General features: G+C 67.3%; 54 protein-coding genes, 1 tRNA gene and 1 pseudogene (2 of these 56 cut by a window edge). 25 read left to right on the top strand and 31 right to left on the bottom strand.

Annotated elements, in window-relative coordinates:
• Positions 1-683 carry the 3' end of a hypothetical protein gene (locus MF607_RS07325; RefSeq protein ID WP_242116962.1) on the top strand. The gene continues 832 nt to the left of window position 1, outside the view, so 683 of the gene's 1515 nt are visible here — the last part of the coding sequence; the start codon falls outside the window, past its left edge; it ends in the stop codon at positions 681-683.
• A gap of 40 nt (positions 684-723) precedes the next feature.
• Here MF607_RS07325 and MF607_RS07320 read toward each other — a convergent pair.
• The 5 genes from MF607_RS07320 to MF607_RS07300 form a co-directional block, all read right to left on the bottom strand.
• Positions 724-810, bottom strand: a tRNA-Leu gene (locus tag MF607_RS07320).
• Between the two features lie 86 nt (positions 811-896).
• Complete coding sequence (gene holA / locus MF607_RS07315; protein ID WP_242116960.1) at positions 897-1901, bottom strand: DNA polymerase III subunit delta; 1005 nt, start codon at positions 1899-1901, stop codon at positions 897-899.
• Positions 1898-2383, bottom strand: coding sequence for an LPS assembly lipoprotein LptE (gene lptE / locus MF607_RS07310; protein ID WP_242116958.1), 486 nt, complete (start codon positions 2381-2383; stop codon positions 1898-1900). The genes holA and lptE overlap by 4 nt, the downstream gene beginning before the upstream one ends.
• Positions 2380-4875, bottom strand: a complete 2496-nt coding sequence (leuS, locus tag MF607_RS07305) for a leucine--tRNA ligase (RefSeq protein ID WP_242116956.1) — start codon at positions 4873-4875, stop codon at positions 2380-2382. Before leuS ends, lptE begins: the two co-directional genes overlap by 4 nt.
• 11 nt (positions 4876-4886) lie before the next feature.
• Positions 4887-5321 carry a DUF3576 domain-containing protein gene (locus tag MF607_RS07300; protein ID WP_242116954.1) on the bottom strand — a complete coding sequence of 145 codons (435 nt, stop codon included), beginning with the start codon at positions 5319-5321 and terminating at the stop codon, positions 4887-4889.
• A gap of 255 nt (positions 5322-5576) precedes the next feature.
• On the opposite strand from MF607_RS07300, the gene MF607_RS07295 reads away from it, so the two are divergent.
• Together MF607_RS07295 and MF607_RS07290 are read left to right on the top strand one after the other, a co-directional pair.
• Positions 5577-6305 carry a hypothetical protein gene (locus tag MF607_RS07295; protein ID WP_347340866.1) on the top strand — a complete coding sequence of 243 codons (729 nt, stop codon included), beginning with the start codon at positions 5577-5579 and terminating at the stop codon, positions 6303-6305.
• Positions 6306-6552: 247 nt separating this feature from the next.
• Positions 6553-7662, top strand: coding sequence for an ABC transporter ATP-binding protein (locus MF607_RS07290; protein ID WP_242116953.1), 1110 nt, complete (start codon positions 6553-6555; stop codon positions 7660-7662).
• Here the strand turns inward: MF607_RS07290 and MF607_RS07285 are convergent.
• The 3 genes from MF607_RS07285 to MF607_RS07275 are packed head-to-tail and all read right to left on the bottom strand — an operon-like array spanning position 7623 to position 10566.
• Complete coding sequence (locus MF607_RS07285) at positions 7623-8474, bottom strand: carbohydrate ABC transporter permease (RefSeq protein ID WP_242116952.1); 852 nt, start codon at positions 8472-8474, stop codon at positions 7623-7625. The genes MF607_RS07290 and MF607_RS07285 overlap by 40 nt on opposite strands.
• Positions 8465-9346, bottom strand: coding sequence for a carbohydrate ABC transporter permease (locus MF607_RS07280; protein ID WP_242116951.1), 882 nt, complete (start codon positions 9344-9346; stop codon positions 8465-8467). Before MF607_RS07280 ends, MF607_RS07285 begins: the two co-directional genes overlap by 10 nt.
• Positions 9343-10566 (bottom strand): extracellular solute-binding protein, encoded by a 1224-nt coding sequence (locus MF607_RS07275; RefSeq protein ID WP_242116949.1) that lies wholly within the window; start codon positions 10564-10566, stop codon positions 9343-9345. The genes MF607_RS07280 and MF607_RS07275 overlap by 4 nt, the downstream gene beginning before the upstream one ends.
• A 221-nt stretch (positions 10567-10787) precedes the next feature.
• Here MF607_RS07275 and MF607_RS07270 point away from each other — a divergent pair, with 221 nt between their 5' ends.
• Together MF607_RS07270 and MF607_RS07265 are read left to right on the top strand one after the other, a co-directional pair.
• A complete protein-coding gene (locus MF607_RS07270) occupies positions 10788-13670 on the top strand; it encodes a TonB-dependent receptor plug domain-containing protein (protein WP_242116947.1) in 2883 nt (960 codons plus the stop codon).
• Positions 13671-13723: 53 nt separating this feature from the next.
• On the top strand, positions 13724-14482 hold the full coding sequence (locus MF607_RS07265) for a glycosyltransferase family 2 protein (protein ID WP_242116944.1): 759 nt from the start codon (positions 13724-13726) through the stop codon (positions 14480-14482).
• On the opposite strand, the gene MF607_RS07260 is transcribed toward MF607_RS07265, so the two are convergent.
• Complete coding sequence (locus MF607_RS07260) at positions 14428-15096, bottom strand: DUF1826 domain-containing protein (protein ID WP_242116941.1); 669 nt, start codon at positions 15094-15096, stop codon at positions 14428-14430. The two genes, MF607_RS07265 and MF607_RS07260, sit on opposite strands and share 55 nt — an antisense overlap.
• A gap of 79 nt (positions 15097-15175) precedes the next feature.
• Between MF607_RS07260 and MF607_RS07255 the strand changes: the two genes are divergently transcribed.
• From MF607_RS07255 to MF607_RS07235, 5 genes and pseudogenes are all read left to right on the top strand, one after another.
• Positions 15176-15508: a hypothetical protein gene (locus tag MF607_RS07255; protein WP_242116939.1), complete on the top strand. Its 333-nt coding sequence runs from the start codon at positions 15176-15178 to the stop codon at positions 15506-15508.
• A gap of 57 nt (positions 15509-15565) precedes the next feature.
• Positions 15566-16828: pseudogene (locus tag MF607_RS07250) on the top strand (TolC family protein).
• Positions 16828-17970: an efflux RND transporter periplasmic adaptor subunit gene (locus MF607_RS07245; protein ID WP_242116937.1), complete on the top strand. Its 1143-nt coding sequence runs from the start codon at positions 16828-16830 to the stop codon at positions 17968-17970. The pseudogene MF607_RS07250 and the gene MF607_RS07245 overlap by 1 nt, the downstream one beginning before the upstream one ends.
• A gap of 3 nt (positions 17971-17973) precedes the next feature.
• Positions 17974-21171 carry an efflux RND transporter permease subunit gene (locus tag MF607_RS07240; RefSeq protein WP_242116936.1) on the top strand — a complete coding sequence of 1066 codons (3198 nt, stop codon included), beginning with the start codon at positions 17974-17976 and terminating at the stop codon, positions 21169-21171.
• 72 nt (positions 21172-21243) lie between these two features.
• Positions 21244-22083 (top strand): hypothetical protein, encoded by an 840-nt coding sequence (locus MF607_RS07235; RefSeq protein WP_242116935.1) that lies wholly within the window; start codon positions 21244-21246, stop codon positions 22081-22083.
• Positions 22084-22108: 25 nt separating this feature from the next.
• Here MF607_RS07235 and nadA read toward each other — a convergent pair whose 3' ends face one another.
• The 11 genes from nadA to leuC all read right to left on the bottom strand — a co-directional run bounded on the left by nadA (position 22109) and on the right by leuC (position 31651).
• Positions 22109-23104, bottom strand: a complete 996-nt coding sequence (gene nadA / locus MF607_RS07230) for a quinolinate synthase NadA (RefSeq protein WP_242116934.1) — start codon at positions 23102-23104, stop codon at positions 22109-22111.
• A gap of 91 nt (positions 23105-23195) precedes the next feature.
• On the bottom strand, positions 23196-23912 hold the full coding sequence (locus MF607_RS07225; RefSeq protein ID WP_242116933.1) for a DUF4230 domain-containing protein: 717 nt from the start codon (positions 23910-23912) through the stop codon (positions 23196-23198).
• Complete coding sequence (locus MF607_RS07220) at positions 23897-24754, bottom strand: MBL fold metallo-hydrolase (RefSeq protein ID WP_242116932.1); 858 nt, start codon at positions 24752-24754, stop codon at positions 23897-23899. The genes MF607_RS07225 and MF607_RS07220 overlap by 16 nt, the downstream gene beginning before the upstream one ends.
• Before the next feature lie 114 nt (positions 24755-24868).
• A complete protein-coding gene (locus MF607_RS07215; RefSeq protein ID WP_242116930.1) occupies positions 24869-26527 on the bottom strand; it encodes a M56 family metallopeptidase in 1659 nt (552 codons plus the stop codon).
• Positions 26524-26892, bottom strand: coding sequence for a BlaI/MecI/CopY family transcriptional regulator (locus MF607_RS07210; RefSeq protein ID WP_242116928.1), 369 nt, complete (start codon positions 26890-26892; stop codon positions 26524-26526). The genes MF607_RS07215 and MF607_RS07210 overlap by 4 nt, the downstream gene beginning before the upstream one ends.
• Before the next feature lie 380 nt (positions 26893-27272).
• Positions 27273-27596, bottom strand: a complete 324-nt coding sequence (gene grxD, locus MF607_RS07205) for a Grx4 family monothiol glutaredoxin (protein WP_242116927.1) — start codon at positions 27594-27596, stop codon at positions 27273-27275.
• A 34-nt stretch (positions 27597-27630) separates the two neighbouring features.
• Positions 27631-27873 carry a BolA family protein gene (locus MF607_RS07200; RefSeq protein WP_242116923.1) on the bottom strand — a complete coding sequence of 81 codons (243 nt, stop codon included), beginning with the start codon at positions 27871-27873 and terminating at the stop codon, positions 27631-27633.
• A complete protein-coding gene (locus tag MF607_RS07195) occupies positions 27873-28196 on the bottom strand; it encodes a DUF1476 domain-containing protein (RefSeq protein WP_242116921.1) in 324 nt (107 codons plus the stop codon). Before MF607_RS07195 ends, MF607_RS07200 begins: the two co-directional genes overlap by 1 nt.
• A 304-nt stretch (positions 28197-28500) precedes the next feature.
• Complete coding sequence (locus MF607_RS07190; protein WP_242116919.1) at positions 28501-29496, bottom strand: NADPH:quinone oxidoreductase family protein; 996 nt, start codon at positions 29494-29496, stop codon at positions 28501-28503.
• The gene (gene leuD, locus MF607_RS07185) at positions 29459-30088 is read right to left on the bottom strand and encodes a 3-isopropylmalate dehydratase small subunit (RefSeq protein ID WP_242116916.1); all 630 of its coding nucleotides are present in this window, start codon (positions 30086-30088) and stop codon (positions 29459-29461) included. Before leuD ends, MF607_RS07190 begins: the two co-directional genes overlap by 38 nt.
• Before the next feature lie 120 nt (positions 30089-30208).
• A complete protein-coding gene (gene leuC, locus MF607_RS07180) occupies positions 30209-31651 on the bottom strand; it encodes a 3-isopropylmalate dehydratase large subunit (protein ID WP_242116913.1) in 1443 nt (480 codons plus the stop codon).
• Between the two features lie 129 nt (positions 31652-31780).
• Between leuC and MF607_RS07175 the strand changes: the two genes are divergently transcribed.
• Positions 31781-33019 carry an MFS transporter gene (locus tag MF607_RS07175; protein ID WP_242116911.1) on the top strand — a complete coding sequence of 413 codons (1239 nt, stop codon included), beginning with the start codon at positions 31781-31783 and terminating at the stop codon, positions 33017-33019.
• A gap of 258 nt (positions 33020-33277) precedes the next feature.
• Here the strand turns inward: MF607_RS07175 and MF607_RS07170 are convergent, their stop codons facing one another.
• The 3 genes from MF607_RS07170 to MF607_RS07160 form a co-directional block, all read right to left on the bottom strand.
• Positions 33278-33913 carry a CoA transferase subunit B gene (locus MF607_RS07170; protein ID WP_242116909.1) on the bottom strand — a complete coding sequence of 212 codons (636 nt, stop codon included), beginning with the start codon at positions 33911-33913 and terminating at the stop codon, positions 33278-33280.
• Between the two features lie 4 nt (positions 33914-33917).
• Entirely contained in the window at positions 33918-34799 is an 882-nt protein-coding gene (locus MF607_RS07165; RefSeq protein WP_431311912.1) for a 5'-nucleotidase, lipoprotein e(P4) family, read from the bottom strand.
• 137 nt (positions 34800-34936) lie between these two features.
• A complete protein-coding gene (locus MF607_RS07160; RefSeq protein ID WP_242116906.1) occupies positions 34937-35638 on the bottom strand; it encodes a CoA transferase subunit A in 702 nt (233 codons plus the stop codon).
• Between the two features lie 126 nt (positions 35639-35764).
• Between MF607_RS07160 and MF607_RS07155 the strand changes: the two genes are divergently transcribed.
• Positions 35765-37417 carry a thiamine pyrophosphate-binding protein gene (locus tag MF607_RS07155; protein WP_242116904.1) on the top strand — a complete coding sequence of 551 codons (1653 nt, stop codon included), beginning with the start codon at positions 35765-35767 and terminating at the stop codon, positions 37415-37417.
• Positions 37418-37512: 95 nt separating this feature from the next.
• On the opposite strand, the gene MF607_RS07150 is transcribed toward MF607_RS07155, so the two are convergent.
• Positions 37513-37695 (bottom strand): CsbD family protein, encoded by a 183-nt coding sequence (locus MF607_RS07150; protein ID WP_056453386.1) that lies wholly within the window; start codon positions 37693-37695, stop codon positions 37513-37515.
• A gap of 89 nt (positions 37696-37784) precedes the next feature.
• On the bottom strand, positions 37785-38789 hold the full coding sequence (thiS, locus tag MF607_RS07145) for a sulfur carrier protein ThiS (RefSeq protein ID WP_277925779.1): 1005 nt from the start codon (positions 38787-38789) through the stop codon (positions 37785-37787).
• Positions 38790-38896: 107 nt separating this feature from the next.
• Here thiS and aroQ point away from each other — a divergent pair, with 107 nt between their 5' ends.
• The 5 genes from aroQ (at position 38897) to MF607_RS07115 (ending at position 43922) form a co-directional block, all read left to right on the top strand.
• Complete coding sequence (gene aroQ, locus MF607_RS07135) at positions 38897-39331, top strand: type II 3-dehydroquinate dehydratase (protein ID WP_242116903.1); 435 nt, start codon at positions 38897-38899, stop codon at positions 39329-39331.
• A gap of 45 nt (positions 39332-39376) precedes the next feature.
• Positions 39377-39898 (top strand): acetyl-CoA carboxylase biotin carboxyl carrier protein, encoded by a 522-nt coding sequence (accB, locus tag MF607_RS07130; RefSeq protein WP_242116902.1) that lies wholly within the window; start codon positions 39377-39379, stop codon positions 39896-39898.
• A 181-nt stretch (positions 39899-40079) separates the two neighbouring features.
• Positions 40080-41429, top strand: coding sequence for an acetyl-CoA carboxylase biotin carboxylase subunit (accC, locus tag MF607_RS07125; protein ID WP_242116901.1), 1350 nt, complete (start codon positions 40080-40082; stop codon positions 41427-41429).
• A 212-nt stretch (positions 41430-41641) separates the two neighbouring features.
• Entirely contained in the window at positions 41642-41977 is a 336-nt protein-coding gene (arsC, locus tag MF607_RS07120) for an arsenate reductase (glutaredoxin) (protein ID WP_242116900.1), read from the top strand.
• A 361-nt stretch (positions 41978-42338) separates the two neighbouring features.
• Complete coding sequence (locus MF607_RS07115; protein WP_242116899.1) at positions 42339-43922, top strand: phospholipase D-like domain-containing protein; 1584 nt, start codon at positions 42339-42341, stop codon at positions 43920-43922.
• Positions 43923-44171: 249 nt separating this feature from the next.
• Here the strand turns inward: MF607_RS07115 and MF607_RS07110 are convergent, their stop codons facing one another.
• The gene (locus MF607_RS07110; RefSeq protein WP_242116898.1) at positions 44172-44405 is read right to left on the bottom strand and encodes a hypothetical protein; all 234 of its coding nucleotides are present in this window, start codon (positions 44403-44405) and stop codon (positions 44172-44174) included.
• Between the two features lie 244 nt (positions 44406-44649).
• On the opposite strand from MF607_RS07110, the gene purL reads away from it, so the two are divergent.
• The 4 genes from purL to bfr all read left to right on the top strand — a co-directional run bounded on the left by purL (position 44650) and on the right by bfr (position 48953).
• Positions 44650-46872: a phosphoribosylformylglycinamidine synthase subunit PurL gene (gene purL, locus MF607_RS07105; RefSeq protein WP_242116897.1), complete on the top strand. Its 2223-nt coding sequence runs from the start codon at positions 44650-44652 to the stop codon at positions 46870-46872.
• The gene (locus MF607_RS07100) at positions 46865-48130 is read left to right on the top strand and encodes a DUF418 domain-containing protein (RefSeq protein WP_242116896.1); all 1266 of its coding nucleotides are present in this window, start codon (positions 46865-46867) and stop codon (positions 48128-48130) included. Before purL ends, MF607_RS07100 begins: the two co-directional genes overlap by 8 nt.
• Positions 48131-48188: 58 nt before the next feature.
• Entirely contained in the window at positions 48189-48359 is a 171-nt protein-coding gene (locus tag MF607_RS07095; protein WP_055996590.1) for a (2Fe-2S)-binding protein, read from the top strand.
• 102 nt (positions 48360-48461) lie between these two features.
• Positions 48462-48953 (top strand): bacterioferritin, encoded by a 492-nt coding sequence (bfr, locus tag MF607_RS07090; protein WP_055996593.1) that lies wholly within the window; start codon positions 48462-48464, stop codon positions 48951-48953.
• Between the two features lie 186 nt (positions 48954-49139).
• On the opposite strand, the gene MF607_RS07085 is transcribed toward bfr, so the two are convergent.
• Positions 49140-49559, bottom strand: coding sequence for an Hpt domain-containing protein (locus MF607_RS07085; RefSeq protein ID WP_242116894.1), 420 nt, complete (start codon positions 49557-49559; stop codon positions 49140-49142).
• Between the two features lie 93 nt (positions 49560-49652).
• Positions 49653-50915, bottom strand: coding sequence for a NupC/NupG family nucleoside CNT transporter (locus tag MF607_RS07080; protein WP_242116892.1), 1263 nt, complete (start codon positions 50913-50915; stop codon positions 49653-49655).
• A gap of 132 nt (positions 50916-51047) precedes the next feature.
• Here MF607_RS07080 and MF607_RS07075 point away from each other — a divergent pair, with 132 nt between their 5' ends.
• The 3 genes from MF607_RS07075 (at position 51048) to MF607_RS07065 (ending at position 53239) form a co-directional block, all read left to right on the top strand.
• Positions 51048-51701 (top strand): queuosine precursor transporter, encoded by a 654-nt coding sequence (locus MF607_RS07075; RefSeq protein ID WP_242116891.1) that lies wholly within the window; start codon positions 51048-51050, stop codon positions 51699-51701.
• A 277-nt stretch (positions 51702-51978) separates the two neighbouring features.
• The gene (argB, locus tag MF607_RS07070; protein WP_242116890.1) at positions 51979-52875 is read left to right on the top strand and encodes an acetylglutamate kinase; all 897 of its coding nucleotides are present in this window, start codon (positions 51979-51981) and stop codon (positions 52873-52875) included.
• 61 nt (positions 52876-52936) lie between these two features.
• Entirely contained in the window at positions 52937-53239 is a 303-nt protein-coding gene (locus MF607_RS07065) for a YggT family protein (RefSeq protein ID WP_242116889.1), read from the top strand.
• Positions 53240-53280: 41 nt separating this feature from the next.
• Here the strand turns inward: MF607_RS07065 and MF607_RS07060 are convergent, their stop codons facing one another.
• A complete protein-coding gene (locus tag MF607_RS07060) occupies positions 53281-54150 on the bottom strand; it encodes a 3-hydroxyacyl-CoA dehydrogenase NAD-binding domain-containing protein (protein ID WP_242116887.1) in 870 nt (289 codons plus the stop codon).
• Positions 54151-54236: 86 nt separating this feature from the next.
• Here MF607_RS07060 and MF607_RS07055 point away from each other — a divergent pair, with 86 nt between their 5' ends.
• Entirely contained in the window at positions 54237-55295 is a 1059-nt protein-coding gene (locus tag MF607_RS07055) for a DUF1176 domain-containing protein (protein ID WP_242116885.1), read from the top strand.
• Between the two features lie 44 nt (positions 55296-55339).
• On the opposite strand, the gene MF607_RS07050 is transcribed toward MF607_RS07055, so the two are convergent.
• Together MF607_RS07050 and egtD are read right to left on the bottom strand one after the other, a co-directional pair.
• Positions 55340-56167 (bottom strand): endonuclease/exonuclease/phosphatase family protein, encoded by an 828-nt coding sequence (locus MF607_RS07050; protein WP_242116882.1) that lies wholly within the window; start codon positions 56165-56167, stop codon positions 55340-55342.
• Positions 56164-56683, bottom strand: partial view of an L-histidine N(alpha)-methyltransferase gene (gene egtD, locus MF607_RS07045; RefSeq protein WP_242116880.1) — the 3' portion only. The gene runs 455 nt beyond the window's last position; only the last 520 of its 975 coding nucleotides appear in the window; the start codon falls outside the window, past its right edge; it ends in the stop codon at positions 56164-56166. Before egtD ends, MF607_RS07050 begins: the two co-directional genes overlap by 4 nt.

Raw genomic sequence — 56683 nt, 5'->3', positions numbered from 1 at the left:
TATTCTTCTCGCTGGGTGGACAGCCTGATGTCCTTCCCGATACGCCACCACGGATCACCTATGTTGCCGAACCGAACCAGATCGCGCGCGAACTGACGGGCAAGGGCGTAGTGCAACTGGCCGACATTCATCCGGAACTCGCGACCGAGATACGTGCGACGGTCACCGAAATGAATGCGACGTCCAGCGAAGGGAAGATGCGATCGATACTGAACGATCTCGCCCGCCGCCGCATCAGCTCGGGTTTGGCACATGCACCGGATGCGTTGCTGCGCGATATCGCTCGGTTCGATCTGGACGGAAAACGCGCTTTTGCTGCGTCCGACCCGATCAGATGCAACGACTTCCGGTTCCCGACCGGAGAGGCGCTCCTCACGACAGCCCTGCGTGCGCGCCAAACGGAACTGATCCATCGCACGGTCCTGAAGTCGGATAGCGTACCGGTCACGGGCAGCGGACGGTTCGAGATTTCCGGCGCGTTCATCGACGACATCCTGCGGCGCAGCGGCGTGCCCGAAGGGCGGATGGTCGAAGCCCTGTCGGGTAAGGGCGAACATGACGACATTTGCCGCGTGGAGATCGCGCTTCTCGAAACGGCATTGGAGGGCGGCAAAGAAGGCATGGCCGTCCTGCGCGCCATGCAGCCAAAGGTCGGCACCGCAACGCCGAACCCATCGAACTGATTGGAAGGTAACTCTCCCCCCGGCCGGTGCCGGGGGAGAATGGTGCGGTCGAGAAGACTCGAACTTCCACGGCCTTTCGGCCACAACGACCTCAACGTTGCGCGTCTACCAGTTCCGCCACGACCGCACGTGAACACCTTGGGGGCTGGCCCCTTGGCTGGCAGGAGCGTGCCCCTAGCAGCGCCATTCCGGTCGTGCAAATGCTTTTATGAATTATTTGCCGCGCGCCGCCGCGCGGGCGATGGCGATTGCCTCGGCGGCGGTCATCACCTCGCCCAGACCGCTGCCCGACAGTGCCGCGCGCTCGGCATCGCGGACGCGTTCGAGCGCGCGGGCGAGCCGGGCCGCGTCCCAGCGGCGCAGCGCGGTCGCGGTCGCGGCCTGTTCCTTGAAGAACACGCGGTGGCGCTCCATTACCCGGTCGACGCTCTCGCCGTCGTCGATCTCCGCACGCATTTCGGCGAGCGACAACAGCCGCCGGGCGACCGCGCGCAGCACCGGAATCGCGCCGCCCGGCATCTCGGGGAGCGCCGCCGCCGCCGCATCGCCCGCGATCATCGCGCTGACGATCCCGCCCAGTTCGGCATCGGCGATCGAGGCGCCGATCGCATCGAACGCCTCGCCATCGGCATCGCGCGGCCGCTCCGGCGATGCGTCGAGGTAGAGCGCCAGCTTCTCGATCTCGCTGGCCAGCACCGCACGGTCGCCCGCCGTCACCGCCGCCAGCCGGTCGGGTACGTCGCCCAGCAGCCGCAGCCCCTGATCGCGCGCCATCGCCACCGCCAGCTTCGCCGCCTGCGCCGCATCGGGCACGTAGCAGGCGACCGCCACGGCGTTGAGCGACGCGGTGACCAGCTTCACCAGCTTCGACGTGCCCTTGACCGTCGGGGCGATCGCGGCGACCGGATTGCCGGCACGTTCGGCGGCGAGCAGCAGCGTCACTGCCTCGACCGATTCCTCGCCCATGCCCGTGACACGGATGCAGCGGGCGTCGCCGAACAGCGACATCGATGCGGCTTCGTCCGCCAGCAGGCCGGGGCGTGCCTTCAGCATGGCGCCGTCCATGTCGACGCGCTCGGCCCCCTCGCCTACGCCCTTGGCCAGTCGCGCGGCCAGCGCCAGCGCGCCCGCCGTGTCCGGCCCGTGGAACAGGTAGAGCCGGATATCGGGGCCGGGCCGGTCGAGCTTGGCCGCGACCTGCTCGGGCCGGAGCTTCACGAGCCCGACTTGGGGAGCGTCAGTGCGATCCGCGTCACGATCTGGTCGGCGACGATCAGCGACAGCCGTTCGAGCGCGGTGCGCTCCGCCGCGATCGTCGCATATTCGGAGCGGACCACGTCGATCCCGGCATCCGATCCGGCGGTCGCGTCGAGCGTCACCGCGCCGTTGGTCAGGTCGATCAGCTGATAGCGCGCGCGCAGCGTCCGCCGCTCGCGCGTGATCGAATCGTCGCGCCGCACGCCCAGGCCGGTGATATCGTCGTCGAGTTTGATCTCCAGCCGGTAGCGCGCCGGTCCTTCGGCACGCAGCCGATCGCGCAGCGCATTGGCGACAAGCCAGCCATTCTGCCCGGCGATCGGCGCGACCTCGACCCCCGCCAGCGTCTGGCGCACCATGCCGCCCTCGCCGCCGCCGTAGAGCGGGCGCAGGCCGCAGCCGCCCAGCAACAGCGCGGCGGCGAGGACGGCGGCGCGGATCATGCGACGATGTTCACGAGGCGGTCGGGCACGACGATGACCTTGCGCGGAGCCTTGCCCTCCAGCGCGCGGACGATCTTCTCGCTCGCCAGCGCCGCCGCTTCGGCGTCTTCCTTCGCGATGCCCTTGGGCAGGACGATCGTGTCACGCAGCTTGCCGTTGACCTGCACCGCGATCGTTGCCTCTGCCTCGACCAGCATTGCCGGATCGACCACCGGCCATGGCGCATCGGCGATCAGCCCGCTGCGGCCAAGCTGCGACCAGGCTTCTTCCGCCAGATGCGGGATCATCGGGCTGACCAGCAGCAGCAGCGCGTCCATGTCGGCGTCCGACATGGTCTTCGCCTTCTCCGCTTCGCCCAGCAGGGTGTAGAGCTTGGCCACCGCCTTGTTGAACTGCAGCGCGGTGATGTCGTCTGCGACGCCGGCGATGGTGCGGTGGACGGCACGGGTCAGTGCTTCCGGGCTGGTGCGCCCCGCCTGATGGCCCGCAACCAGTTTCCAGACCCGCTTGACGAAGCGTTCGGCGCCCTCGATCCCGGCCTCGCTCCACGGCAGGTCGCGTTCGGGCGGGCTGTCGGAGAGCATGAACCAACGGGCAGCGTCCGCACCGTAGCGATCGAGAATCGGTTCGGGATCGACCGTGTTCTTCTTCGACTTGGACATCTTCTCGACGCGGCCGATGGTGATCGCATCACCGGTCGCGGTCTCGATGCCGTCATTTACCTCGGACGGAGCCAACCAACGGCCATCCGCCGACTTGTACGTCTCGTGCGTGACCATGCCCTGCGTAAACAGGCCGGCGAACGGCTCCTTCAGGTCGATCAGCCCGACATGGTTGAGCGCCCGCGTCCAGAAGCGGGCGTAGAGCAGATGCAGGATCGCGTGCTCGACCCCGCCGATATACTGGCCGACCGGCAGCCAGCTTTCCGCGACGGCGCGGTCGAACGGCTTGTCGTCAGGCTGGCTGGCGAAGCGGATGAAATACCATGACGAATCGACGAAGGTGTCGAGCGTGTCGGTTTCGCGCCGCGCCGGGGCGCCGCAGGCCGGGCAATCGACATGCTTCCACGTCGGATGGCGGTCGAGCGGATTGCCGGGAATGTCGAACGACACGTCCTCGGGCAGCTTGACCGGCAGTTGGTCGGTCGGCACGGGCACCACGCCGCACGCGTCGCAATGGACGATCGGGATCGGCGTGCCCCAGTAACGCTGGCGGCTCACCCCCCAGTCGCGCAGGCGCCATACGGTCGTACCCTTGCCCCAGCCGCCCGCTTCGGCGCGCTCGATCACCGCGCGCTTAGCAGCGGCGACGTCGAGGTCGTTCAGGAAGTCGGAATTCACCAGCCGACCGGGACCGGTATAGGCTTCGGCGCCTTCGAATACCGGATCGACATTCTCGCCATCGGCGACGACGCGGCGGACCGGCAATCCGTATTTCCGCGCGAAATCGAGGTCGCGCTGGTCATGCGCCGGCACGCCCATCACTGCGCCGGTGCCGTAGTCCATCAACACGAAATTGGCGATATAGACCGGCAGATCGATCGACGCATCGAAGGGATGCCGCATCCGGTAGCCGGTATCGAAACCCAGCTTCTCGGCGGTCTCCAGTTCGGCGGCGGTGGTCCCGCCCTGCTTGCACAGTTCGATGAACCCCGCCGCGTCCGGGTTCGCATTCGCCAGCGCCCGCGCGATCGGATGATCGGCGGCGATCGCGACGAAGCTCGCGCCGAAGATCGTGTCGGGCCGGGTCGAATAGACCTCGATCGACCGATCGAATGGCGCGACCGGCGCAAAGGCGAATTGCAGCCCTTCCGACTTGCCGATCCAGTTTTCCTGCATCAACCGGACCTTGTCGGGCCACTGGTCGAGGCTGCCCAGCCCGGCAAGCAGATCGTCGGCAAAGTCGGTGATCTTGAGAAACCACTGGCTCAGCTTGCGCTTCTCGACCAGCGCGCCGGAACGCCAGCCGCGCCCGTCGATCACCTGTTCATTGGCCAGCACGGTCATGTCGACCGGGTCCCAGTTGACCGCCGATTCCTTGCGATAGACCAGACCGCCTTTCAGCAGTTCGAGGAACAGCGCCTGTTCATGCCCGTAATATTCGGGATCGCAGGTCGCGAACTCGCGCGACCAGTCGAAGGCGAGGCCGAGCCGCTTCAACTGCGCCTTCATCGCCGCGATATTGGCATAGGTCCACTGGCCCGGATGGACCTTCTTCTCCATCGCCGCATTCTCGGCGGGCATGCCGAATGCGTCCCACCCCATCGGGTGGAGCACTTCGTGACCGGTCATCCGCAGGAACCGGGCGAGCACATCGCCCATCGTGTAGTTGCGGACATGGCCCATATGGATGCGCCCCGATGGATAGGGAAACATCTCAAGGACATAGCGCTTGGGCTTGGGCGACGCATCGTCGGCGACGAAGGTCCGGGCATCGTTCCATGCCGCCTGCCAGCGTGCATCGGCCTCGGCGGGCGAAAAACGGGGGGTCATGGGCGCGTCGCTCAGCCGGTCACCGCCCCGCGGCGCAGGTCGCGCGCCCGCGTCAGGATGATGTCTTCCAGCTTCTGCACCGTCGCCGCCTCGACCGGCGCCTCGACCCACTGGCCGCCGCGATTGATCTGGCGCAGCGCCGCGACGCGCAGCGCATCGGCGCGCAGGTCCTGGTCGAGGATCGCGACCGTCACCTTGGTCCGCTCGGTCGGCGTCGCCGGATTGACGTACCAGTCGGTGACGATGACACCACCGTTCGAATCGGTCTGGGTCAGCGGCATGAACGACAGCGTGTCGAGGCTGGCACGCCACAGATAGCTATTGACGCCGATCGTCGTGACCTTCGACGCGGCGAGATCGCCGGCGACGCGCCCCTTGCCCCCGCTGCATGCGGCCATCGGCAGGGCAAAGGTTGCCAGCAACGCGATAAGCAGCGGGCGGTTCATGAGCGGTTCCTTGACTACAGGCCATTACGGCAGTTCGCGCCGCTTCTATAGGAGGTGGCGCGGACGCGGCAAGCGGGTTGGTGACACGCGGCCGGAACCGGGCGGGCGCGATCGATTGCGGCCCCGGATCGGCGCAGGTTGCAGCTTGGTCGGACAAATATGTGGGTTCGATGCAACAGGTCGCCGGAAAGCGACCGGAGCCGGTGGTGCCACGCAACCGAATCGTGGTAGCGCCATTGGCGGGGAGTGAGGGAAATGATGACGGGCAGCAGGATCTGGGCTGGCATAGGATTGGGGGCGATTGTCGCCGCCGGTCTCGGTGCGTCCCCTGCGCTCTTCGCGCAGGAACAGCGCGCACCGCGCGTCCTGAAGCGGCTCAATCCCGAATCGATGCCGCTGGTCGCTTTCGGTTCGTTCACCCCGGCCTCGGCCGATCCGCGGCTCGCCGCCGCGCTGTCGCGCACTGCGCTCAACGCACCGGGTTTTCAGTTCACGCCGTCCGAAGGGGCGGTGATCGGCAACCGTTCGGTCAAGGTCGCGGTGCGCAGCCGCACGATCCAGCCGAACCGCCTGCCCGATCGCGTCGCCGCGGCGGCGCCGGTACAGACGCTCAATCCGGTCGCCTATAATCTCGGCATGTCGGTCGGCTGGAAGCGGCTGGCGGTATCGGGCGACATGACCCGTCTCGACCTTGCCGGGCAGCCGGGCAGCCGCGAACAGATGGGCGTCGGCGTCAGCTATTCGGGCCGCAAGTTCACCGGCCGTGTCGGCGCGAGCAGCGATCGTCCGCTCGCCGATCAGCCTGCGCTGATCGCCGATCCGTCGGGCTATTCGCTCGACATGGGCGGATCGTACAAGCTGACCCGCAACCTCGATGTCACCGCCGGTGTCCGCTATCGCTCGGAGCGTGAACGCATGCTGCGTATCGTCCCGGATCGCCGCGACAGCCAGGCGATCTACGTCGGAACCGCCTTCCGCTTCTAAGTCGATTTAAGCTCCTCCCCGCCTGCGGGGAGGGGACCGTCCGCGCAGCGGATGGTGGAGGGGTATTGCCCGAAACGACCGGGCGGCGTTTGCCGACACCCCCTTCCACCAGCTTCGCTGGTCCCCCTCCCCGTGCCAGGCAGGATTTGCCCGCCCCGTAGCGGGACTCCCGCGAACCGCCGCTACCGCACCAATCGTTGCGCCGCCCCCAGTTACGCGTAAGTCGCTGTAATAGGCGGGAGAGATCATGGCGGCGGTCGACATTGCAGGACTTGGCAAGCGCTTCGGCGAAACGATCGCTCTATCCCCCAGCGATCTGCAAATCGCCGATGGCGAATTCGTCGTGCTGGTGGGCCCATCGGGCTGCGGCAAGTCGACGCTGCTGCGGATGATCGCCGGGCTGGAGAGTGCCAGCGAAGGCCGTATCCTGATCGGCGGGCGCGATGTCACCGATGCCCCGCCCGCCGAACGCGGCGTGGCGATGGTGTTCCAGTCCTATGCCCTCTACCCGCATCTGACCGTCGCCGGGAACATCGCCTTTCCGCTGAAGGTCGCCGGCCTGCCCAAGCAGGAGATAGCCGAGCGTGTCGCCGAAGCGGCGGCGATGCTCGACCTGACCGACCTGCTCGACCGTCGCCCGCGCGCGCTGTCGGGGGGCCAGCGGCAGCGCGTGTCGATCGCCCGCGCGATCGTCCGCCGGCCGCAGGTGCTGCTGCTCGACGAACCGCTCTCCAATCTCGACACGTCGCTGCGCGCGCGGATGCGGCACGAATTCGCACGCCTGCATCAGCAACTTGGCGCGACGATGATCTATGTGACGCACGACCAGCTTGAGGCGATGACGCTCGCCAACCGCATCGTCGTAATGAGCGCCGGACGGATCGAACAGGTCGGCGATCCGATCGAGGTCTATCGCCGCCCGGCCAGCATCGCCGTCGCCGCCGCGATCGGATCGCCGGGCATGAACCTGTTGCCCGCGATGCTCGCCGCAGTGACGCCGACCGGGGCGACGCTGCGCCTGCCCGACGGCGCGCTGGTGGCGACCGCGGCACAGGTGAGCACCGACGATATCGGCACCGCCGTCACGCTGGGCGTCCGGCCCGAACATTTGTTACCCGATGAGGACGGCCCGTTCGCGGGCGCGGTCGAGTTGTTCGAACGGCTGGGGCCGCTGTCGTTCGCGCATCTGGGCGCGCGTGGCGATGTCGACACGATCGTCGCACAGCTGCCCGGCGACCGGTCGGTGACGCTGGGCGAGGTACTGCATTTCTCGATCGCGCCACACGACGCGCATGTCTTCGCCGCCGACGGCCGCGCCTATCCCTTGACCCCGCCGCCGAGCAGCCCGGTCAGATAATAGCGCTGGAGCAACAGGAAGATCAGCAGCACCGGCATCGTCGTCACCACCGATGCCGCCATCATCAATTCGCCATCGGCGGCATGTTCGCGCGCGATCGCCGCGACCGCGACCGGCAGGGTGTAGCGCTGCTGGTAGGCGAGGACCACCAGCGGCCACATGAAGTCGTTCCAGCTGGCGAGGAAGGTGAACAGCGCCAGCGTCACCACCACCGGCGTCAGCAGCGGCAGGACGATCGTGCGGAAGATGCGCAACTCGCTGGCCCCGTCCATCCGCGCCGCATCGATCAGTTCGTCGGGGATCGCCAGCGTCGCCTGTCGCACGAACAGCACGCCGAAAATCCCCGCCAGCCCCGGCAGGATCACCCCGGCATAGCTGTTGACCAGCCCCAGGTGGCGGAAGATCAGGAACAGCGGCAGCATCGCGACCTGTCCCGGCACGACCAGTGCGGCGATCAGCAATTTCAGCAACCGCTCCCGCCCACGAAAGCGCAGCTTGGCAAAGGCATAGCCCGCCGGCACGGTCAGCAGCAGCCCGAACAGCGTCGCGAGCATGGCGACGCCGATGCTGTTCCTGAGCGCGGGCAGGATGCGATAATCGAACCATGCCCCATTGATCTGCCGCCGCACCAGCAATTCGTGGTAATTTTCCAGCGACCAGCGCGACGGCCATAGCGGGATCGGCAACGTGCCCGATTCCCCGCGCGGCATGAACGACACGATCACCATATAGACAAGCGGTGCGACGGTCAGCGCGACCAGCGCGACGACCGCGGCATTGGCGACGATCGCGCGCAGTTTCCTCACAGCCATTCGTTACGCCTGCCGATGCGGCTCTGGATCCAGGTGAGCAGCAGGATCATGACGAACAGGACGAACGCGACCGCGCTCGCCTGTCCCAGGTTCCACCATTTGAACCCTTCCTCGAACATGAAATACAGCACCGTCGTCGTGCTCTGCGCCGGTCCGCCGAGCGTCATTACATAGGGTTCGGCGAAGATCTGGAGGAACCCGGCGACGCTCATCACCGCCGCCAGCAGCAGCGTCGGCCCGATTGCCGGCAGCGTCACGTGGCGGAAGCGCAGCCACCGCCCCGCCCCGTCGAGCCGCGCCGCTTCCATCAAATCCTGCGGCACCGCGGCCAGCGCGGCGGTGAACACGATCATGTTGTAGCCGAAAATCTTCCACGTCACGAAGATCAGGATCGCCGGGATCGAACTGTTCGGGTTGCCCAGCCAGTCGACGCGCGGAATGCCGATCAGCGCCAGCCCCTGATTGAGCAGGCCGAAGCGTTCGTTGAACAGGAACCGCCACACGACCGCGGTCGCGACCACGCTGGTGACATAGGGCGCGAACAGCGCGACGCGCCACAACGGCTTCCACCGCACCGTCGCGTCGTTGAGGAGCAGCGCCGCCAACAGCGACGTGCCGATCGCCATCGGCACGCCCAGCACCGCAAAGATCAGCGTATTCTTCAGCGATCGCCAGAACAGCGGCGTCGCCAGCAGTTCGACGAAATTGTCGATGCCGACGAAATGCAGATTGCCGGGATCGGCCAGCGCATAGACCGAATAGTCTGTCACCGACAGCGCCAGCGCCGCGATCGTGGGAATCACCAGCACGATCAGGATGATGGTCAGCACCGGCGCGGTGAAGAGCCATGCGGCGCGTGACTGGCGGGTCATGCGATCCGCCCCGCATCGACCAGCGCGCGCCGCTTCGCCAGCAACTGGTCGACGCGTTCGTCGAGCGCGGTCAGTGCCTGTCCGATGGTCTGAAGCCCGCGCACCACGCGTTCGGCGGCCAACTGGATCTCGCCTTGGATGCGTTCCCATTCGACGACCGGCGGGATCGGCGCGGGTTGCGCCATCTGTTCGCGGAACGCACGCAGCACCGGCAGCGCCAGTTGCGGCGCATCCCATGCGTCCAGTCGCGCGGGCAGATTGCCGATCATCCGCTGAAAGGTCAGTTCGCTGTCGCGCGACGTCATGTGGCGGACCAGCGCCCATGCCTCGGCCGGGCGATCGGTCGTCGTCGACACGCACAGGCTGGCGCTGTCGCCCGATACCGGACCCGGCCCGTTCGGACCGGCCAGCCGCGCGGTCGCCCAGCGTTCGGGCGGAATATCGGTGGCCCGGCGACGCAGGTCGAGCAATGTCGTCGGCGAACTCGGCCAGATCGCGAAATAGCCCTGCGCGAATGCGGCCAGCGGGTCCTGTACCTCGGTCGAGGCAGCCCGCGGCGCCAGCCCTTCGGCGAAGAGATTGGCGTAATAGGCAAAGGCGGCGCGCACCGGATCGGACCGGAAATTGCCGCGCGTCGCATGGTCGCGCAACATCGTCGCCCCCGCCTGCGTCATCATCGTCAGCAACGCGCCCGGCCAGTTGAGCAGCATCAGGAAGACATAGTTGTCGGGCCGCCGCCGCTTGATCGCCCGCGCCATCGTCAGCCACCCCCCCCAGTCGAGCGGCGGCGCGGCATAGCCCGCCTCCCCCACGATATCGGTTCGGTAATATTGGACCTGCGGCGCGACCGACCACGGCACCGCATAATCGCGCCCGTCGATGCGCAGCGCATCGCGGATACCGGGGGACAGCCCGGCGGTCAGCGCGGGCGACGGCACCGGCGCGACCGCGCGGATCATCGCGAATTCGCGGATCCAGCCGTTGAACAACATCAACACGTCGGGCAACGCCCCCCCGGCATGCGCCGTCAGCAGCTTTTCGTGCGACGCGGTGGAGGGCAGCGACTGGACCTCGACCGGAATGCCGGTGGCGGCGGTGAAGCCGGGCATCAGATGCGGGGAATAATCGCCTTCATAGCTCATCGCCCAGACGCGCAGCGGCGCAACGCCGGTCGATCGCGCACAGGCCCCGATCGCCAGCGCGGGCAGCATGCCGAGCATGGCCCTGCGGGTCGGCCCGCCTTGTTCGTTCCGGCTCTGCACCGTGCGACGATGCCGGATCGTGGCGCCCCGCGCCAGCGAGCCGGACCCTAAACACCGGTAGAAACGGCAGTTTTCATGGTCCGCCGCGTACACAGCCGAACCCTTTCGAAGCACTGACCGTTTTGCCGTTCGACCAGAAACGACGTCCACGGGGCGCGCCGGTCGGGGGAACCAAAATCATGCCGATCACCATCCGCCGTCGCCTGCTCGCTGGAGCGGCGCTGTTCGCCGCTGCGTCGGCGCACGCCCAGACCGCGCCCGAAACGCCGCCCGCAAGCGACGAGGGCAGCGAAATCGTCGTCACCGGATCGCGCATCGCCCGCCCCGATTATGCCGCGCCCAACCCGGTCGTGTCGCTGGGGGCGGAGGAACTGCGCCAGTCGGGCACCACCAATGTCACCAGCTTCCTGCAACGCGTCCCCGCGCTGACCAACTCGCTCGACAGCACGCGCACCGCCGGCCGCAACCAGGCCGATGGCGCGCTGGGACAGGTCGGACTGAACCTGCTCGATCTGCGCGGCCTCGGCCCCAGCCGGACGCTGGTGCTGGTCAATGAGCGCCGCCATGTCGCCGGACAGCCCGACACCGCCGCCGTCGACATCAACGCGATCCCGACCGACCTGATCGAGCGCGTCGACGTGCTGACCGGTGCCGCTTCCGCCATCTATGGCGCGGACGGCGTGTCGGGCGTCGTCAACTTCGTGCTGCGCCGTGATTTCGACGGGATCGCCGCACGCGCACAGGCGGGCATTTCGGAGCGCGGCGATGCCGGTAACCGCTTCGCCTCGCTGATCGCCGGGCGCAACTTCGCCGAAGGACGCGGCAACCTGACGCTCTCCTATGAATATAATGCCGATGATCCGCTGGCGAACGACGATCGCGACTATCTGACGCTCGCCCAGCGGCAGTATTTCGTGAACCTCGACGGCTACGACCCGACCCGCGCGGGCAGCTACAAGATCGGCCCGGTCACCGACCTTCGCTATCCCTATGGATCGAACCAGGGCTATGTCGTCATCGGCGATCAGGTGTTTCGCGGCGACGGCGCGCTCTACACCCCCGGCCGGTTCCTGCAGAATGACGGCTATTCGATCGGCGGCGACGATACGCCGGTCGCGGGCTATATCGGCGATATCCTGCCGCGCACCGAACGCCACGCCGTCAACGCGCTCGCCCATTTCGATGTTTCCGACGCATTCAAGCTGTCGGTGGAGGGCAAGTTCGTCCAGAGCGAGGTGACCAGCTTCAGCGGCTATGGCGGCAATTATCCGGCGACCATCGCGCTCGACAATCCGTTCATCCCGGCGTCGATCCTGACCGCCGCGCGCGCCGCCGGCCTCACCTCGGTCGATATCAGCCGCAACAATTTCGACATTCCCCGCCGCGGCGAGCGCGACCGGCGGCGGACGTGGCGCGGCGTCGTCGATATCAGCGGGCGGCTGACCGATCATGCCAGCTACGACGTCTCCTACACCTATGGCCGCACCGACGTGCGCGCGACCAAGCTGAACGACCGGCTCAACACCCAATTCCTCAACGCACTCGATGCGGTGCGCGACGGTAGCGGCGCGATCGTGTGCCGTTCGGCCGAGGCGCGAGCGGCGGGCTGCGTGCCGGTCAACACCTTTGGCGGCAATACCGTCGATGGCCGCTCGTTCGGCTATTATCTGAGCAACCCGGTCAGCAACGCGCGCATCGAACAACATGTCGCGACCGCATCGCTGACCGGCGATCTCGGCCAGTTCTTCGAACTGCCCGGCGGCCCGGTCGCCTTTGCCGCCGGTGGCGAATATCGCCGCGAATCGAGCCGCTTCCGCCCGGCACAGGCGCTGATCGACAACGCCTTCTACCAATATGACGAATATATCATCCCGACCCCTTCGGACGGCAGCTTCGACGTGTGGGAAGCCTTCGGCGAGGTCAATGCGCCGCTGTTGAAGGAGGTCCCCTTCGCGCATCTGCTGTCGGTCGGCGCGGCGGGCCGCCTGTCCGATTATTCGACGATCGGATCGACCCGCGCCTATCAGTTCAACGCGATCTATGCGCCGATCGCGGCGATCAGCGTCCGGGGATCCTATGGTCGATCGGTGCGCGCGCCCAATATCGGCGAGATCTTCCGCCCGCAGACCGGCACCAGCAATTTCTTCTCCGACCCCTGCTATGTCGCCAATCGCAGCCTCGGCACGTCGTTCCGCGCCGAGAATTGCCGGACGTTGATCGCCGCCGCCGGCGGCGATTTCGCGAACTTCACCGCCGCCAACAATCCCGATGCGACGATCTTCATTCCGGGCACGCAGGAGGGCAATCGCAATTTGCGCCCCGAAGTCGCCCGCACCTGGACCGCCGGCCTCGTCCTGCGTCCCGATTTCGTGCCGGGCCTGTCGATCGCGCTCGACTGGTACGACATCGATCTGCGCGACGCGATCAATACCCCCGACGCCAATACCATCGCGCAACTGTGCGTCGATCAGCCGAACCTCGACAATGCCTATTGCGGGTCGATCACCCGCCGCGCGGGCAGCGGCTTCATCAACGGCTTCATCGTGCAGCCGCAAAACGTCGCCGCCTTCCGCACCGCGGGCGCCGAACTGAACCTGACCTATCGCTTCTCGACCGCATCGGCGGGTGATTTCGACCTGCGGCTGGTCGGCGGCTATCTCGACCGGCTCGAACAGGTGGCGACGCCGGGCGCGGTGACCGAGAACAATGTCGATCAACCCTTCCGCCCGCGCTACACGCTGGCCTTCTCGCCGACATGGAACAGCGGCGTGCTGACGCTCAGCTATAATCTGCGCTGGCAGAACGGCGTCCGCCGCTTTCCCCGCATCGATACCGACAGCAACCCCAGCCTCGTCGATCCGCGCTATTTCCGGTACAAGCAGTTGTGGAGCCACGACGTGCAGGCGCAGGTCGCGGTCAATGACGACTTCTCCTTCTATGGCGGCGTCAACAATCTGGGCGATCAGCGGCCCGATATCGGGTTCGAGACCAACGTGCCCATCTCGCCGGTCGGACGCTATTACTATGCGGGCGCAAGGCTGCGGTACGGCAGCGGGCGCTGATCGGGTACGGTAGCAGCGCTTGATTGCGCGCGTGGTTCTGGCATGGGTCGGACATGCTGCAATCCGCCGATCCGTTCGTCGCGTCGTACGACGTCGTCATCCCGTGCCATAACCGCGCGCACGTGGTCGCCGATGCGGTGGCGAGCGTGCTGGCACAGGTGCCGGCCCCGGAACGCGTGATCGTGGTCGATGACGGATCGAGCGACGACAGTGCCGCCGTCATCCGCGCGCTGGCCGCCGCCGACCCGTGCGTCGTCGCGATGATCCTGCCGCGCAATGTCGGCGCGTCGCAGGCGCGCAACAGCGGCGCGGCGCTCGCCACGGCCGATTGGATCGCGTTCCTCGACAGCGACGATGTCTGGCTGCCCGGTGCGGCACGGGCGTTGCTCGGGAAGGCGACCAGCAGCGCCAACGACATCATCGTCGGCCATTTCGCGCGGGTCGAGGGCGATGCGGATCCGACCGATCCCGAATGCGGCTGGGACGGCGACTGCATCCGCGCCGGACTGGCCAGCGGGGGCGTGATCGGGCCGAGCTGGTCGGTGGTCCGCCGCGCAATGGTCGAACGGGTCGGCGGGTTCGATCCCAGCTTCCACAATTGCAACGACTGGGATTTTTACACCCGCGCCGGGGCGGCCGGGGCGCGCTTCGCCCGGATCGACGCCTGTGTCGCGCAATATCGCACGGTGGCGGGCAGCCGCCTCGTCAACGACACGGCGATCGGCGAGCGCAATGCCCGCCGCGTGCTGGCGCACCCCTATCTCGCCGGCTTCGCGCCCGTCGCAGCGGAACCGATCGCCGCCGCCGGCTGATCGGCGCGCGCCGGGTCGATCACCAGCACCAGCCGCCGGGTACCCGTGCCGGCGATCGGCGGCGAGCGGTGGACGATCGGCGTCTCCGACCGGTCGTGCCCCTTGAACAGCGCGACGTCGCCGGTCGCGATCGAACGGATCGTCGTCGGCTCGACGCCCCCCGCCAACGCCAGCGCATCGTCGTTCGCCAGCCACTGCGTTCCCGGCCCGGCATAAGTGCAGATCAGCCGCACCGCGACATAATCGGCGTGGAAGCGGCGACACGCATCGGTCTCGACCACCTCCAGCCGGATCGCCACCCGGTCGAGCGCCAGCAGCGCCGCGAAGCGCGCGGCGAGGTCGGCGATATCGTGCCCGAGCAGCGCCGCCAGCGCATCGTCATAGCCCGCCGCTCTCAGTGCGTCCGGTATCGCCGAGCGTGCTCCAGCCGGGACGATGAGCGCAACATCTGCCACCGCGTCGAGATCACCCGAGTCGACCACCGGCGCGTCGTCGCGCTGCCAGATGGCGAGGTTGACCGGTTCGGCGAGGATGGCGTCGATCCCCTTCCCGTCTGCCGTCGTACAGGCATGGGCGGGTGGCGCGGACCGTCTGCATTCGATCGTTTGTAGCATGTGACATGTTATAACATATCGTTTTTGATCGTCCAGTCCCGTGATGACTTTCCCTCGCGGATACGATAGGGTCGCGCCCGTGCTGACCCGAGCTTGGTCCTTGTTGCTGATGCTGCTGCTGTCGTCGCTGGTGCTGGCGACAACGGTGCATGCGCGCGAATCGGCCGGGCCGGCGACCGTCGAATGCTCGGGCACGGTCCATGACGACGCCGACACCGCCCCCGATGGCGGCGATAGCGACAAGGCGGCGCTGCATCATCATGGCAACTGCCATGCCGGTACCTTCAGCGTTCCACAGCGTGGTGCGATGACGCTGTTGTCGCTGGCGTCCGCCAATCCGGCGACGCTGGCGCAGGATCGCGGGCAAGTGTCGCGCGCGATCGATCCGGCACTGCGGCCGCCCGCCGCCTGACGAATGCCGCCGGCCGGTTGCGACCGGCCTGACGCAGTTCGTCGGGATTTCTCCATCATGCAAATCTGGTTCGCGGCCGTACTGGCCGCGGCGTCGTGCGCCGGTCCGGCCATGGCGCAAACCGCGCCCGCAGACGCCGGGCCGGTCTATACGCTCGAAGCGGCACTCCGCGCAGGCGGCGGGTCCGCCCCGTCGATCGACGCCGCCACCGCTGCGATCGACGCCGCCGAACAGGCACGCGCCGTTGCCGCGCTCCGCCCCAATCCGCAGGTGCAGGCGCAGGTCGAAAACATCGTCGGATCGGGCGCCTATCAGGGACTGCGCAGCGCCGAGACGACGCTGGGCATCGCCATACCCATTGAACTCGGCGGCAAGCGGAGCGCACGCGGCGCGGTCGCCGGGGCGCAGCTGTCGCGCACCCGGATCGCGGCGGCGGTGATCGCGGCCGACCTGCGGCTGCAAGTCACCCAACTCTATGTCGGCGCGCTCGCCGCCGACCGCCGTGTCGCGACCGCGCGCGAACAGGCACGGATCGCCACCGAAGCGCTGCGCGTCGCCACGATCCGGGTCGAGGCCGGTCGCGCATCGCCGCTGGAACGCCAGCGCGCCGAGGTCGCACGCCTCAATGCCGAGGCGGGGATCGAACGCGCCGAGCGACTGGCGGCGGCGGCGCGCACCAATCTGGCGCGGCGGACCGGGCAGCCGGTCATGGGCCGCCTCGACGACGCATTGCTCGACCGCCTGCCCCCCGCTGTGTAAGGCCCCGCCGCGCCGGTCGCGCCCGACGGCACGCTGGCACTGGCGGCGGCGCGGGCCGATATCGCCGTTGCCGATGCCGGCATCCGCCTCGCCCGCGCCGCGCGTATCCCCGACCTGAATATCGGGCCGGCGATCCGGCGGCTGGAGGCGACCAACGACACCGCCGCCGTCCTCGCGCTGTCGCTGCCAATCCCCCTGTTCGACCGGGGCCGCGCCGCGATCGCGCAGGCCAGCGCCGAACGCACCCGTGCCGAGGCGCAGGCCCGCGTCACCGCACTCGACGTCGCGCAGGCGATCACCGATGCGCAGGTTCAGGCCGCCAACGCCGCGACCACCGCAAGGACCGCTGCCGGTCCGGCGCTGGCGGCGGCGCAAGAAGCCGCGCGCATCGCCCGGATCGGCTATCGCGAGGGCAAGTTCGGCCAGACCGAATTGCTCGACGTCGAACGCACCCTCGCCGACACCCGGCTCGCCGCGATCGACGCGCTCGCCGACTATCAGAATGCCCGTGCGCAGCTGGAGCGTCTGACCGCCCCTGCGCCGCTGACGGAGAATCCGTGATGACCTTGCGCACGACCCTCGCGCTCGCCCTGTTGCTGTCCGCCTGCAACGCCGCCGACGCCCCCACCAACGAAGCCGCCGAGGCCGACCATGGCGAGGCCCATGGCGGCGAGCATGACGAAGAGACCGTCACCCTGACCACCGAACAGATCGCGCTCGCCGGCGTCGAACTGGGCCGCCCGACCAACGACGGCGCGGCGACGATCGAAATCCCGGCGATCGTCGAGGGCGATCCGCAGGCGACGCAGGTCGTCTCCGCCGCGATCGGCGGTCGCATTGTCGCGCTCAACCGCAATCTCGGCGAAGCGGTCGGTCGCGGCCAGACGCTGGCCGTGCTCGAGAGCCGCGAGGCCGCGCAGATCAAGGGCGAGGTACAGGCTGCCCGCGCCCGCCTTGCGCTCGCCAACACCAATCTTGCCCGCGAACAGCGGCTGTTCGCGCAACAGGTCTCGCCCGAACAGGACCTCGTCGCCGCGCGCACCGCCGCGACCGAGGCGCGCATCGCGCTGACGCAAGCGAACGCCATGATGGCTGCGACCGGCGGCGGGGGCGGCAGCCTCAACCGCATGGGGGTCGTCGCGCCGATCGGCGGGCGGATCATCGCCCGCCCGGTGGTGCTCGGCCAGACCGTCGCTGCGGACGCCGAACTGTTCCGCGTCGCCGACCTGTCGCGCGTCGCGCTGTCGCTCAGCCTGAAGCCAGAGGATGCCGGCCGCATCGCGCCGGGCAATATCGTCACCGTCACCGCGCCGGGCCGCGAGACGACCGCCCGCGTCCGCTTCGTCTCGCCCGCGCTCGATCCCGAAACCCGGCTCGTCCCCGCTATCGCCACGCTCGACAATCGCGGCGGCCAGTGGCGGGTCGGCGAGCCGGTCACCGCCGCGATCCGCCTGACCGGCAGCGAGGGCACCGGCGCGATCCGCGTGCCTACCACCGCCGTCCAGACGGTCGAGAACCGATCGGTCGTGTTCGTCCGCACCCCGACGGGGTTCAAGGCGGTTCCGGTCGAGCTCGGCACCGCATCGGGCGGCGCGGTGGTCGTCCGCCGGGGGCTGTCGGGCAACGAACAGATCGCCACCACCGGCAGCTTCACGCTCAAGGCCGAACTCGGCAAGGGCGAAGCCACCCATGCGGATCACTGATCGATGATCGCCCGCATTGTCGCATGGTCGGTCGCCCGGCGTTGGCTGGTGCTGCTGCTGACCCTCATTGCCACCGCCATCGGCGCATGGTCGCTCTATCGCCTGCCGATCGACGCCGTGCCCGACATCACCAACAATCAGGTGCAGATCAACGTCCGCGCGCCCGCTCTCTCACCCGAACTGGTCGAGAAACAGGTCTCGTTCCCGATCGAGACCGCGCTCGCCGGCACGCCCGGCCTCGAATATACCCGCTCGCTCAGCCGCAACGGCTTTGCGCAGATCACCGCCGTCTTCGATGAATCGACCGACATCTATTTCGCCCGGCAACAGGTCGGCGAACGGTTGCAGGGCGTGCAGGAAAGCCTGCCCCCCGGCGTCACGCCGGAAATGGGACCGATCGCGACCGGCCTCGGCGAAGTCTATATGTACACCGTCCGGCTCCAGCACCGCGCCGACGATCTGCACAAGCCCGGCGAGCCCGGCCAGCAGCCCGATGGCAGCTATATCACACCCGAGGGCGAACGGCTGGTCAGCGAGGAGGACAAGGCGACCTATCTGCGCACCGCGCAGGACTGGATCGTCACGCCGCTGCTCAAGACCGTACCGGGGCTGGCGGGCGTCGATTCGATCGGCGGCTATGCCAAGCAGTTCCTCGTCGTGCCGGATATCCAGCGGCTGGCGGCGCTGAACCTGACGCTGACCGAACTCGGCACCGCGCTGGAGCGCAACAACAGCAGCGTCGGCGGCGGCTTCGTCGATCGCGGTGGCGAGGGACTGGCGGTGCGCTCCGACGCGCTGGTGCGCAGCGCCGCCGATTTGTCGCGCATGGTCATCGCCACCCGCGAAGGCGTGCCGATCACGCTCGATCAGGTGGCAACGGTGCGCACCGGACAAGCGGTGCGGATGGGTTCAGCCTCCGAAAACGGTACCGAGGTGGTCGTCGGCACCGCGATCATGCGCATCGGTGAGAACAGCCGGACCGTGGCCACCGCGGTCGCGGCCAAGCTCAAGTCGATCAACGCCTCGCTGCCGCCCGACGTGGTGGTGCAGCCGGTGCTCGACCGTACCGCGCTGGTCAACGCGACCATCGCCACCGTCGGGAAAAATCTTTCCGAAGGCGCGGTACTCGTCATCGTCGTCCTCTTCCTCCTGCTCGGCAATTTCCGCGCGGCGGTGATTGCGGCACTGGTCATCCCGATCACGATGCTGCTGACCGGTTTCGGCATGCTGCATGCCGGGGTGTCGGCCAATCTGATGAGTCTGGGCGCGCTCGATTTCGGGCTGATCGTCGACGGCGCGGTCATCATCGTCGAAAATGCGATGCGGCGTCTGGCCGACCGGCAATATGCCGAGGGGCGGCTGCTGACCACCGACGAACGCCTGTCCACGGTGACGGCGGCGGCGCGCGAGATGATCCGGCCATCAGTCTATGGACAGGCGATCATCATCCTCGTCTATGTGCCGCTCCTCACCCTGTCGGGGGTCGAGGGGCGGACCTTCGTGCCGATGGCGCTGACCGTCATCATCGCCCTCGCCTTCGCCTTCGTCCTGTCGCTGACCTTCGTCCCCGCAATGATCGCCTTGCTGCTGTCGCGGCGGATCGAGGAGAAGGACGGGCGGATCGTGTCTTGGCTGAAACGCCGCTACGAACCCGGCCTCGACCGCGCGATGAAACGCCCGTCGCTCACGATCGGTGCGGGCATCGCCAGCCTGATCGTCGCGCTGCTCGCCTTTGCCGGATTGGGGCAGGTGTTCCTGCCGCAACTCGACGAAGGTGACCTGCTGATCCAGGCGCTGCGCATTCCCGCGACCTCGGTCCAGCAGAGTCAGGCGATGCAGGTTCCGATCGAACGGATGATGTCGCGCCAGCCCGAAGTGCGCTTCGTCTATTCGAAGACCGGCACCGCCGAACTGGCCTCCGACCCGATGCCGCCCAACGCCACCGACATGTTCGTGATCCTCAAACCCCGTTCCGAATGGCCCGACCCGCGTTTGCCCAAGGCCGAACTGGTCGAGCGGATCGAGCACGACCTGTCGAAAATTCCCGGCAACGCGTACGAGATCACCCAGCCGATCCAGATGCGCTTCAACGAACTGATCGCCGGAGTGCGCGGCGATATCGCGGTAAAGGTCTTCGGCGACGATTTCGACGCGATGAATCGCACCGCCGAACGGATCGCTGCGGTGCTGCGCCAGACGAAGGGCGCGGCGGACGTGAAGGTCGAACAGACGACGGGGTTACCGATGCTCGACATCCGCGTCGACCGCATGGCGATGGCACAGCGCGGCGTCACCGCACAGGACGTGCAGGACGTCATCACCGCCACCATCGGCGGGCGGCCGTCGGGCGTGATCTTCGAAGGAGACCGGCGCGTGCCGATCGTCATCCGCCTGTCCGACACCCAGCGCGCCGACCTGCAGCTCTTGCAGCGCGTGCCGGTGCCGATCGCGGGCGGCGGTAGCGTGCCGCTGTCGAGCGTCGCCGACATCCGCGTCGTCGACGGGCCGAACCAGATCAGCCGCGAGAACGGCAAGCGCCGCGTCGTGGTGCAGGCCAATGTCCGCGGCCGCGACGTCGCCTCGGTCGTCGCCGATGCGCAGGCGGCGATCGCCGAACAGGTCCGCCTGCCCCCGGGCAGCTATCTCGAATGGGGTGGCCAGTTCGAGAACCTCGCCTCCGCCACCGCGCGGCTGAAGCTGGTGGTGCCGGCCTGTTTCGTGCTGATCCTGCTGCTGCTCTACGGTGCGCTCAGGTCGGTGCGCGATGCGGCGATCGTGTTTACCGGCGTGCCCTTCGCAATGGTCGGCGGGGTGTTGCTGCTCTACGCACGCGGCATCGATTTCTCGGTATCGGCGGCGGTCGGCTTCATCGCACTGTCGGGGATTGCGGTGCTCAACGGGCTGGTGATGGTCAGCTCGATCCAGCAACTGGTCGCAGGCGGCATGGCGCGGGCGGAGGCGGCGCGGACCGGCGCGTTGCTCCGCCTGCGTCCGGTAGCGATGACCGCGCTGGTCGCCAGCCTCGGCTTCGTGCCGATGGCGCTGGGGTCGGGTGCCGGCGCGGAAGTACAGAAGCCGCTGGCGACGGTCGTCATCGGCGGGCTGATCTCCGCCACGCTGCTGACGCTGTTCGTCCTGCCGACATTGTACGCCCGACTCGGCGGGCGAACGGCGACCGGCAGCACGGGCGAACCGACATGAATCGTCCTGTTTCGGGAACTTACGCGCAAGTAGCACTTGGCAACCTAATTTGCTGCTGCGAGTTTGCACGCCATGACGACGGCTTCCCCCGATAACGCCGACGCAGTTTCGACGTCGCGCGCGCTTCCGCTGGTCTGCGCCGCGGCGCAAATCCTGACCCCTTTCCTGCCGATGATCGGTCTCGGGCGCACGATCGGCGAACAGTCGAATGCGGTCCGGACGCTGGTCACCCCGGCGGGATGGGCGTTCGCCATCTGGGGCGCACTCTACACCGGCGCACTGGCGTTCGCGCTGTATCAGGCATTGCCGTCGCAGCGCGGCAATCCGCTGCTCGCCCGGCTGCGCGGTCCCGCCGCCGGTGCGTTCTTCGGCAATGCGCTCTGGGCCGCCTATACGCAGGTCGCGGTGCTGGGCGTGCCGTCGGTGGCGATCATCTTGTTCACCTTGCTGTGCCTGCTAAAGAGCTATCGGTTCCTGTCCGCATGGCCGGGCGGCTTCACCACCGGCGAACGCTGGTGCGTGGTTCTGCCGCTGACCGCGCTCGCCAGCTGGCTGACCGTCGCCTCGATCGTCAACATCGCCGCGACGCTGCGCGCGCACGGTGTCTATTTCGGGGGGGAAACACCGATCATCGCCGCGGCGGTCGTGGTGCTCGGCGGGGGGATCGCGGCGGCGGCGCTGATCGCGGGGCGCGGCTGCCCGCCCTATGCGCTGGTGTTCTTCTGGGCATTGTCGGCGATCTGGGCGGCGGGCGGACAGCGTTCGGCGCTGGTCGCGATCGCCGTGGTCGTCGCCGCGCTGCTGGTCATGCTCGGCACGATCACCGGGCTGCGGCACGGCGGCCTCGCCCATTGGCTGGGACAGCGCCCGCTGCCCCTTGCCGACGATATGCGCGCACGGGCGCGGGCGTAACCCCACGCCCCGCTGACCGACGCGCTTAGTTCGCGCGCAGCGGTCCGAGGTCGCCCAGCCCGACCGTGCCGCTCGCCATCGCCAGCATCCGGTCGAGCGACACCTTCGCCCGCTGGCGCAGCCCTTCCTCGATCTCGATCCGGGGGCTAAGGTCGCGCAGCGCGACGTACAGCTTTTCCAGCGTGTTGAGCGCCATATAGGGGCAGATATTGCAGTTGCAGTTGCCGTCCGCGCCCGGCGCGCCGATGAACGTCTTCTCCGGCACTGCCTTTTCCATCTGGTGGATGATGTGCGGCTCGGTCGCGACGATCAGCGTGTCGCCGGCCATCGCCTTGGCATAGTCGAGGATGCCGCTGGTCGACCCGACATAATCGGCATGGTCGAGGATGATCGCCGGGCATTCGGGATGCGCCGCGACCGGGGCGCCGGGATGCTGCGCCTTCAGCTTCAGCAACTCGGTCTCGCTGAACGCCTCGTGGACGATGCACACGCCCGGCCACAACAGCATGTCGCGCCCGGTCTTGCGCATCAGATAGCCGCCCAGGTTGCGGTCGGGACCGAAGATCACCTTCTGGTCGGCGGGCAGTTGCGACAGGATCTTTTCCGCCGACGACGAGGTGACGATGATGTCGGACAGCGCCTTCACCTCGGTCGAACAGTTGATATAGGTCAGCGCGATATGATCGGGATGCTGCGCGCGAAACGCCGCGAACTGTTCGGGCGGGCAGCTATCCTCCAGCGAACAGCCGGCATCCATGTCGGGCAGGATCACTGTCTTGTCGGGCGACAGGATCTTGGCGGTCTCCGCCATGAAGCGCACGCCGCAGAACGCGATGACATCGGCATCGGTCGCCGCCGCCTTGCGGCTGAGGTCGAGACTGTCGCCGACAAAGTCCGCAAGGTCCTGGATCTCGGGCTTCTGGTAATAATGGCCGAGGATGACGGCGTTGCGCTCGCGGCGCAGCCGGTCGATCTCGGCCAGCAAATCGGTGCCGGTGGGCAATTCGGTGCGCGCGTTCATCATCGTCTCCTGTGAACCTGCCCCCTAGGGTGCAAACCCGATCAGAACAAGCAACCGATCTCCCCTCCCTTGTCGAGGAGGGGAGCCAAACTCACTGCCGATTGGCGACCACATCGGCGGGATCGGCCGAAACGTCCCAGCGCTCGCCGTCCCTCGCCCCCCGTTCGGCCGGAAAGGTCACCACGACCCGCACATTCCCCTCGCCCGCCGCAGCCAGCGGCGCCGCCAGCAACCGTGCCAGCCCGGCCCGCGCCATCTCGCGGGCTTGCGCCAGCCGTTCGGGGCTGCGCGCCTCGCGTTCGGCCCGCGACTGCGCCACCGCCGACACGCGCTGCGACAGCGCCGCCGCCGCCTCGCGCGTGACGTACAGCCCGTTGGTCTGGATCAACGTCCGCGCCGCCTCGTCGATATTCGGCCGCGCCACCGTCACGTCGGGGGCATCGACCACCAGCGTCCGCGTATCCGCCGACCAGCTGAGCTGCCCCTCGCCGATCCCGCCGACATCGACGAAATAATCGACTGAATAGGGCATCTTGACGACCTGATCCGACCGCAGCCAGCCAAAGCCGCGTACGTCGCTGGCCGTCGCCTGCAACGTGCCCGACAGCGACGCGACCTTCAGCGCACTCGCCCCCGACAGCCGCGCGGTGATGATCCGCGTCACCGCCTGCCCGCTGTCCGGCTCGGTGGTGACGGTGTAGCGCTCCTCATAGCGCTGCCACAGCACCCAGCCGCCGACCGCCAGCACCAGTAGCACGACCGCCGCTACCGCCAGCCGCAACGCCTGCGGCCTCACATGCGATGCCATGTATTCGCCTCCTGTCGCACGATCCCGCGCCGTTCGAGGTCGATCAGATGCGCCAGCACCGATCGCCGCGCCGCGCCGACCAGCGCCGGCGCCAGCCCGACATACATGGCCGAAACCATCGCCGGCACGTCGTGCGTACCACGTTCGATCGCGCGGACGATCTGCCCCTCGCGCTGCCGGCGATGGCCGAGCATGCTGCGCACCAGCCGCTGCGGCGTCGCGACCATATCGCCATGCGCCGGGTAATAGACCCGGTCGTCCCGCTCCAGCAGCTTCGAGAGGCTGGCCATATAGTCGCCCATGTCGCCATCGGGCGGCGACACGATCGTCGTCGACCAGCCCATGACATGATCGCCGCTGAACAGCGCGCCCGTTTCGGGTAGCGCGAAGGCGAGATGGTTCGACGTGTGCCCCGGCGTCGCGACCGCGACCAGCGTCCAGCCATCGCCCGCCACCGCCTCGCCATCGGCCAGCACCCGGTCGGGGCGATAGTCGGTATCGAACGCCGCGTCCGATCGCGGCCCTTCATGGTCCATCGTCAGCGCCGCGCAACCGATGATCGCCGCCCCCGTCCGCTCCGCCAGCGGCGCCGCGCCAGGACTATGGTCGCGGTGGGTGTGGGTACACAGGATCGCCGCGACCTCGCGCCCGCCGACCGCGGCGAGGATCGCATCCAGATGCACATCGTCGACCGGCCCCGGATCGATCACCGCCACCGCGCCCTTGCCCCCGACAACGAAGCTTTGCGTACCGCTATAGGTGTAGGGAGAGGCATTGCGCGCCAGCACGCGGGTCACCAGCGGTTCGAGCGGCTGGGCGATGCCGGTTGGATAGTCTGCCATTACCGGGAAACATGGCCGCTGGCGGCGCGTGATACAAGGCAAGCGGGCCGGCCGGCACGATGCCGACCGGCCCTGCCACGGACGAACGGGGCAGAACGTCCGTGGATCCGGGTATCAGTCCTGGTCGTCCAGCTCTTCCTGAAGTTCGCGAATGCTTTCGTCGATGCCGGCAAGGGCGCTGGTGCGGCCCGCGGCCGGCATGTCGCGGTTCGCCGCGATCGACGCGCGGGTCGAGCGCAGGCTGGCGAGCGCGGTGCGGATGCCCTGACGGGCATAGGCCTCACCCTGTGCCGCCTGCGCTTCCCCCCGCGCTGCCGCTGCCTCGCCGCGCGCCGCCGCCGCTTCGCCGAGCGCTGCCAGGCGGGCGCCGTCATGGGCGCGGGCGGCGGCCTGCCGGGTGATGATGCGGATACGGTCGGAACAGATGGTCGTGACCTGCTTGCCGCCGTCGTTGCGGGTGATGGTGGTCTGGCTGCCCGGACCGCAATTGCCGCTGACGATGTTGACCTCGGGAATGTCGCTGACGCTCTGCCCGATCAGCTTGCCCTCGCCGTCATAGCGCTGGACGACGATCTTGCGGACCTTGCCTTCGGGCGACTTGGCAAGGTTCGCTGGCAAGGCGGGCATTGCCGGCATCACGACGGTGACCGGCATCGGCACCTTCGGCGCAGTCGCCGGTACCGCCGGCTTCGGCAACGCGGCAGGGCTCGCCGGTTCGGCGGGCACCACCGGCAACGTCGCCGCCTGTGCCGGAACAATCGCCGCGACCGGGGCCAGCACCGCCGCCGCCTTCGCCTCGACCGACGCGATCTCGACGCCGGTCGCATCCTCGACCTTGCCACGGAATGTCTCGGCCGCCTGCGTCCCCGACGCGGTGATCCCCAGCCCCAGCACCGCCAGCGCCAGCGTCGCACCCCCCGCGACCCGCTTCGTTACGGGCGACATCACCCGATGCTTCGACAACATGACAAGCCTCCCTTTGAGTTCATGGACGCCGTGCAGGTGGCAGGCGGCCGACAGCCCCTGCCCATGCGCGGACTTGACGATGGCGGTGGCATAGGCGTGGCGGACGCCCGGCGTGGCGCGGGCCAGCACCATTGCGTCGCACGCCATTTCCTGATCGGCGCGGAATGCCCGGAACGCGCGCCATGCGACCGGATTGAACCAGTGGCAGCCGAGCACCACCAACGCGACCCAGTTGGCGAGCAGGTCGCCCCGCGCATGGTGGCCAAGCTCATGCGCCAGCGCCAATGCCTGTTCGCGTTCGTCATAACGTTCGCGGAAATCGACCGGCATCGCGACGTAGCGATGCACCACCCCGAAGGCGAGCGGCCCGGCGGCGTGCCGCGATTCGATCATCTTGACGTGCCCGCCGGCAACGCCCTCGGCCCGGCCCGACGCCAGCACCTTGGCACAGAAGCGGCGATGCTGGACGATATGCCATGTCACGAACCCGACCGCGCCCAGCAGCCACAATGCCATCACCGCCAGCGGTACGTCGGCCATGCCCCAACCCTGCGGCAGCGCGGGGACTTCGGCCACCGGCACGCCCAGCATGATGACCCCCGGCTCGGTCGCGGCGCCGATCGGCGCGATGTCGACCGGTCGCCAAGCGTCGGGAATGGGCGGCAGGATCATGCGCAGCGCCGGCAGCGCCCACAGCGCATAGGCCGCCTGCGGACCGAAGCGTCGCGCGACGGGGCCGCGCAGCACCAGCACCAGCAGCATCAGCAGCGTCGCCGCCGCGATCGTCTCCACCGCCCATCCGATCATTGTTTCAGCGCCTTTAACAGAGCCTCGATCTCGTCGATTTCACGCGCGCTCAACTGGTCGCGTTCGGCCAGATGCGCGACCAGCGGGGTCAGGCTGCCACCGAACAGACGGTCGATGAACTTCTGCGATTCCCCGGCGACATATTCCTCGCGCGCGACCAGCGGGCGGTAGCGATAGCGCCGCCCATCCTCCTCCGCACCGATCACTTCCTTGGCGAGTAGCCGGCCGAGCAGCGTCTTCACGGTGTTCGCGCTCCAGTCGCGCGACGGGGCGACGCGTTCGACCACCTCCTGCGCAGTAAGCGGGTTCTTGTCCCAGAGCACTTCCATCACGGCATGCTCGGCATCGCTGATTCGTTCGGCCATGGACAATGACTACACCCGTGGTCGTTACGTTTACAACTGTAATTAACAACCCGCCGGCAAACTGTCGGAACGGCTTACAACTCGGCCGCCCGGTGAAGAACGATTAACCGCGATCCCCCGTGAAAACCCGTAATTCCCGGAAATGGCACGCGGCCTGCATGAGAGTAGGTACCCGATGCGTTCGCGCTTCAATTCGGGCGGATCGGCACTCTCGCCGGTCCGCCCACCCGGGTTCTCCACCAGCATCGCTCTCGCGCGCTTCCAATTGGTCGCCGGGCACCGCCACGCCTTGCCCCGTCGCAAGTCGGCTCTGCAGCAACGAAAAAGCCCGGCCGCGCCATCGCGCGACCGGGCTTCTGCACCGCATGGAAAAGAAACGCTCAGGCGACCTTGTCGCCGCCCAGCAGCTCGGCCAGCTCGCCGCTCTCGTACATCTCCATCATGATGTCCGATCCGCCGACGAACTCGCCGTTCACGTACAGTTGCGGGATGGTCGGCCAATCCGAATAGGCCTTGATACCCTGGCGGATGCCCTGATCCTGCAACACGTCGACGCTTTCGAACTGGGTGTTCAGGTGGTTCAGGATCGCCACCGCCCGGCTCGAAAAACCGCATTGCGGGAAGAGCGGGCTGCCCTTCATGAACAGCACCACCGGGTTGTTCTTCACCACCGCATCGATGCGGGCGTTGGTATCGTCGGTCATCGTCATATCCTTGATCGTTCGCCCGGCGGGCGCTTCATGCCTGTGGAGTGGGGACGCCGGTCGTCAGTTGCAGTGCGTGCAGTTCGCCACCCATCCGGTCGCCCAGCGCGGCATAGACCGCGCGTTGCTGCGCGATGCGCGGCTTGCCCCGGAAACTCTCCGACACGACCCGCGCGGCATAATGATCGCCATCGCCGGCCAGATCGGTGATCTCGACCACCGCATCGGGGATGGCGGCGACGATCAGCGCCTCGATCGCCTGTGCCTCCATCGGCATTACAGGCTGCCCAACAGCTGGCGGCGCGCCTCGACCTCGCAATCGGCCAGCGCCTGACGGACATCGGCCTCGCTGCAATCGACGCCGGCGGCGGCCAGATCGGACAACAGCTTGCGGATCACGTCCTCGTCGCCGACTTCCTCGAAATCGGCCTGCACTACGGAGGTCGCATAGGCGTCGGTTTCGGCCGGGGTCAGTTCCATGCGTTCGGCGGCCCAATGGCCCAGCAGCTTGTTGCGCCGCGCGGTCACGCGAAACGCCATTTCCCCGTCACGGGCGAATTTGGCTTCGAAAGCGCGCTCCCGGTCGTCGAACGTCGTCATGGCAATCCCCTAATGGTCCCTCCCCCGCGAGATAGGGCGAGCGCGGGTTCCGCGCAACGCCGTCTCGGTTTGAGGCGGTGCTCGGGAAAAAGACGAGGTTCACGCGAAGACGCGAAGGCGGAAGAAGGGAAAATGGTTCGCGCAAAGGCGCAGAGGACGCAAAGGAAATGCCTTGGCCGCAATGGCCCGCCGCGCCACCGTCCCTTTGCTTTCGGGGCAACATGGCGAAAGGCTTCGCCAGAAATGCTGCGATCGCCGCGATCCGGACACCTCTGCGTCCTCTGCGCCTTTGCGCGAATCAAATCTACGGCACCACTACCAACTTCCCGACGACCCGACGCGCTGCCAGCGCCGCAATCGCCTCCCCGCCGCGCTCCAGCGGAAACACGCCCGTCACCTTCGGTGCGATCGCCCCTTCGTCCCACAGCCGGAACAGCGTCGCCACATGCGCCGCATTCGCCGCCGGATCGCGCATCGCGAACGCGCCCCAGAACACGCCGCACACATCGCAACTCTTGAGCAGGGTCAGGTTGAGCGGCAGCTTCGGTATCCCCGCCGGGAACCCCACCACCAGATAGCGCCCTTCCCACCCGACGCTGCGCAGCGCGGGTTCGGCATAGTCGCCACCGACCGGATCGAACACGATGTCCGCCCCCGCCGGACCGACCGCCGCCTTGAACGCATCCGCCAGCGCCTTCGACGCGTCCTTGTCGAGCGGCGCATAGGGGTAGACGACGACGTCATCCGCCCCCGCACTCCGCGCCGCGTCCGCCTTCTCCTGCGAAGACACCGCCGCCACGACCCGCGCGCCGAACGCCCTGCCCAGCTCGATCGTCGCCAGCCCGACCCCGCCGGCAGCGCCAAGCACCAGCAGCGTCTGCCCGGCCGCGATCCGCCCGCGATCGACCAGCGCATGGATCGCCGTGGCATAGGTCAGCAGCAGCGCCGCACCATCTTCGAAACTGCGGTTCGGTGGCAGGCGGTGGAGCGCGGCGGCAGGCAGCGCCAGCTTTTCGACCATCCCGCCATGGCCGGTGACCGCGATCACCCGGTCGCCGACCGCCCAGCCCTCGATGCCTTCGCCGACGCTCTCGATCACGCCCGCCACCTCGCCGCCCGGCGCGAACGGGCGCGGCGGGCGGAATTGGTAGCGATCCTCGATAATCAGCACATCAGGGTAATTGACGGCACAGGCGCGGACGGCGACGACCACCTGCCCCTTGCCCGCCACCGGATCGGGCAATTCCCCGATCGCGAGGGTGTCAGGCCCGCCCGGCTCCGTCGACAACAACGCCCGCATCACCGCTTCTCCCATTGAGCCACGGTCGCGCCGAAGCGACGCCGGACTCATATTTCGAAATCGCGGTATCTTGTGCCAGCGTCATGCCGATCTCGTCCAGCCCTTCCATCAGGCACTGGCGACGAAACGGGTCGAGGTCGAAGGTGAAGCGATCCTGATAGGGGGTGGTGACGGTCATCGTCTCCAGATCGACCGCGATCGGCTGATCCTTCGCCACTTCCACCAGCCGGTCGACCGCCGCCTGCGGCAGCACGACGGTGACGATCCCGTTCTTGATCGCGTTGCCGGAGAAAATGTCGGAAAAGCTCGGCGCGATCACCGCCTTGACGCCCATGTCGCCCAGCGCCCATGCGGCATGTTCGCGGCTGGAGCCACAGCCGAAATTCTCGCCCGCGATCAGCACCGGCGCGCCGGCATAGCGCGGATCGTCGAAGATATTGTCCGGCTCGGCGCGCACGCTCTCGAACGCACCCTTGCCCAACCCTTCGCGCGTCGTGGTCTTCAGCCAGTGCGCCGGGATGATGATGTCGGTGTCGATATTCTTGGCGCCCCATGGATAGGCGCGCCCCTCGACCTGCGTGATCGCTTCCATGTTACGCCCCGCTGCGCGGCACGACCGGCTTGGCCACCGCCGGCCGCACGCTCGACGCATAGGCCGCCGCGACTCCGCTCAGCACCGCGCCCGCGATCAGCGCCATCAACACCTTCTTCATTACGCTTGCTCCGTCACCAGTTCGCGGACATCGGCCAGCCGCCCGGTCACCGCCGCCGCCGCCGCCATCGCCGGGGACAGCAGATGCGTCCGCGCCCCCGGCCCCTGCCGCCCTACGAAATTACGGTTGCTGGTGGAAGCGCAGCGTTCGCCCGGCGGTACCTTGTCGGGGTTCATCGCCAGGCACATCGAACAGCCCGGCTCGCGCCATTCGAAGCCCGCCTCGGTAAAGATACGGTCCAGCCCCTCGGCCTCGGCCTGGCGCTTGACCAGCCCCGATCCGGGTACGACCAGCGCCTGCTTGATCCCGTCGGCAACGTGCCGTCCCTTCACCACGGTGGCGGCGGCGCGCAGATCCTCGATCCGGCTGTTGGTGCAGCTGCCGATGAAGATATAGCTGACCGGCACATCCTGCATTCGCGTGCCTGGCGTCAGCCCCATATAATCGAGCGACTTTTGCGCGGCGACGCGCTTCGACGGATCGTCGAAACTGTCGGGCGACGGCACGACCCCAGTGATCGGCACCACGTCCTCTGGGCTGGTGCCCCAGGTCAGCGACGGCGCGATATCGCTGGCGTGCAGCTGCACCACCCGGTCGTACCGGGCATCCGCATCGGTCGGCAGCGTCCGCCAATACTCGACCGCCCGGTCCCAATCGGCCCCGGTCGGCGCCATCGGCCGCCCCTTCAGATAGGCGAAGGTCGTCTCGTCGGGTGCAATCAAGCCGGCGCGCGCGCCACCCTCGATCGACATGTTGCTGATCGTCAGCCGCCCCTCGATCGACAGGCTGCGAATGACCTCGCCGGTATATTCGACGACATAGCCGGTGCCGCCCGCCGCACCGATCTTGCCGATGATCGCCAGCACGACGTCCTTGGCCGACACGCCATAGCCCAGCGTCCCGTCGACACGGATTTCCATCGTCTTCGACTGTTGCAGCAACAGCGTCTGGGTGGCCAGCACATGCTCGACTTCGCTGGTGCCGATCCCGAACGCCAGCGCGCCCAGCGCCCCATGCGCACTGGTATGGCTGTCGCCGCAGACCAGGGTCGTGCCCGGCAGGGTAAAGCCCTGTTCCGGCCCGACGACATGGACGATCCCCTGCGCCGCCGCCGTCGCGTCGATATAGCGGATGCCGAAATCGGGCGCGTTCTTCTCCAGCGCCGCCAGCTGGCTGGCGCTGGCCGGATCGGCGATCGGCAGGCGGTTGCCCTGCGCATCCACCCGGCGCGTCGTCGGCAGGTTATGGTCGGGCACCGCCAGCGTCAGGTCGGGCCGCCGCACCTGCCGCCCGGCGGCGCGAAGCCCGGCAAAGGCCTGCGGGCTGGTGACTTCGTGGACGAGATGGCGGTCGATATAGATCAGGCAGGTGCCGTCGTCGCGGCGTTCGACGACATGGTCGTCCCAGATCTTTTCGTACAACGTGCGGGCAGGCTTGGTCATCGCGCGGCGTTAACCGAAAATGCGTGCGCCGGGAAGGGTCGACGACATTATATTACGTTCACGTGGTGCGGGAGCCTTTGCCGCCGCGCCGCGTTCGGCGGCTTCATACATCATATACAGAGGCCGGCGATGCGCGAGCGAACTTCCGAACGGCCCGTTTCCCCAAGCAACGCGCGCGCGCTCGACTGGATGAACGCGTTCCTCGCCGATGTCCGCGACGGCCTTGGCCCCTATCTCGCCATCTATCTGGTCGCGGTGCGCGGACCCGACCATGGTTGGGACGAAGCAACCGCCGGCATGGTGATGACTATCGCCGGCATTGCCGGGCTGCTGGCGACGACCCCGGCCGGTGCGCTGGTCGACAAGAGCCGGGCGAAGCGCGCGCTGCTGGTCGCCGCCGCGCTGATCGTCACCCTCGCCTCGCTATCGCTGCCGATCGTGTCGGGCTTTACCGCCGTCGCCGTCACCCAGTCGCTGGCCGCCGTCGCGGGCGCGATCTTCGCCCCCGGCATCGCCGCGATCACGCTCGGCATCGTCGGTCCGCGTGCCTTTACCCGCCGCGTCGGCCGCAACGAAGCCTTCAACCATGGCGGCAACGCCGTCTCCGCCGCGCTGGCCGGCGCGCTGGCGTGGAAGTTCGGGCCGCAGGTCGTCTTCTACCTGATGGCCGGCCTCGCCGCGTGCAGCATCGTCGCGATCCTCATGGTCGACGACAAGGCGATCGACCACGACGTCGCCCGCGGCTGCACCGATGGCGAGGAACCCTGCACCCCGCCGCCGACCTTGCTCCAGACGTTCCGGGGATCGCCCGCCCTCGCCGTTTTTGCCGGGGCGTGTTTCCTGTTCCACCTCGCCAATGCGGCGATGCTGCCCTCGGTCGGGCAGCTGCTGGGGCGCGAGGTCGGCGCGGGTGCCGCCACCTCGCTGGTCGCCGCCTGCATCGTCGGCGCGCAGCTGGTGATGGTCCCGGTCGCGATCGTCGTCGGCCGCAATGCCGATCGCTGGGGCCACCGCCCGATCCTGCTGGTGGGCATGGCCGTACTGATCGCGCGCGGGGTGCTCTACACCTTTGCCGACGCCCCGGCATGGCTGCTCGGCGTACAGCTGCTCGACGGCATCGGCGCGGGTATCTTCGGCGCACTGCTGCCGGTCGTCGTCGCCGCGATCATGCGCGGCACCGGTCGCTTCAACGTCGCCCAAGGCGCGGTCGCGACGGTGCAGGGGCTGGGCGGCGCGCTCAGCACGACGCTGGCCGGCGTCATGATCGTCCAGGGCGGCTATAATGCGGCGTTCCTGCTGCTCGCGGCGATCGCGGCGGTCGGGTTCGCATTGCTGTGGTGGAAGATGCCGGAAACGGCCTCGCAGTAGAGATTTGGTTCACGCGAAGGCGCGAAGGCGCGGAGGAAGAAGTAGAAAAGTGGATTCGCGCAAAGGCGCAAAGGACGCAAAGGGGTTGCGGAGCAGGTGGATGCAGCCTGTCCGGCGCAGCCTCTTCTCTACCCGCGGCGAGGAGGGAGAGCCGCTATCGCGGCGAGCGCACCATCTTGGCGTCCTTTGCGCCTTTGCGCGAAAATCACCCTCTTCTTCGCGCCTTCGCGCCTTCGCGCCTTCGCGTGAACCCGAATCCTACTCTTCGAACCGAGCCGTAGTCTTCGCCCGAACCTCCTCGGCCGTGACCTCCGGCGCGCATTCCAACAGCCGGAACGGGCTGTCATGGTCCGCCCGCTGGAACACCGCCAGATCGGTGACGATCATGTCGACCACATTCCGCCCGGTCAGCGGCAGCGTGCATTCGGGGATGAACTTCGGATCGCCGTTCTTGGACGTATGCTCCATCACGACGATGATCTTCTTCACCCCGGCGACCAGGTCCATCGCCCCGCCCATGCCCTTGACCATCTTGCCCGGGATCATCCAGTTGGCGATGTCGCCGCCTTCCGACACCTCCATCGCGCCCAGCACGGTCAGGTCGATATGCCCGCCGCGGATCATCGCGAAGCTGTCGGCGCTGCTGAAATACACCGATTGCGGCAGTTCGCTGATCGTCTGCTTGCCGGCGTTGATCAGGTCGGGGTCTTCCTCCCCGGCATAGGGGAACGGCCCGATGCCCAGCATCCCGTTTTCCGACTGCAACGTCACCTCGACGCCGTCCGGGATATGGTTCGCCACCAGCGTCGGGATACCGATGCCGAGATTGACGTAGAATCCGTCCTTCAGCTCGCGCGCGGCACGCGCCGCCATTTCGTCGCGGGTCCAGCCCATCGGGTTACTCCTTGCGCGCGCCGGGATCGGTCCAGCGCAGGTCATTGGGGAAAACATCGTCGTAATCGCCGGCCAGCGCGGTGCCATAGACCGGGTTGGGCAGCACGAACCAGCCATTGCCCCACAGGCTGGCAAAGGCGGGGGCATCGGCGGCGGCGCGGCGTTCGGCGGGCTTCAGTCCGGCATTGAACAGATCGCTGAAGTCGCCGAGCTGATCGCCGACCAGCGCCACGACGCAGAAACGGCTGGCGATCAGCGCCCGCCGCGCATCCTTGCCCGACCCGCCCGGCGCATCGCCCTTCAGGAACAACGTTTCGCCATGCTTCGCCGGACCGAGGCCCGCACGGTTCAGCACGGCTTCGGTGAATTCGGCGGTCGCGGCGTTGCGGTTGGTGTTGAACACCACGGTCACGCCCGCCGCGCGCAGCGCCGCCAGCCCCTCGACCGCCCCCGGCACCGGCCGCGTCGCGCGCCCGTCGGACCGCTCCCACCGTTCCCAGCGTGCCGCGTCATAGCCCATGCCGCCGCGCGCATCGGCATATTCGTATCCGGTGTTGAGCAGCACCGTCTCGTCGACGTCGAACACGACGGCGGGCTTGCCGGTGCACGGCAGCTGCGTCGGTTGCGCCAGGGTCGCGCCCGGCGCCAACACCGCCTGCAACGGCATCCGGCGCAGCGTCGTCCGGTCGCGCAGATACTGGTTCACATAGCGGACCAGCCCGGCATAGGCCTGCCGGCTCGCCGCCGCCGCCTCGCCCGACCCATAGAGATACTGCATCCCTGCCGGCACGCCCGCCACGGTCGCCGGCGCGACCGGTGCGGCGGACTGGTTGCCGACCGCCACGACACAGCCCGACAGGGCGAAGGCGCCGACGCCGAGGGTCAAAGCGCTGGACCTACCCCGGCGAAGGCCGGGGCCCAGTTGGGAAACGCCAGCGAACGCAGACCGCCGTCCCGCAACTGGACCCCGGCCTTCGCCGGGGTACGATACGCGCTTGGCCACCAAACCGCGCAAAAAACCCATCACACCCGCTCCCGCACCGTGCGAAACTCGATCTGCTTGTCGTACGGCGCGCCGACGATCATCCGCTTCACGTAAATCCCCGGCAGGTGGATCGTGTCGGGATCGAGGCTACCGACCGGCACCACTTCCTCGACCTCGGCCACGCAGAAATTGGCGGCGGTCGCCATCGGCTGGTTGAAGTTGCGCGCGGTCTTGCGGAAGATCAAATTGCCGGCCTCGTCGGCCTTCCACCCCTTGATGATCGACAGGTCGGCGCGGATGCCGCGTTCGAGGATATAGTCCTCGCCGTCAAACTGCTTCACCTCTTTCCCTTCGGCGATCAGCGTGCCGACCCCGGTCTTGGTATAGAAGCCTGGAATGCCCGCCCCGCCCGCGCGGCAGCGTTCGGCCAGCGTCCCCTGCGGACAGAATTCGACCTCCAGTTCACCGCTCAGATATTGCCGCTCGAACTCCTTGTTCTCACCGACATAGCTGGAGATCATCTTGGCGACCTGCCGGCTGCGCAGCAGCTTGCCCAAGCCCTGTCCGTCGATTCCCGCATTGTTGCTGGCGATGGTCAGCTTCTGCACGCCCGACGCCTGGATCGCGTCGATCAGCCGTTCGGGAATGCCGCACAGGCCGAACCCGCCCGCGCAGATCGTCATCCCGTCGTGGAGCAATCCCTGCAGTGCCGCTTCGGCATTCGGGTACAGCTTGTTCACGCGCCTCTCTCCCAACTGATCGCGTCGTCGATGTCGCAGGCTCGGTCGGGCCGGTCAAGAAGGTGAACCGACTTTCAACTTAGCTCCGCTCTGGCGTCGGTCGCTGGTGCGCGATAGCGTGGGGGCATGACAAGTTCACGTTCCGGCGGTCGCATCCTCGTCGATGCCCTGATGACCCATGGCTGCGACCGCATCTTCCACGTCCCCGGCGAGAGCTTTCTCGCGGTCCTCGACGCGCTGCACGACACGCCCGCGATCGATCTGGTCACCTGTCGGCAGGAGGGCGGGGTCGGCTTCATGGCTTGTGCCGATGCCGCGCTGACCGGGCGGCCGGGCATCGCCTTCGTCACGCGCGGTCCCGGGGCTACCAATGCGTCGATCGGCGTACATGTCGCGATGCAGGACTCTATCCCGCTGCTGTTGTTCATCGGCGATGTCGACCGCGGCAATCGCGACCGCGAAGGCTTTCAGGAGGTCGATTTCCTGACGATGTTCGCACCGCTTGCCAAGCTGGTGCTGCGCATCGACGATCCCGCGCGCATCCCCGAATATATCGCGCGCGCATGGCGCACCGCCACCTCCGGCCGCCCCGGCCCGGTAGTGATCGCCCTGCCCGAGGACATGCTGGTCGAGCAAGCGGTCGCGAACGACCGCCCGCCGCTTGCGAAACTCGAAACCGCGCTCGACCCTGTCAACTTCGACGCGGTTTTTGCAGCACTGCGCACCGCCCGCGCCCCCGTGGCGATCGTCGGCGGGGCGGGCTGGGATGCCTCCACTGGTGTAACCTTCGCCAACTTCGCCGAACGCTGGGGCATCCCCGTCGCCGGCGCCTTCCGCCGACAGGACGCCATCGCCAACGACCATCCGGCATGGGCCGGAAATCTCGGCTACGGCCCCTCGCCAAAGCTCGTTCAGCGGATCAAGGCCGCCGACCTGCTGCTGGTCGTCGGCGCACGTTTGGGCGAGGCGACCACCGACGGCTATACGCTGATAACGCCCGACCATCCCGGCCAGACGCTGATCCACGTCCACCCCGACCCGGCCGAACTCGACCGCGTCTACCGCGCCGACCTCGCCGTCGCCGCCGACCCTTGTGCCTTCGCCGCCATGCTCGCCGCGGCCGAACCACCGGCTAACTCCTTGCCGGCAGGTCGGGAAGCCCATGCCGAATGGCTCGCATGGTCGACCCCCGCCCCGCGCGACGTCGCGCTCGACCTCGGGACGTGCGTCGCGGCAATGCGCGAAAGGCTGTCCGGCCACGACACCGTCATCTGCAACGGCGCGGGCAATTTCTCGGGCTGGTGGCACCGCTACTGGCACTATGGCTGGACCGGCACGCAGTTGGCGCCGACCTGCGGTGCGATGGGCTATGGCGTCCCCGCCGCCGTCGCCGCAGCCTTGCGCGAACCGACCAAACTCGCAGTCGCGGTCGCGGGCGACGGCGATTTCCTGATGAACGGACAGGAACTTGCCACCGCCGTCCAGCACGGCGCCAACCTGCTCGTCATCCTCGTCAACAATGGCGGCTACGGTACGATCCGCATGCATCAGGAACGCGAATATCCCGCGCGCCTCAGCGGCACCACGCTCGCCAATCCTGACTTCGCCGCCCTCGCCCGCGCCTATGGCGGCTGGGCCGAAACCGTCGAGACGACCGACCAGTTCGCCCCCGCCCTCGACCGCGCGCTGGCGCAAGACGGCGTCCGCCTGCTCCACTGCCGGACCGAGATCGAGATCATCACCCACAGCACGACGATCACCGCGATCCGCAATCGCTGATCGGCGGCCCCAACGGAAAAGGCCGCCCCGGTTTCCCGGAGCGGCCCTTCGGCACCATCCGCCCATTACCCAGCGGTACGCGGTGCCCTAACCCATCAGATCTTGTCGCCGAGCGCGCCCTTGACGCTGCCCTTCACGTCCTGACCGGTGCCCTTGGCCTGCTGCGCCTGGCCCTCGGCTTCCAGCCGCTCATTGTCGGTCGCGTCGCCGATCGCTTCCTTGACGTTGCCGGCGATCTTGTTGCCGGCGGCGGCGAGCTTGTCGGTGAATTCACCCATGAAAGGCTCCTGTCGGTTGGCGAGATTTCGCTCGCTGGATTGCAGGGTTAGTAACGGGTGGCCTCCACCGACGTTCCATGAAACTTAATTCATATCAGACCGGCGAGCGGGCTCGACGGATCGGCATAGCGCCGCCGCTGCATCCGCCCGGCCAGATAGCCCATCCGCCCGGCCTCGACCGCCGCCTTCATCGCGCGCGCCATCAGCACCGGGTCCTTGGCCTCGGCGATGGCGGTGTTCATCAGCACCCCGTCGCAGCCCAGCTCCATCGCCACCGCCGCGTCCGACGCCTGCCCGACGCCGGCATCTACCAGCACCGGCAACTTCGCCCCCTCGACGATCAGGCGGATGGTCACGAGATTCTGGATGCCGAGGCCCGAGCCGATCGGCGCGCCCAGCGGCATGATCGCAACCGCGCCGGCATCCTCCAGCCGCTTGGCCGCGATCGGATCGTCGACGCAATAGACCATCGGCAGAAAGCCTTCCTTGGCCAGAACCTCGGTCGCGCGCAGCGTTTCCACCATGTCGGGGTACAGCGTCCGCGCCTCGCCCAGCACCTCCAGCTTGACGAGGTCCCAGCCGCCCGCCTCGCGCGCCAGCCGCAGCGTGCGAATGGCGCTGTCGGCATCGAAACAGCCGGCGGTATTGGGCAGATAGGTAATCTTCTTCGGGTCGATATAGTCGGTCAGCATCGGCGCCTTGGGATCGCTGACATTCACGCGGCGCACGGCAACGGTCACGATCTCCGCCCCCGACGCCGCGACGGCCGCCGCATTCTGTTCGAAATCCCGGTACTTGCCGGTGCCGACGATCAGCCGCGACCGGAAGGTGCGACCTGAGACGCTCCACGTATCGGCATCCTTCGGCGCGACATGATCGCCTCCGCCGACGAAATGCACGATCTCCAGCTCGTCGCCATCCTCGACCTGCACGTCCTTCAGCGTCGAGCGCGGCACGACCTCCAGATTGCGTTCGACCGCGACCTTTTCCGGCACCAGCCCGATCTGCGCGGCCAGTTCGGCCAGCGTGATGCCGTCGCGGACGCGCATATGCTCGCCATTGACCGTGATGGTGATGGTACCGTCGGTATGCATGTCGTCTCCTGCGGGCGCGCCGTTCTCTCGACTTACCGGGCCCGGTCCGGCTATGGTGCGCTGCATATAGGGAGGGCGGACAAGCCCCCGCAACCGAAAGCACCGCGTTGACCGCCACCATCTTCGTCCTCAACGGCCCGAACCTGAACCTGCTCGGCCTGCGCGAACCGGCGATCTACGGATCGGATACGCTCGACGACATTGCCGGCATGCTGGAGGATCGCGCCCGCGAACTGGGCCTGCAGATCGACCTGCGCCAGTCGAACCATGAAGGCCATCTGGTCGACTGGCTGCACGAAGCGCAGGCGGAGGGGGCGAAGGCGGTGCTGCTCAACGCCGGTGCCTATACCCACACGTCGATCGCGCTCCACGACGCGATCAAGGCGGTGAAGACCCCGGTGATCGAGGTCCATCTGTCCAATCCGCATACGCGCGAGGAATTTCGCCACACCAGCTTCGTCGGCCGCGCCGCGCGCGGCAGCGTGGCGGGGTTCGGCGCGCTTTCCTATCTGGTCGCGCTTGAAGCGGCCGCCCGCATCTGACAAGGGCGCGGTTTTTTATAATCAGCGATACCATTGGGGGTTACCATGGCAGACGACAATCAGGGCGAAGGAACGCCGTTCACCAGCCACGCGATGCGCGTCGACATCGACCTCGTCCGCGCGCTGGCACAGGTGCTCGATGAAACCGATCTGACCGAGGTCGAGGTCGAGGACGGCGCGCGCAAGGTGCGCGTGGTGCGCAAGCCCGCGCCGGTACAGGCGGCGGCGACCTATGCCCCCGCCCCGGCCTATGCGCCCGCGCCGCCGCCGCAGCTCGCCAGCGCCGCGACGACCACGATCGAGGCCGGCGCCGCCGCCGCCCCGGTGAGCAGCGTGCCGCCGGTCACCTCGCCGATGGTCGGCACCGTCTATCTGGCGGCCAACCCCGAAGCCAAGCCGTTCATCGCGGTCGGGCAGAAGGTCGCCGCCGGCGACACGCTGGTGATCGTCGAGGCGATGAAGGTCATGAACCCCATCGTCGCCCCCGCCGCCGGCACCGTCACTCAGATCCTCGTGTCGAACGGCCAGCCGGTCGAATTCGACCAGCCGCTGGTGGTGGTAGAGTAAATCGCCTTGCAGCCGCCCCCCCACGCCCGCCCCGTTCGTGCTGAGTAGGGACTGAGCCTGTCGAAGGCCCGTATCGAAGCAGCGCTACAGCACGCGATCCTTCGATACGCCCTTTCGACTTCGCTCAATGGCTACTCAGGACAAACCGATCTGGGACGCAACGCGGTCTAGGAACAAACATATGCCCGAAATCAAGAAACTGCTGATCGCCAACCGCGGTGAGATCGCGCTGCGCATCCATCGCGCGTGCCACGAAATGGGGATCAAGACGGTCGCGGTCCATTCGACCGCCGATGCCGACGCCATGCACGTCCGCCTCGCCGACGAAGCGATCTGCATCGGCCCGCCGGCGGCGACCGACAGCTATCTCAACATCCCCAACATCATCTCGGCCGCCGAGATCAGCGGCGCCGACGCGATCCATCCGGGCTATGGCTTCCTGTCGGAAAACGCCAAGTTCGCCGAGATCGTCGAGCTGCACAACCTGATCTTCGTCGGACCCAAGCCAGAACATATCCGCACGATGGGCGACAAGATCGAGGCAAAGCGCACCGCGGGCGCGCTCGGCCTGCCGCTCGTTCCCGGCAGCGACGGCGCGATCAGCGACATCGCCGAGGCGAAGGCGATCGCGGCCAGGGCTGGCTATCCCGTCATCATCAAGGCGGCGTCGGGCGGCGGTGGCCGCGGCATGAAGGTGTGCCATTCCGAGGACGAACTCGAAACGCTGATGCAGCAAGCCGGCAGCGAGGCGAAGGCCGCGTTCGGCGACGCCACGGTGTACCTCGAAAAATATCTCGGCAACCCGCGCCATATCGAGATCCAGGTGTTCGGCGACGGCAATGGCAACGCCATCCATCTGGGCGAGCGCGACTGTTCGTTGCAGCGCCGCCACCAGAAGGTGCTGGAGGAAGCGCCCTCCCCCGTGCTCGGCCAGGCCGATCGCGAACGGATCGGCGGCATCTGTGCGAAGGCGATGGCCGATATGGGCTATCGCGGCGCGGGCACGATCGAATTCCTGTGGGAAGACGGCGAGTTCTATTTCATCGAAATGAACACCCGGCTACAGGTTGAACATCCGGTGACCGAAATGATCACCGGCCTCGACCTCGTCCGCGAACAGATCCGCGTCGCCGAAGGGCATGGCCTGACCTGCCGGCAGGAACAGATCCGCTTCACCGGCCACGCGATCGAATGCCGCATCAATGCCGAGGACCCGCGCACCTTCGCGCCGTCGCCCGGCACGGTGAAGCATTTCCACGCACCCGGCGGCATGCACGTCCGCGTCGATAGTGGCCTGTACGCCGGCTATAAGGTGCCGCCCTATTACGACAGCATGATCGCCAAGCTGATCGTCTATGGCACCACCCGCGAACGCTGCCTGATGCGCCTGCGCCGCGCGCTGGAGGAATTCGTGATCGAGGGGATGAAGACCACCATCCCGCTCCACCAGGCGCTGCTCGACGATCCCGACTTCCAGACCGGCGACTATACGATCAAGTGGCTGGAAGAATGGCTGGCGAAGAACGACTGACCTGAAAATCCTCTCCTTTGATCGGAGGGGCCGTAGCGGCGATCAGCGACATGCCGGGGGCAAGTCGCAGCCGCGAAGTCGGCTCGCTTCGCGAGCCGTCGCCGAACGATGATGGAGGGGGATCGCCGCAGACGCAACGGTAGTGGACACGGCCAACCCCCTCCACCACCGGCTGCGCCGGCGGTCCCCCTCCCCGTGCCAGGGAGGAAAACATGAAAGCCACCATCTACCACAATCCCCGCTGCTCGAAGTCCCGCGCAGCCCTCGCCCTGCTCGCGGAAGCCGGTGCCGACGTGACGATCGTCGAATATTTGAAAACCCCGCCGACCCGCGACGAACTGTCCGCGCTGCTGACCCGCGCCAACCTCACCCCTCGCGAAGCGCTGCGCACCGGCGAGACCGAAGCCAAGTCGTTGAAAACCGCCGACGATGCGGCGATCCTCGATGCCATGGCCGGGCACCCCATCCTGATCGAACGTCCGATCGTGGAGACGGCGAAGGGCGTCGTGATCGCCCGCCCACCCGAACGGGTCCACGAGATCCTGTAACCGCCTGCGCAACCCGTCACTTCGCGTCGCGTCTGGGGCCGCTGCTCGAGTCTGCTCGATCCGCCGCATACTTGCCGTACCCCTGCGCAGACGGGGTACGCAACAAGGTCGGCGATCAGGCGGCTCGCAGCGGTCTCGGTCACGCCCAAGGTGATGGAAGGAAAAAGCGCCCCTTTCCTACACCCGCCCGACCTGCCAGCCTCGCATACCGCTCTTTCCACCGTCCGCCTCGCCCGCTCCACCCGCACCCGCGTCACAAACAGCGTGCAAGTGTGAACTTTGTGAACTTTGAACCGGCAAACCGCCGCCAACGCACCGCAATCGCTTGGAACCGTAACGATACCCTGCCATGGCTACCCGCATGGCGCGTCACACCCCTCCGCTCGAACCGGGTCGCAACTGCTGGCGGATCGAGCGCGCGACGCGCGCGACCGTGCTGGTCGATGCCGACAATTATTTCCGCCACGCCCGCGATGCGATGCTGAAGGCGAAGAAGCAGATCCTGCTGATCGGCTGGGACTTCGACGCGCGCATCCGCTTCAAGACCGATCCCGAGAGCGAAGGCCCTGAAAAGGTCGGCGAATTCATCAGCTGGCTGGTCCGCCGCACGCCGGGGCTACAGGTCCATATCCTTCGCTGGGATACCGGCGCGATCAAGACGCTGTTCCATGGCCGCACGCTGGTGCGCATCGCCAAATGGATCGCCGATCCGCAAGTGCATATGCGCCTCGACGGGCATCACCCGATCGCGGGATCGCATCATCAGAAGGTCGTGGTGATCGACGACGACGTCGCCTTTTGCGGCGGCATCGACATGACCGTCGACCGCTGGGACACGCGCGAGCATTGCGACGACGATCCCCGGCGGATCGAACCCGACGGCACTCCCTATCAGCCATGGCATGACGTCACGACCGCGCTCGAAGGACCGGTCGCCGCCGCGCTCGGCGACATGTGTCGCCGTCGCTGGGCGGTGGCGGGGGGCGACGAACTGCCTGCGCCGACCGACACCGGCGGCTGCTGGCCGACCGGGCTCGACGCCGACTTCACCGGGATCGACGTCGCCATCGCCCGCACCATCCCCGAAATGGCCGAGCAGGAACCGGTGCATGAGATCGAGACGCTCTATCTCGACCTGATCGCCCGCGCCGAACGCTTCATCTATGCGGAAAGCCAGTATTTCGCCTCGCGCAAGGTCGCCGAGGCGATCGCACGGCGGCTGGAGGAGGCCGATGGTCCCGAGGTCGTGATCGTCAATCCGACCACCGCCGAAGGGTGGCTCGAACCCGTCGCGATGGACAGCGCCCGCGCGCGCATCTTTCAGGCGCTGAAGGAACGCGACCGCCATGACCGGCTGCGCCTCTACCACCCCTTCACCGCCGGCGGCACCGCCATCTATGTCCATGCCAAGGTGACGGTGATCGACGACCAGTTGCTGCGCGTCGGCTCGTCCAACTTCAACAACCGCTCGCTCCGCCTCGACACCGAATGCGACGTGACGATCGACGCGACCCGCCACGTCAATGCCGACGAACGCCGCACCATCGCCGGCATCCGCGACTCGCTGCTCGCCGAACATCTCGACGTGACGTGCGAGGACGTACAGGCGACGCTGACCCGCACCAACTCGCTGATCGCGACGATCGAGGAACTACGCGGGGAGGGCCGTTCGCTACGCCCCTATGAAGTGCCCGACCTCGGCGCGGTCACCGAATGGCTTGCCGACAACAAGATCCTCGATCCCGAAGGGCCGGGCGAAATGTTCGAGGCGCTGTCGCAGCGCACGCCATTGCTCAAGAAGCTGAAAAAGCACCGCCCCCATCTCCACCGTGCTGACAACACCCTGTCGCCGGTGGTCACCGCCGTCGCGGTCGGCGGCACCGTTGCCGGCGGTACGCTGATCGGCATGATGCTGTGGCAGGCGTGGAAGAAGCGGAAGGACTGATACGGAGTCCCGGCTTGGTCGCCACAATCGTCACCCCGGCGAAGGCCGGGGTATCAAGCGGCGCTTGCCTCGCGCAATCACCATAGCATCCCAGCCTTCGCTGGGTTGACGTTCCAATCGCGGGCGATGCCGGACGAGCGACGCGCGAGAAGATCGCATCAGCGCGGGAACCGTCGATGGCGTGCCTGTTACCGCGCCACGCCGAAAGAAGAAGCGGGGACCATAGCGGCCCCCGCCCCGCAACCGGACTTAGTTGCTGTCCGAATTGTCGTCGACGGCGATGATGACGCCGCCCGCGACGATCGCTGCTGCCAGCAGCGCGAATACGATGCCGCCACCGGCAAGCTTCTGGCCCTTGGCCGGAGCCGATGCGCGGACCGACTTGGCGACCGACAGCGCCTGCGCGTTCGACGCGGCGTTGGCGGCAACCGGAGCCGCGACCAGCGTGGTGGCGGCGATTGCCGTCAGAAACTTCGAAACCATCCAGATTCTCCCTTGCTCGGCATAACGCCCTGCTACGCCAGCGACCGGCGACGCGGGTCACCGACGTCTAGCGCTATGCATGGTTCCCATAGGAAAAGGGTTAATCGAAGCAGATTAAACCGGGCCGACCATATTTGTTCCGCAACTGTACCTATTTTGCAACGCAGCAGGCGCGCCGGAAACGCGGAAGCAACGATCACAAACCGGCTGGCCCCGCTCGCCCGCGCGCGCTAGAGGCCGCCACATGACCCAGATCACGCCCGAGATCGTCGCCGAACACGGCCTGAGCCCCGAAGAATATGCGCGCGTCCTGCACGCGATGGGGCGCGAACCGAACCTGACCGAACTCGGCATCTTCTCGGTCATGTGGTCGGAACATTGCAGCTACAAGTCCAGCCGCATTCATCTGAAGAAGCTGCCGACGACCGGGCGTCAGGTCATTTGCGGCCCCGGCGAGAATGCCGGCGTGATCGACATCGGCGACGGACAGGCCGCGATCTTCAAGATGGAGAGCCACAACCACCCCTCTTACATCGAACCCTATCAGGGTGCGGCGACGGGTGTCGGCGGCATCCTGCGCGACGTGTTCACCATGGGCGCGCGGCCGATCGCGAACCTCAACGCGCTGCGCTTCGGCCGCCCCGATCACCCGAAGATGCGGCATCTGATCGCGGGCGTGGTCCATGGCATCGGCGGCTATGGCAATTGCGTCGGCGTGCCCACGGTCGGCGGAGAGGTGAATTTCCACCCCGCCTATGACGGCAACATCCTCGTCAACGCGATGACCGTCGGTATCGCCGACACCGACAAGATCTTCTATTCGGCCGCGTCGGGCGTCGGCAATCCGATCGTCTATGTCGGGTCGAAGACCGGCCGCGACGGCATCCATGGTGCGACCATGGCCTCGGCCGATTTCGGTGAGGATGCCGAGGAGAAGCGCCCGACCGTGCAGGTCGGCGATCCTTTCACCGAAAAGCTGCTGATCGAGGCGTGCCTCGAACTCATGGCGTCCGATGCGATCGTCGCGATCCAGGACATGGGCGCCGCCGGCCTCACCTCTTCCTCGGTCGAGATGGCGTCGAAGGGCGGCGTCGGCATCGAACTGGTCATGGACGACGTGCCGCAGCGCGAACGCGGCATGACCCCGTACGAGATGATGCTGTCGGAAAGCCAGGAGCGGATGCTCATGGTCCTGAAGCCCGGCCGCGAGGATTTCGCCAGGGCGATCTTCGACAAATGGGAACTCGACTTCGCGGTCATCGGCCATGTCACCGACACCGGCCGCATGGTGCTGAAATGGCAGGGCGATGTCGTCGCCGACATTCCCTTGGCACCGCTCGCCGACGAAGCGCCGCTCTACGATCGGCCGCACGTCCCGACGCCCAAGCCCGCCGAGCTGACCGACGTGCCCGACTGCGCCGACCCGGCCGCCGATCTGCTCAAGCTGATGGGATCGCCCGACATCGCCAGCCGGCGCTGGATCTGGGAGCAATATGACCACATGGTCGGCGCCGACACGGTGCAGCGCCCCGGCGGCGATGCGGCGGTCGTCCGCGTCCATGGCACGCGCAAGGCGCTGGCGATGACCACCGACTGCACCCCGCGCTACTGCTTCGCCGATCCGGTCGAGGGCGGGAAACAGGCGATTGCCGAAGCCTATCGCAACCTGACGGCGGTCGGCGCGACGCCGCTCGCCGTCACCAACTGCCTGAACTTCGCCAATCCGCAGCGCCCCGAGATCATGGGCCAGATCGTCGGCTGCCTCGACGGGATGAGCGAAGCCTGCCGCGCGCTCGACTTCCCGATCGTGTCGGGCAACGTCTCGCTCTACAATGAATCCAAGGCGACCGGCGGCGGTTCGGCGATCCTGCCGACCCCGGCGATCGGCGGCGTCGGCCTGCTCGCCGATTGGGAGAAGTCGGCGACGATCGCGTTCAAGCAGACCGGCGACATCATCCTGCGCGTCGGCGACCGTACCGGCGCGCTCGGCCAGTCGCTATGGCTGCGCGAACTGCACGGCCGCGAGGAAGGCCCGCCGCCGCCGGTCGATCTCGACGCCGAACGCAGCACCGGCGGCTATATCCGCCAGGCGATCCTGTCGGGCAAGATCACCGCCTGCCACGACGTCAGCGACGGCGGCATCGCCGTGACGGTCGCCGAAATGGCGCTGGCCGGCAATATCGGCGCGATTCTCGACCGCAAACTGCCGTTCGACGATGTCGCCCGCTCGCTCTTCGCCGAGGATCAGGGCGTCTATATCGTCACCGTCCACGACCATGCGCTGCTCGAATTCCTGCAGGGTGCGGAAAAGGCCGGGGTCGATGCCGAACCGATCGGCCGGACGATCGGCAGCCGCATCATCTTCGAACTGACCGATGGCGACTTCGCCATCCCGCTGGACGAGCTGCGCAAGGCCCATGAGGGCTTCTTCCCCGCGCTGATGGGTGCGGACGCCGCCCTTGCCTGACCCGACGCCCACGGGCCGTATCGCGACGATCGATACGGTCCGGGGGGTGGCGGTGATGGGAATATTGTTCCTCAACATCATCGCCTTCGCGATGCCCGAAGCCGCCTATATCAGCCCGCGTGCCTATGGGCTGGATGGCCCGGCCGACCGCTTCGCCTATTATGCCACACTGATCCTGCTCGACGGGAAGATGCGCGGGCTGTTCTCCTTCCTGTTCGGCGCTTCGCTGCTGCTGGTCGTCGACCGGGCGGAAGCGAGCGGGCGCGATCCGGCGGCGGTGCATTACGCCCGCATGTTCTGGCTGTTCCTGCTCGGCATCGCCCATGCCGCGCTGTTGTGGCGCGGCGACATCCTTGCCCATTATGCGCTGATCGGATCGATCGCCTACTGGTTCCGGCACAATAGTGCCCGCCGGCTGGTGGCGTTCGGCATCGCCTTCGCCGTCCTCGACATGCTGCTGATGGGATCGATCCCGTTATCCTATCTGGCGATGCTGGCCGGCGGTGGCGCGGATGCGGCACGGGGGCTGCGCGATTTCGACAACGGCTTCGGCATCCCCGCCGCGACGGTCATCGCCCGCGAACTCGCGCTGTTCCGCGGCGGCTATGGTGCGATCCTTGCCGACAATATCGCGCAGGTCCCCGACATCCTGAACGAAACCCCGATCATCGGGTTCGAAACGCTGGCCTATATGCTGTTCGGCATGGCCGCGTTGCGCAGCGGGATGCTGCAAGGGCAATGGTCCCGTCGCCGCCTGCTGCGCTGGGCGGTCGGCGGCATGGGCATCGGCATCGCCGGCTATGGAGCAATCGCCCTGTGGATCGCTTGGCGCGACCTCGACGTGCTGGCGATCGTCGCCGGCCCGATCGCCCTCGCCACCCCGTTCCGCACGATCATGATCCCCGGCTGGGCCGCGACCATTATCCTGCTCGCGGGCAATGGCGGCCCGATCGCGCGGCGGCTGGCGGCGGTCGGTCGGATGGCGCTCAGCAACTATCTCGCGACCAGCATCGTGATGTGCTTCCTCTTCTACGGCTGGGGCCTCGGCCAGTTCGGCTATTGGTCGCGTGCCTCGCTATACCTGCCGGTCTTCGCCATGTGCGCCGCGATGGCGCTCTGGTCGCCATGGTGGCTTGCGCGCTTCCGGTACGGACCGTTCGAATGGCTGTGGCGGTCGCTGGCACGCTGGCAATGGCAACCGCTACGCAACCCGTCGCACCTTCAGAAGCGACGAATTGATGCGAATGATCCGCAATAATTGTTGCGAACGATTTTCACTACTATTATGAGTCGGCCCAACGGAGCGAGGGTCGAACATGGTCGTATGCGTCTGTAATGCCATTCGGGAACGCGATGTGCGGGAGGCCGCGCGCGGTGGCGCGAACAGCGCCTGCCAGGCATATCGGGCGCTGGGATGTCAGGCGAAATGCGGCCAGTGCGTCCCGTTCGCGCGAGCCATTATCGATGCCGAACGCGCGGCTGCGTAGCGTTCGCACCTGCACAAACCCGCAGAAATCAGCCATTTTGATGCTGTCCCTGTCGCGCCAAACCGCGTAAGTCCCGTCCATCACAGCATAAGGACGAACGACGTGAAGGGCGACGCCAAGGTCATCGAATTTCTCAACGAGGCGCTCAGGAACGAACTGACCGCGGTCAATCAATATTGGCTGCACTATCGCCTGCTAGACCATTGGGGCGTGTACAAGCTCGCGCAGTTCGAACGGCACGAATCGATCGACGAGATGAAGCACGCCGATCGTCTGGCCGAGCGCATCCTGTTCCTTGACGGCCTGCCCAATTTCCAGCTGCTCGGCCGCCTGCGCGTCGGCGAGACGGTCGAGGAAATCCTCAAGGCCGATCTCGCGATCGAGGTCGAGGCCGTCGCCCAGTTGCGCGAAGCCGTCGCCTATTGCGAAAGCATCCGCGATTTCGTCAGCCGCGATCTGTTCGCGGAAATCCTGATGAACGAGGAAGAGCATGTCGACACGCTCGAAACCCAGTTCGAGATGATCGAGCGCATGGGCATCCAGAACTATATCCAGCTCAACGCCAAGTCGGAATACGACAAGCACGGGCTGTAAGGTCGATCGCCGGTCGCACGATGGCGCGGCCGGTCCGATCGATGCCGGATCGACGTTCGGCGATTCCCATGGATGTTCGTCATTCCCGTGCAGGCGGGAGTGACGATAGAATGTCGGTCGCCCACAGCCGCACGTGGCGGACGGACGGTCGATGCACCTGGCGCGACGTGGTCGGAAACGCCGCCCCTACAACGCCACCGGTCGCTTGCCGAACCCGGCGGCCTTGCGCTGCGCCAGCGGGTTGCTGTCGCGGTCGAGCAGCGCCAGCGTCGCGTTGAACATCGGGCGCAGCTGCGCGACATGCTCCATCGCTTCGGTCGGCTCGTCGCGCGTCTCGACGCATTTGCGCGCGATCATCTCGATCCCCTCGGCGATATCGGCCAGCGCCTCCGCGCCGAACTGCCGCGATTCGCCCTTCAGCGTATGCGCCGGCAGGACCATCGCCACCGCATTCTGTTCGCGCATCGCGTTTTCGATCGCCAGCAGCGACTTCAGCCCGTCCTCGCGGAAATAGCCGAGGATGCGGACGAAATTCGCTCCGAGTTCCGCCCGCGCCTGCGCCAGTGCCCGCTGATCGATCAGTCCGTCGTCCATGGTCGTCCCCATCACGCAACCCCATGCCGCGTCCGGCATGATCGAAGGACCCTATCGGGAACGCCGTAAACAGACGGTTGACGCGGCCGAGGCGGCCACGTGTTTTCAGCTGAGGAGCAGTCCCGCCAGCGCCGCCGACATCAGATTGGCGAGGGTGCCGGCGACCAGCGCGCGGATGCCCAGCCGCGCGATCATCGGCCGCTGGTTGGGGGCAAGGCTGCCGGTCACCGCCATCTGGATCGCGATCGACGAGAAATTGGCGAAGCCGCACAGCGCAAAGGTGATGATCGCGATCGTCCGGGTCGACAATTGCGTCCCCGCCTCGCCCAGCGAGATATAGGCGACGAATTCGTTCAACACGACCTTCTGCCCGAACAGCCCGCCGGCAATCCCCGCCTCGTTCCACGGCACGTTCAGCAGGTACATGACCGGCGCGAAGACATAGCCGAGCAACCGCTGAAAGCTGAGATCGGCGATCCCGAACCAGTTGCCGATCCCGCCGAGCAGCCCGTTGGCCAGCGCCACCAGCGCGACGAACGCGAGCACCATCGCGCCGACCGCCACTGCCAGCTTCACGCCGGTCTGCGCCCCCTGTGCCGCCGCCATGATGATGTTGGCCGGGCGTTCCTCATCATGCGTCGCCTCGGCCAGCGCGATCGCCTCCGCCTCGCGGTCGTCGCCCAGCGGCAACTCGCCCGCCGCCGGCTCGGGCGTGTCGGGCATGATGATCTTGGCCATCAATATGCCGCCCGGCGCCGCCATGAAGCTCGCCGCCAGCAGGAAATCGATGCGGATGCCCATCGAGGCATAGGCCGCCAGGATCGTGCCCGCCACGCCCGCCATGCCGCTGGTCATCACCGTGAACAGCTGCGCCGGGGTCAGCCCCGCCAGATAGGGGCGGATCACCAGCGGCGATTCGCTCTGCCCGACAAAGATGTTGGCGGCGGCGCACAGCGATTCGACCTTGCTGACGCCGATCACCTTCTCGATCGCGCCGCCGATCCAGCGCACCACCAGCTGCATGATGCCGAGATAATAGAGGATCGACACCAAAGACGCGAAGAAGATGATGACCGGCAGCGCGGCGATGGCGAAGCTGGTCCCGCCGATCTCCGGCTTGGCGAGCGGCCCGAACAGGAACGACGTCCCGGCATTCGCATAGCCGAGCAGATTGGCGACGCCGCCCGACAGGAAGCTCAGCACGCCCTTCCCCCATGGCGTGTACAGCACCAGCACCGCGATCCCCGCCTGCAGCGCGAACGCCGCGCCGACGACCCGCGGCCGGATCGCGCGACGATTGGTCGATAGCGCAAAGGCGATGCCGAGAATCACGACGATGCCGGCGATGCCGATGAGGAAACGTGTCATGTGAAGCGCAATACCCTGCCCCGCCGTCCGCCCGGACGGCCCCAAACCGTCGCGATATGCCATGGCGGTGGCGCGGGGGCCAGCGGCGACAAACGCTTTTGCCATCGACGATTTTCGGGACTAGCAAGGGCCATGACGACACCCGACCATCCTGCGCCCGCCACGATCACCATGCCGCGTGCGCTGTTCATCTTCGCGATCTTCTACGGCGGCATGGTCTGCATCGCCGGCGTGCTGGGCAACAAACAGGTCGCGATCGGCCCGCTGGCGGTGGAGGCGGGCATCTTCGCCTTCCTGCTGCTGGTGGTGGTGTCGAGCGCGGTCGCCGAACTCTATGGCGCGCTTCGGGCCAAGCATCTGGTCTGGTTCGGCTTCCTGCCGCTGCTCGCCTCGATGCTGCTAGTCGCGATCGTCCTCGAACTGCCCGCCGCCGCCAGCATGGAGGCCGACCGGCTCGCTGCCTTCGACCTCGTCATGCGCTCCAACCTGCGCATCTGGATGGCCGGCATCGTCGCCTATGGCGTGTCGCAGACATTGAACGTCACCATCTTCGGCTGGCTAAAGCGTGGGAAAGGGCGCCTGCTGTGGCTGCGCGCGGCGATCGCCAGTGTCCTGTCGCAGATCGTCGACACGCTGATCTTCATCTCGGTCGCCTTTTACGGCGTCTTTCCGATCGGGCAGCTGGTCGTAGGGCAGATGCTGGCCAAGGTGACGCTGTCGATCGTCCTGGTCCCGCCGCTCATCTATGCTTTCGTCGGCTTGGGCCGCCGGCTGGATCGCGCGTAGGATTCGATTTCACGCGGAGACGCGAAGAGAAAGAGATTATTCGCGCAGAGGCGCAGAGGCGCAGAGAGGACGCGTTCGCCGCGACAGCGGCTCTCCTTTAGCGGGTTCAGCGGGAGAAAGGCTTCGCCGGACAGCGGACGGTCGCAGCGTTCACAACCCCTCTGCGCCTCTGCGCCTCTGCGCGAACCAAAACTTCCTGCTTCCCTCCGCGCCTTCGCGCCTTCGCGTGAACCCAACTTCTTCCTTCTTGCCGCTCATCCCGCTAAAGCGCGCACCCATGACCCACGCACCCGATCCGAAGATGCTCGCCAAGGCGGAAACGCTGACCGAGGCGCTGCCCTATCTGCAACGCTATGCCGGTCGCACCTTCGTGGTGAAATATGGCGGCCACGCGATGGGCGATCCCGAACTGGCGCGCGACTTCGCCGAGGACGTGGTGCTGCTGAAACAGGTAGGCATCAACCCGGTCGTCGTCCATGGCGGCGGACCGCAAATCGGTGCGATGCTCAAGCGCCTCGGGGTCGAATCGCGCTTCGTCGACGGCCTGCGCGTCACCGACGCTGCCACCGCCGAGGTCGCCGAAATGGTGCTTGCGGGCAAGATCAACAAGGAAATCGTCGCGTGGATCGCGGCGGCCGGCGGCAAGGCGGTCGGCATTTCGGGCAAGGACGCGCGCCTCGTCACCGCCGAAAAGGTCGGCCGCAGCGAACCCGACCGCAGCCAGGGCATCGAGCGCCATGTCGATCTGGGTTTCGTCGGTACCCCGGTCGCGGTCGACCCGACGATCCTGCACAGCCTCGCGCGCGACGGCTTCATTCCGGTCGTGGCCCCGGTCGCATTGGGTGCCGATGGCGAGACCTATAACATCAACGCCGACACCATGGCCGGGTCGATCGCCGGCGCGATGGGCGCGTCGCGCTTCTTCCTGCTGACCGACGTCGCGGGCGTGCTCGACAAGACCGGCGAGCTGCTGACCGACCTGAACGCCGACCGCATCGCCGAACTGAAGGCCGACGGCACGATCAGCGGCGGCATGATCCCGAAGGTCGAGACCTGCGTGTCGGCGGTGGCGCAGGGGGTCGACGCGGCGGTCATCCTCGACGGTCGCGTGCCGCACGGGATGTTGCTCGAAATCTTCACCGAACAGGGCGCCGGCACGCTCGTTCACGCCTGAGGCTTGGAGCCGGGCCTATGCGTCCCTATAGTCGAGAACCATTCGCGAAAGGCCCCATGCGTTGAACGTCCTGCTCGATATCATTCAGGTGCTGCTGAACGTCCTGTGGTGGATCATCGTCGTGCAGGCGATCCTGTCGATCCTGATCTCGTTCAACGTCATCAACACCCATAACGATTTCATCCGTTCGATGTATCGCGGGTTGATGACCGTGACCGAGCCGGTCTATCGCCCGATCCGGCGGATCCTGCCCGATTTCGGCGCTCTCGACTTCGCGCCATTCGTGGTGCTGGTGCTGATCGGCATCCTGCAGGGCATCATCCTGCCCGCCATCTACCGCGCGACCGCCGCGACCTTCATCTAACGTTCGCCACGGGGGAGACGCATCGCCTCCCCCGTCCGCGCTCACCGCGTCGGCACCGGCTCCGCGCCCGAATAATCGTAGAAGCCGCGCTTCACCTTGCGCCCGTACCAGCCGGCCTCGACATATTTGACCAGCAGCGGCGCCGGCCGGAATTTCGGATCGCCCGTCCCCTCGAACAGCACGCGGGTAATCTCCAGACAGGTGTCGAGCCCGATGAAATCGGCCAGCGTGAACGGCCCCATCGGGTGGTTCAGCCCCAACTGACACGCCGCATCGGTGTCGGCAATCGTCGCCACCCCTTCGCCCAGCGCAAAGCATGCCTCGTTCAGCATCGGCATCAGCACGCGGTTGACGATGAAGCCGGGCGCGTCATTGGCATGGACGATGCGCTTGTTCAGGCTCTGCCCGAACGCTTCGACCGCGGCGACCGTCGCGTCGCTGGTGGCAAGGCCACGGATCAGCTCGATCAGCCCCATCACCGGCACCGGGTTGAAGAAATGCACCCCCATGAACCGCGCCGGATCGGGCGCGGCCTGCGCCAGCCGGGTGATCGGGATCGACGAGGTATTGCTGGCGAGGATCGCCGTATCCGACAGCGCCTTGCCCACGGTTTCGAAAATCTGGCGCTTGATCGCCTCCCGCTCGGTCGCCGCCTCGATCACCAGATCGCACGGGCCCATCGCCGCCAGATCGCCGATCGGTTCGATCTGCTCCAGCGCGGCATCGGCGTCCGCCTGCGCGATCTTCTCCTTGCTCACCGCGCGCGCCAGTTGCTTGGCGATACCGTCCTTGCCCGCCTGCGCGCGCTCGACCGACACGTCCGACAGCAGCACGCGATAGCCCGCCTGCGCCGATACCTGGGCGATCCCCGCCCCCATCTGGCCCGCGCCGATCACGCCAATCGTCTTCATCCTGAACGTCCTCTCATTGCGCCTTTGCGGCCTGAACGCGGGAATAGCGCCTTTCGGTCGGCCGTCCATGCCGGTATCGCACCGGCATGCGCCGTTTCCTGCCCCTTGCCCTGCCGCTGCTGCTCCCTGCCTGTAACGCCGACGCGCCCGTGCCCGGTCCGACGCCGTCCCCCACCGCCTCGCCCGCGCCGCTGACCGACACCGCCACCCCGCCTAAGGCGTTGCCGCTCAAGACCTTCGACGACTGGGCGGTGGGCTGCGACAATGGCGCGACCTGTCAGGCGGGATCGCTGGCCCCCGAGGACGGCGAACCGCCCGCCCTGACGCTGTCGATCGAACGCGCCGCCGGCCCCGACGCAGGCCTGACGATCCGCCTGCGCGGCAACGCCCCCGCCCTGCCGCTGACCTTCGCCGTCGATGGCGAAGCGGTCGCGCGCGGCGGCACGACGCAGGATGACTGGATCGCACTGCGCGGCGAACCCGCCCTCGCCCTGACGCGCAGGCTGGCAAACGGCCGGGCGATCGCCATCGCCGACGCCAGCGGCAAGACCATCGCCACCCTGTCGCTGACCGGCGCCGCCGCCGCGCTGCGCTGGATCGATGCACAGCAAGGGCGCGACGGCACCATCGGCGCGCTCGCCGCCTCGGGCAAGCGCCCCGACACCCGCCCCGCCCCCGCGCTCCCGGTCGTCCGCGCCCCGGTCGTCCGGGGAGAGGCCGCCCTGCTCGACCCGCTGCTCGTCACCCGGATGCGCGAGACGGCGAAATGCGATGCCGACGACCTGCCCCCCGCCACGACCAAACCGCTCGGCAGCCGGACACTGGCGATCATACCCTGCACCGTCGGCGCCTATAACGTCCTGTCGGCGCTGTTCGTCGTCGAACGCGGCGCGGCGGTCCCGGCGACCTTCGACGCGCCCCCGGCCGGCGACGCGCCCGACGAACAGGCGCTGGTGTTCAACGCCGCGTTCGCCGACGGCATCCTCACCGCCGACGCGCGCGGTCGCGGTCTCGGCGATTGCGGCACGACCCAGCGCTACGCATGGGACGGCACCCGCTTCCGCCTGATCGAACAGCGCGACATGACCGAATGCCGCGGCAATATCGACTATATCCGGACCTGGACCGTGCGGTTGGTTCGCTAATTGAAATTCCTTCTCCCGGCAGGAAGGGCGAGGGTGAAGTCGCCCTACCGCCCCAGCGTCACCACCACCGGATAATGATCCGACGGAAACACATCCCCCCGCCGCGTATCGACCGTCGCCGCGCGCTTCACCGCGAACCCCTTCACGAACACCCAGTCGATCCGCCGATCGGGCTTGCCGGTAAAGCCGTGGAACGTCGCCTCCGGCCCGGTCCGCACCGGAGCCGCGCCCCATGCGTCGCGCAATCCTTGCGCCATCCGCCGATAGGTCGGACTATCGGGTACCGTGTTGAAGTCGCCGGTCACCACGACCGGCAGGTCGCCAGCGATCGCCGGGATGCGCGCCGCCAGCAACGCCGCGCCCTTCTCCCGCGCCGGCTCATCTTCGGCGCGATAGGGCAGATGCGTGTTGAACATGGCGAAGCGCCGGCCATCTGCCTCCCGGAAAATCGCCCATGTCACCATTCGGGGAAAGGGGTGGCCCCAGCTATTGCTGCCGGGCACCGCGGGCGTATCGGACAGCCAGAAATTGCCACAGCGCTCGACGGTCAGCCGATCGGCGCGGTAGAAAATGCCCATATGCTCGTCATCGGCGCGTTCGGCACCGCTGCGCCCGACCCCGATCCAGCGATAGCGCGGCAGGCGCGCGACGACGTCGTCGCCCTGCCGCTTGAACAATTCCTGCGTGCCGATCACGTCGGGGTTCGCGCGACGGATCGTCGCCACGGTCAAATCGCGCCGCAATTCCCAGCGGTTCGCGCCATCGTCGGGCGATGGCATGCGGATGTTCAAGCTCACGACCGTCAGGTCGCGCGCGGCTGCCGGCGCAACCGCCGCGAGCAGCGCCAAAATGCCCGCGAACAGCCGGATCACGGCGCGATCGGCAGTCCCTGTGCTTCGGCGAGGATCACGCAGAACGCGCCATCGTCCCCGCACCATTGTTGTTTCGGTGTCCATCCGCCACTGCGTAGCAGCAGCCGCGCGTCGCGGTCGCCATATTTGTGGCTGTTCTCGGTATGGATCGTCTCGCCGGCCTTCATCGCGAAAGCACGACCATCGATCGAGAAAGTCACGTCGCGCGTCGCGCGCAGATGCATCTCGATCCGTGCGGCATCGTCGTTCCACCGCGCCTCGTGCTCGAACGCCGCGACCGGCACGTCGCCGCCCAGTTCGCGATTGATCCGGTCGAGCAGGTTCAGGTTGAACGCCGCCGTCACCCCCGCCGCATCGTCATAGGCGGCGACCAGCGTGTCGCGATCCTTGATTCGGTCGATGCCGATCAACAGCATCGCCCCCTCGCCCAGCCAGTCGCGCATCGCGCGCAACAGCGTGCCGGCCGCGAGCGGTTCCATGTTGCCGATCGTCGATCCCGGAAAGAACCCCAGCTTC

Origin of the sequence: Sphingomonas lacusdianchii, from assembly GCF_022664395.1 — a bacterium.
Classification (GTDB): Bacteria; Pseudomonadota; Alphaproteobacteria; order Sphingomonadales; family Sphingomonadaceae; genus Sphingomonas; species Sphingomonas lacusdianchii.
Note: the sequence above shows the minus strand (reverse complement) of the source record. Positions and strands in the feature narration are given on the sequence as shown.

What these genes read in the sequence shown, in the direction of transcription:
- MF607_RS07210 (WP_242116928.1), bottom strand. Translation starts at nt 26,892, where the DNA reads ATGGCCGAACGAATCAGCGATGCCGAGCATGCCGTGATGGAAGTGCTC.
- MF607_RS07280 (WP_242116951.1), bottom strand. Translation starts at nt 9,346, where the DNA reads ATGACCCGCCAGTCACGCGCCGCATGGCTCTTCACCGCGCCGGTGCTG.
- MF607_RS07260 (WP_242116941.1), bottom strand. Translation starts at nt 15,096, where the DNA reads ATGCTACAAACGATCGAATGCAGACGGTCCGCGCCACCCGCCCATGCC.
- MF607_RS07115 (WP_242116899.1), top strand. Translation starts at nt 42,339, where the DNA reads ATGGCGCGTCACACCCCTCCGCTCGAACCGGGTCGCAACTGCTGGCGG.
- lptE (WP_242116958.1), bottom strand. Translation starts at nt 2,383, where the DNA reads ATGATCCGCGCCGCCGTCCTCGCCGCCGCGCTGTTGCTGGGCGGCTGC.
- MF607_RS07220 (WP_242116932.1), bottom strand. Translation starts at nt 24,754, where the DNA reads ATGGCAGACTATCCAACCGGCATCGCCCAGCCGCTCGAACCGCTGGTG.
- MF607_RS07095 (WP_055996590.1), top strand. Translation starts at nt 48,189, where the DNA reads ATGGTCGTATGCGTCTGTAATGCCATTCGGGAACGCGATGTGCGGGAG.
- MF607_RS07155 (WP_242116904.1), top strand. Translation starts at nt 35,765, where the DNA reads ATGACAAGTTCACGTTCCGGCGGTCGCATCCTCGTCGATGCCCTGATG.
- thiS (WP_277925779.1), bottom strand. Translation starts at nt 38,789, where the DNA reads ATGCATACCGACGGTACCATCACCATCACGGTCAATGGCGAGCATATG.
- MF607_RS07055 (WP_242116885.1), top strand. Translation starts at nt 54,237, where the DNA reads ATGCGCCGTTTCCTGCCCCTTGCCCTGCCGCTGCTGCTCCCTGCCTGT.
- MF607_RS07175 (WP_242116911.1), top strand. Translation starts at nt 31,781, where the DNA reads ATGCGCGAGCGAACTTCCGAACGGCCCGTTTCCCCAAGCAACGCGCGC.
- MF607_RS07075 (WP_242116891.1), top strand. Translation starts at nt 51,048, where the DNA reads ATGACGACACCCGACCATCCTGCGCCCGCCACGATCACCATGCCGCGT.
- accB (WP_242116902.1), top strand. Translation starts at nt 39,377, where the DNA reads ATGGCAGACGACAATCAGGGCGAAGGAACGCCGTTCACCAGCCACGCG.
- MF607_RS07060 (WP_242116887.1), bottom strand. Translation starts at nt 54,150, where the DNA reads ATGAAGACGATTGGCGTGATCGGCGCGGGCCAGATGGGGGCGGGGATC.
- MF607_RS07225 (WP_242116933.1), bottom strand. Translation starts at nt 23,912, where the DNA reads ATGGCATCGCATGTGAGGCCGCAGGCGTTGCGGCTGGCGGTAGCGGCG.
- MF607_RS07085 (WP_242116894.1), bottom strand. Translation starts at nt 49,559, where the DNA reads ATGGGGACGACCATGGACGACGGACTGATCGATCAGCGGGCACTGGCG.
- leuS (WP_242116956.1), bottom strand. Translation starts at nt 4,875, where the DNA reads ATGACCCCCCGTTTTTCGCCCGCCGAGGCCGATGCACGCTGGCAGGCG.
- arsC (WP_242116900.1), top strand. Translation starts at nt 41,642, where the DNA reads ATGAAAGCCACCATCTACCACAATCCCCGCTGCTCGAAGTCCCGCGCA.
- MF607_RS07215 (WP_242116930.1), bottom strand. Translation starts at nt 26,527, where the DNA reads ATGATCGGATGGGCGGTGGAGACGATCGCGGCGGCGACGCTGCTGATG.
- MF607_RS07150 (WP_056453386.1), bottom strand. Translation starts at nt 37,695, where the DNA reads ATGGGTGAATTCACCGACAAGCTCGCCGCCGCCGGCAACAAGATCGCC.
- grxD (WP_242116927.1), bottom strand. Translation starts at nt 27,596, where the DNA reads ATGACCGACGATACCAACGCCCGCATCGATGCGGTGGTGAAGAACAAC.
- MF607_RS07080 (WP_242116892.1), bottom strand. Translation starts at nt 50,915, where the DNA reads ATGACACGTTTCCTCATCGGCATCGCCGGCATCGTCGTGATTCTCGGC.
- MF607_RS07265 (WP_242116944.1), top strand. Translation starts at nt 13,724, where the DNA reads ATGCTGCAATCCGCCGATCCGTTCGTCGCGTCGTACGACGTCGTCATC.
- MF607_RS07295 (WP_347340866.1), top strand. Translation starts at nt 5,577, where the DNA reads ATGATGACGGGCAGCAGGATCTGGGCTGGCATAGGATTGGGGGCGATT.
- purL (WP_242116897.1), top strand. Translation starts at nt 44,650, where the DNA reads ATGACCCAGATCACGCCCGAGATCGTCGCCGAACACGGCCTGAGCCCC.
- accC (WP_242116901.1), top strand. Translation starts at nt 40,080, where the DNA reads ATGCCCGAAATCAAGAAACTGCTGATCGCCAACCGCGGTGAGATCGCG.
- MF607_RS07195 (WP_242116921.1), bottom strand. Translation starts at nt 28,196, where the DNA reads ATGACGACGTTCGACGACCGGGAGCGCGCTTTCGAAGCCAAATTCGCC.
- leuC (WP_242116913.1), bottom strand. Translation starts at nt 31,651, where the DNA reads ATGACCAAGCCTGCCCGCACGTTGTACGAAAAGATCTGGGACGACCAT.
- MF607_RS07285 (WP_242116952.1), bottom strand. Translation starts at nt 8,474, where the DNA reads ATGGCTGTGAGGAAACTGCGCGCGATCGTCGCCAATGCCGCGGTCGTC.
- MF607_RS07245 (WP_242116937.1), top strand. Translation starts at nt 16,828, where the DNA reads ATGACCTTGCGCACGACCCTCGCGCTCGCCCTGTTGCTGTCCGCCTGC.
- MF607_RS07300 (WP_242116954.1), bottom strand. Translation starts at nt 5,321, where the DNA reads ATGAACCGCCCGCTGCTTATCGCGTTGCTGGCAACCTTTGCCCTGCCG.
- MF607_RS07200 (WP_242116923.1), bottom strand. Translation starts at nt 27,873, where the DNA reads ATGCCGATGGAGGCACAGGCGATCGAGGCGCTGATCGTCGCCGCCATC.
- argB (WP_242116890.1), top strand. Translation starts at nt 51,979, where the DNA reads ATGACCCACGCACCCGATCCGAAGATGCTCGCCAAGGCGGAAACGCTG.
- MF607_RS07190 (WP_242116919.1), bottom strand. Translation starts at nt 29,496, where the DNA reads ATGCGGGCGTTGTTGTCGACGGAGCCGGGCGGGCCTGACACCCTCGCG.
- MF607_RS07270 (WP_242116947.1), top strand. Translation starts at nt 10,788, where the DNA reads ATGCCGATCACCATCCGCCGTCGCCTGCTCGCTGGAGCGGCGCTGTTC.
- MF607_RS07275 (WP_242116949.1), bottom strand. Translation starts at nt 10,566, where the DNA reads ATGCTCGGCATGCTGCCCGCGCTGGCGATCGGGGCCTGTGCGCGATCG.
- MF607_RS07110 (WP_242116898.1), bottom strand. Translation starts at nt 44,405, where the DNA reads ATGGTTTCGAAGTTTCTGACGGCAATCGCCGCCACCACGCTGGTCGCG.
- MF607_RS07290 (WP_242116953.1), top strand. Translation starts at nt 6,553, where the DNA reads ATGGCGGCGGTCGACATTGCAGGACTTGGCAAGCGCTTCGGCGAAACG.
- leuD (WP_242116916.1), bottom strand. Translation starts at nt 30,088, where the DNA reads ATGGAAGCGATCACGCAGGTCGAGGGGCGCGCCTATCCATGGGGCGCC.
- MF607_RS07240 (WP_242116936.1), top strand. Translation starts at nt 17,974, where the DNA reads ATGATCGCCCGCATTGTCGCATGGTCGGTCGCCCGGCGTTGGCTGGTG.
- nadA (WP_242116934.1), bottom strand. Translation starts at nt 23,104, where the DNA reads ATGAACGCGCGCACCGAATTGCCCACCGGCACCGATTTGCTGGCCGAG.
- MF607_RS07170 (WP_242116909.1), bottom strand. Translation starts at nt 33,913, where the DNA reads ATGGGCTGGACCCGCGACGAAATGGCGGCGCGTGCCGCGCGCGAGCTG.
- MF607_RS07235 (WP_242116935.1), top strand. Translation starts at nt 21,244, where the DNA reads ATGACGACGGCTTCCCCCGATAACGCCGACGCAGTTTCGACGTCGCGC.